The organism is Marivirga tractuosa DSM 4126 (assembly GCF_000183425.1).
Lineage (GTDB): Bacteria > Bacteroidota > Bacteroidia > Cytophagales > Cyclobacteriaceae > Marivirga > Marivirga tractuosa.
Genome location: NC_014759.1, coordinates 346029 through 403699 on the forward strand (window position 1 = coordinate 346029; position 57671 = coordinate 403699).

54 protein-coding genes (2 of these 54 cut by a window edge) are annotated in these 57671 nt (G+C 33.9%); 18 read left to right on the plus strand and 36 right to left on the minus strand.

The features are described 5' to 3' along the window. Together FTRAC_RS01295 and FTRAC_RS01300 are read right to left on the minus strand one after the other, a co-directional pair. Positions 1-6 carry the start of a site-specific integrase gene (locus FTRAC_RS01295; RefSeq protein ID WP_013452415.1) on the minus strand. The gene continues 1224 nt to the left of window position 1, outside the view, so 6 of the gene's 1230 nt are visible here — the first part of the coding sequence; it begins with the start codon at positions 4-6; its stop codon lies off the left edge, out of view. Between the two features lie 670 nt (positions 7-676). Further along, a complete protein-coding gene (locus tag FTRAC_RS01300) occupies positions 677-931 on the minus strand; it encodes a hypothetical protein (RefSeq protein WP_041649385.1) in 255 nt (84 codons plus the stop codon). A gap of 304 nt (positions 932-1235) precedes the next feature. Between FTRAC_RS01300 and FTRAC_RS01305 the strand changes: the two genes are divergently transcribed. From FTRAC_RS01305 to FTRAC_RS01315, 3 genes are read left to right on the plus strand one after another with little or no spacing between them, the layout of a single operon-like run. After that, positions 1236-2057, plus strand: a complete 822-nt coding sequence (locus tag FTRAC_RS01305; protein WP_041649387.1) for a hypothetical protein — start codon at positions 1236-1238, stop codon at positions 2055-2057. Further along, positions 2058-3074 carry a hypothetical protein gene (locus FTRAC_RS01310; RefSeq protein ID WP_013452417.1) on the plus strand — a complete coding sequence of 339 codons (1017 nt, stop codon included), beginning with the start codon at positions 2058-2060 and terminating at the stop codon, positions 3072-3074. Further along, positions 3071-3763, plus strand: a complete 693-nt coding sequence (locus tag FTRAC_RS01315; RefSeq protein WP_013452418.1) for a hypothetical protein — start codon at positions 3071-3073, stop codon at positions 3761-3763. The genes FTRAC_RS01310 and FTRAC_RS01315 overlap by 4 nt, the downstream gene beginning before the upstream one ends. A 200-nt stretch (positions 3764-3963) precedes the next feature. Here the strand turns inward: FTRAC_RS01315 and FTRAC_RS01320 are convergent, their stop codons facing one another. The 3 genes from FTRAC_RS01320 to FTRAC_RS01330 form a co-directional block, all read right to left on the minus strand. After that, positions 3964-4473: a hypothetical protein gene (locus tag FTRAC_RS01320; RefSeq protein WP_013452419.1), complete on the minus strand. Its 510-nt coding sequence runs from the start codon at positions 4471-4473 to the stop codon at positions 3964-3966. A 311-nt stretch (positions 4474-4784) separates the two neighbouring features. Next, positions 4785-6092, minus strand: a complete 1308-nt coding sequence (locus tag FTRAC_RS01325; protein ID WP_013452420.1) for a PKD domain-containing protein — start codon at positions 6090-6092, stop codon at positions 4785-4787. Positions 6093-6169: 77 nt separating this feature from the next. Further along, positions 6170-6721, minus strand: a complete 552-nt coding sequence (locus FTRAC_RS01330; RefSeq protein WP_013452421.1) for a hypothetical protein — start codon at positions 6719-6721, stop codon at positions 6170-6172. Between the two features lie 582 nt (positions 6722-7303). Here FTRAC_RS01330 and FTRAC_RS01335 point away from each other — a divergent pair. After that, positions 7304-8383 (plus strand): hypothetical protein, encoded by a 1080-nt coding sequence (locus FTRAC_RS01335; RefSeq protein ID WP_013452422.1) that lies wholly within the window; start codon positions 7304-7306, stop codon positions 8381-8383. A gap of 355 nt (positions 8384-8738) precedes the next feature. Here the strand turns inward: FTRAC_RS01335 and FTRAC_RS01340 are convergent, their stop codons facing one another. The 9 genes from FTRAC_RS01340 to FTRAC_RS01380 form a co-directional block, all read right to left on the minus strand. Next, complete coding sequence (locus FTRAC_RS01340) at positions 8739-10049, minus strand: DUF418 domain-containing protein (RefSeq protein ID WP_013452424.1); 1311 nt, start codon at positions 10047-10049, stop codon at positions 8739-8741. A gap of 279 nt (positions 10050-10328) precedes the next feature. Next, on the minus strand, positions 10329-11072 hold the full coding sequence (locus FTRAC_RS01345; protein ID WP_013452425.1) for a LytR/AlgR family response regulator transcription factor: 744 nt from the start codon (positions 11070-11072) through the stop codon (positions 10329-10331). Further along, positions 11073-13118 carry a tetratricopeptide repeat-containing sensor histidine kinase gene (locus FTRAC_RS19045; protein ID WP_245546011.1) on the minus strand — a complete coding sequence of 682 codons (2046 nt, stop codon included), beginning with the start codon at positions 13116-13118 and terminating at the stop codon, positions 11073-11075. A 530-nt stretch (positions 13119-13648) separates the two neighbouring features. Beyond that, positions 13649-14134 carry a 1,2-phenylacetyl-CoA epoxidase subunit PaaD gene (paaD, locus tag FTRAC_RS01355; RefSeq protein WP_013452427.1) on the minus strand — a complete coding sequence of 162 codons (486 nt, stop codon included), beginning with the start codon at positions 14132-14134 and terminating at the stop codon, positions 13649-13651. Positions 14135-14185: 51 nt separating this feature from the next. After that, positions 14186-14941 (minus strand): 1,2-phenylacetyl-CoA epoxidase subunit PaaC, encoded by a 756-nt coding sequence (gene paaC / locus FTRAC_RS01360; RefSeq protein ID WP_013452428.1) that lies wholly within the window; start codon positions 14939-14941, stop codon positions 14186-14188. A 3-nt stretch (positions 14942-14944) separates the two neighbouring features. Further along, complete coding sequence (locus FTRAC_RS01365) at positions 14945-15586, minus strand: phenylacetic acid degradation b (RefSeq protein ID WP_013452429.1); 642 nt, start codon at positions 15584-15586, stop codon at positions 14945-14947. A gap of 4 nt (positions 15587-15590) precedes the next feature. After that, positions 15591-15806, minus strand: coding sequence for a hypothetical protein (locus FTRAC_RS01370; protein WP_013452430.1), 216 nt, complete (start codon positions 15804-15806; stop codon positions 15591-15593). Positions 15807-15887: 81 nt separating this feature from the next. Then, positions 15888-16886 (minus strand): 1,2-phenylacetyl-CoA epoxidase subunit PaaA, encoded by a 999-nt coding sequence (paaA, locus tag FTRAC_RS01375; RefSeq protein ID WP_013452431.1) that lies wholly within the window; start codon positions 16884-16886, stop codon positions 15888-15890. 114 nt (positions 16887-17000) lie between these two features. Then, on the minus strand, positions 17001-17588 hold the full coding sequence (locus FTRAC_RS01380; protein WP_013452432.1) for a TetR/AcrR family transcriptional regulator: 588 nt from the start codon (positions 17586-17588) through the stop codon (positions 17001-17003). Positions 17589-17759: 171 nt separating this feature from the next. Here FTRAC_RS01380 and FTRAC_RS01385 point away from each other — a divergent pair, with 171 nt between their 5' ends. Next, positions 17760-18671 (plus strand): DUF2279 domain-containing protein, encoded by a 912-nt coding sequence (locus FTRAC_RS01385; RefSeq protein WP_013452433.1) that lies wholly within the window; start codon positions 17760-17762, stop codon positions 18669-18671. On the opposite strand, the gene FTRAC_RS19050 is transcribed toward FTRAC_RS01385, so the two are convergent. Next, entirely contained in the window at positions 18658-20019 is a 1362-nt protein-coding gene (locus FTRAC_RS19050; RefSeq protein WP_013452434.1) for a sensor histidine kinase, read from the minus strand. The two genes, FTRAC_RS01385 and FTRAC_RS19050, sit on opposite strands and share 14 nt — an antisense overlap. Before the next feature lie 311 nt (positions 20020-20330). Here FTRAC_RS19050 and FTRAC_RS01395 point away from each other — a divergent pair, with 311 nt between their 5' ends. Both FTRAC_RS01395 and FTRAC_RS01400 read left to right on the plus strand, forming a co-directional pair. Further along, complete coding sequence (locus tag FTRAC_RS01395; protein WP_013452436.1) at positions 20331-21284, plus strand: transporter family protein; 954 nt, start codon at positions 20331-20333, stop codon at positions 21282-21284. 2 nt (positions 21285-21286) lie between these two features. Beyond that, positions 21287-23842: a CHAT domain-containing protein gene (locus FTRAC_RS01400; protein ID WP_013452437.1), complete on the plus strand. Its 2556-nt coding sequence runs from the start codon at positions 21287-21289 to the stop codon at positions 23840-23842. Between the two features lie 64 nt (positions 23843-23906). On the opposite strand, the gene rplI is transcribed toward FTRAC_RS01400, so the two are convergent. Genes rplI through rpsF form a run of 3 tightly spaced genes read right to left on the minus strand, consistent with a single transcriptional unit; the run spans position 23907 to position 24999 of the window. Then, entirely contained in the window at positions 23907-24350 is a 444-nt protein-coding gene (gene rplI / locus FTRAC_RS01405; RefSeq protein ID WP_013452438.1) for a 50S ribosomal protein L9, read from the minus strand. A 23-nt stretch (positions 24351-24373) separates the two neighbouring features. After that, on the minus strand, positions 24374-24631 hold the full coding sequence (gene rpsR / locus FTRAC_RS01410) for a 30S ribosomal protein S18 (protein ID WP_013452439.1): 258 nt from the start codon (positions 24629-24631) through the stop codon (positions 24374-24376). Beyond that, the gene (gene rpsF, locus FTRAC_RS01415; RefSeq protein WP_013452440.1) at positions 24628-24999 is read right to left on the minus strand and encodes a 30S ribosomal protein S6; all 372 of its coding nucleotides are present in this window, start codon (positions 24997-24999) and stop codon (positions 24628-24630) included. The genes rpsR and rpsF overlap by 4 nt, the downstream gene beginning before the upstream one ends. 144 nt (positions 25000-25143) lie before the next feature. Between rpsF and FTRAC_RS01420 the strand changes: the two genes are divergently transcribed. From FTRAC_RS01420 to FTRAC_RS19055, 3 genes are all read left to right on the plus strand, one after another. Next, positions 25144-25584 (plus strand): hypothetical protein, encoded by a 441-nt coding sequence (locus tag FTRAC_RS01420; protein WP_013452441.1) that lies wholly within the window; start codon positions 25144-25146, stop codon positions 25582-25584. 73 nt (positions 25585-25657) lie between these two features. Then, positions 25658-25936 (plus strand): hypothetical protein, encoded by a 279-nt coding sequence (locus FTRAC_RS01425; protein ID WP_148230025.1) that lies wholly within the window; start codon positions 25658-25660, stop codon positions 25934-25936. A gap of 100 nt (positions 25937-26036) precedes the next feature. Continuing rightward, a complete protein-coding gene (locus FTRAC_RS19055) occupies positions 26037-27887 on the plus strand; it encodes a PAS domain-containing protein (protein ID WP_013452443.1) in 1851 nt (616 codons plus the stop codon). Here FTRAC_RS19055 and FTRAC_RS01435 read toward each other — a convergent pair whose 3' ends face one another. Both FTRAC_RS01435 and FTRAC_RS01440 read right to left on the minus strand, forming a co-directional pair. After that, positions 27888-29030 (minus strand): acyloxyacyl hydrolase, encoded by a 1143-nt coding sequence (locus FTRAC_RS01435; protein ID WP_013452444.1) that lies wholly within the window; start codon positions 29028-29030, stop codon positions 27888-27890. Positions 29031-29053: 23 nt separating this feature from the next. After that, a complete protein-coding gene (locus FTRAC_RS01440) occupies positions 29054-29986 on the minus strand; it encodes a coiled-coil domain-containing protein (RefSeq protein WP_013452445.1) in 933 nt (310 codons plus the stop codon). Positions 29987-30103: 117 nt separating this feature from the next. Here FTRAC_RS01440 and FTRAC_RS01445 point away from each other — a divergent pair, with 117 nt between their 5' ends. Further along, positions 30104-30703, plus strand: coding sequence for a methyltransferase domain-containing protein (locus FTRAC_RS01445; protein ID WP_013452446.1), 600 nt, complete (start codon positions 30104-30106; stop codon positions 30701-30703). Here the strand turns inward: FTRAC_RS01445 and FTRAC_RS01450 are convergent. Beyond that, positions 30685-31464 (minus strand): O-methyltransferase, encoded by a 780-nt coding sequence (locus FTRAC_RS01450; protein ID WP_013452447.1) that lies wholly within the window; start codon positions 31462-31464, stop codon positions 30685-30687. The genes FTRAC_RS01445 and FTRAC_RS01450 overlap by 19 nt on opposite strands. A gap of 1 nt (position 31465) precedes the next feature. Then, positions 31466-31852 (minus strand): Co2+/Mg2+ efflux protein ApaG, encoded by a 387-nt coding sequence (gene apaG / locus FTRAC_RS01455; RefSeq protein WP_013452448.1) that lies wholly within the window; start codon positions 31850-31852, stop codon positions 31466-31468. A 118-nt stretch (positions 31853-31970) separates the two neighbouring features. On the opposite strand from apaG, the gene ung reads away from it, so the two are divergent. After that, positions 31971-32633: a uracil-DNA glycosylase gene (gene ung, locus FTRAC_RS01460; RefSeq protein ID WP_041649394.1), complete on the plus strand. Its 663-nt coding sequence runs from the start codon at positions 31971-31973 to the stop codon at positions 32631-32633. 38 nt (positions 32634-32671) lie between these two features. Here the strand turns inward: ung and FTRAC_RS01465 are convergent, their stop codons facing one another. Then, positions 32672-34165, minus strand: coding sequence for a leucine-rich repeat domain-containing protein (locus tag FTRAC_RS01465; RefSeq protein ID WP_013452450.1), 1494 nt, complete (start codon positions 34163-34165; stop codon positions 32672-32674). Positions 34166-34329: 164 nt separating this feature from the next. On the opposite strand from FTRAC_RS01465, the gene gyrB reads away from it, so the two are divergent. From gyrB to FTRAC_RS01485, 4 genes are all read left to right on the plus strand, one after another. Next, positions 34330-36291: a DNA topoisomerase (ATP-hydrolyzing) subunit B gene (gyrB, locus tag FTRAC_RS01470; RefSeq protein WP_013452451.1), complete on the plus strand. Its 1962-nt coding sequence runs from the start codon at positions 34330-34332 to the stop codon at positions 36289-36291. A 73-nt stretch (positions 36292-36364) separates the two neighbouring features. Beyond that, a complete protein-coding gene (locus FTRAC_RS01475) occupies positions 36365-37525 on the plus strand; it encodes a pyridoxal phosphate-dependent aminotransferase (protein WP_013452452.1) in 1161 nt (386 codons plus the stop codon). Then, the gene (locus FTRAC_RS01480) at positions 37522-38382 is read left to right on the plus strand and encodes a prephenate dehydrogenase (RefSeq protein ID WP_013452453.1); all 861 of its coding nucleotides are present in this window, start codon (positions 37522-37524) and stop codon (positions 38380-38382) included. The genes FTRAC_RS01475 and FTRAC_RS01480 overlap by 4 nt, the downstream gene beginning before the upstream one ends. 96 nt (positions 38383-38478) lie before the next feature. Further along, positions 38479-39186: a class I SAM-dependent methyltransferase gene (locus FTRAC_RS01485; protein ID WP_013452454.1), complete on the plus strand. Its 708-nt coding sequence runs from the start codon at positions 38479-38481 to the stop codon at positions 39184-39186. A 45-nt stretch (positions 39187-39231) separates the two neighbouring features. Here FTRAC_RS01485 and FTRAC_RS01490 read toward each other — a convergent pair whose 3' ends face one another. From FTRAC_RS01490 to FTRAC_RS01510, 5 genes are all read right to left on the minus strand, one after another. After that, positions 39232-40197, minus strand: coding sequence for an alpha/beta hydrolase family protein (locus tag FTRAC_RS01490; RefSeq protein ID WP_013452455.1), 966 nt, complete (start codon positions 40195-40197; stop codon positions 39232-39234). A gap of 11 nt (positions 40198-40208) precedes the next feature. Continuing rightward, entirely contained in the window at positions 40209-40580 is a 372-nt protein-coding gene (locus FTRAC_RS19745) for a hypothetical protein (RefSeq protein WP_013452456.1), read from the minus strand. Beyond that, positions 40580-41197, minus strand: a complete 618-nt coding sequence (locus FTRAC_RS01500) for a GldL-related protein (RefSeq protein WP_013452457.1) — start codon at positions 41195-41197, stop codon at positions 40580-40582. The genes FTRAC_RS19745 and FTRAC_RS01500 overlap by 1 nt, the downstream gene beginning before the upstream one ends. Continuing rightward, positions 41194-41541 (minus strand): PadR family transcriptional regulator, encoded by a 348-nt coding sequence (locus FTRAC_RS01505; RefSeq protein WP_041649396.1) that lies wholly within the window; start codon positions 41539-41541, stop codon positions 41194-41196. Before FTRAC_RS01505 ends, FTRAC_RS01500 begins: the two co-directional genes overlap by 4 nt. Positions 41542-41851: 310 nt before the next feature. Next, positions 41852-43039, minus strand: a complete 1188-nt coding sequence (locus FTRAC_RS01510) for an outer membrane beta-barrel protein (RefSeq protein WP_013452459.1) — start codon at positions 43037-43039, stop codon at positions 41852-41854. Between the two features lie 485 nt (positions 43040-43524). Here FTRAC_RS01510 and ppk1 point away from each other — a divergent pair, with 485 nt between their 5' ends. Both ppk1 and FTRAC_RS01520 read left to right on the plus strand, forming a co-directional pair. Then, a complete protein-coding gene (gene ppk1, locus FTRAC_RS01515; protein WP_013452461.1) occupies positions 43525-45642 on the plus strand; it encodes a polyphosphate kinase 1 in 2118 nt (705 codons plus the stop codon). 43 nt (positions 45643-45685) lie between these two features. After that, on the plus strand, positions 45686-47572 hold the full coding sequence (locus tag FTRAC_RS01520) for a mucoidy inhibitor MuiA family protein (protein ID WP_013452462.1): 1887 nt from the start codon (positions 45686-45688) through the stop codon (positions 47570-47572). 7 nt (positions 47573-47579) lie between these two features. Here the strand turns inward: FTRAC_RS01520 and FTRAC_RS01525 are convergent, their stop codons facing one another. The 8 genes from FTRAC_RS01525 to FTRAC_RS01560 form a co-directional block, all read right to left on the minus strand. Next, positions 47580-48014: a hypothetical protein gene (locus FTRAC_RS01525; RefSeq protein WP_013452463.1), complete on the minus strand. Its 435-nt coding sequence runs from the start codon at positions 48012-48014 to the stop codon at positions 47580-47582. A 132-nt stretch (positions 48015-48146) separates the two neighbouring features. After that, on the minus strand, positions 48147-48737 hold the full coding sequence (locus FTRAC_RS01530) for a response regulator transcription factor (RefSeq protein ID WP_013452464.1): 591 nt from the start codon (positions 48735-48737) through the stop codon (positions 48147-48149). A 4-nt stretch (positions 48738-48741) separates the two neighbouring features. After that, on the minus strand, positions 48742-51825 hold the full coding sequence (locus FTRAC_RS01535) for a two-component regulator propeller domain-containing protein (protein WP_013452465.1): 3084 nt from the start codon (positions 51823-51825) through the stop codon (positions 48742-48744). A gap of 349 nt (positions 51826-52174) precedes the next feature. Further along, complete coding sequence (gene yidC / locus FTRAC_RS01540; protein WP_013452466.1) at positions 52175-54028, minus strand: membrane protein insertase YidC; 1854 nt, start codon at positions 54026-54028, stop codon at positions 52175-52177. A gap of 11 nt (positions 54029-54039) precedes the next feature. Further along, positions 54040-55674, minus strand: coding sequence for a CTP synthase (locus tag FTRAC_RS01545; RefSeq protein WP_013452467.1), 1635 nt, complete (start codon positions 55672-55674; stop codon positions 54040-54042). Positions 55675-55846: 172 nt separating this feature from the next. Next, positions 55847-56599, minus strand: a complete 753-nt coding sequence (locus tag FTRAC_RS01550) for a hypothetical protein (protein ID WP_013452468.1) — start codon at positions 56597-56599, stop codon at positions 55847-55849. A 10-nt stretch (positions 56600-56609) separates the two neighbouring features. Beyond that, complete coding sequence (gene rsmG / locus FTRAC_RS01555; protein WP_013452469.1) at positions 56610-57233, minus strand: 16S rRNA (guanine(527)-N(7))-methyltransferase RsmG; 624 nt, start codon at positions 57231-57233, stop codon at positions 56610-56612. A 1-nt stretch (position 57234) separates the two neighbouring features. Continuing rightward, a protein-coding gene (locus tag FTRAC_RS01560; protein WP_013452470.1) for an RNA polymerase sigma factor crosses the window boundary here: on the minus strand, positions 57235-57671 show its 3' portion. The gene runs 181 nt beyond the window's last position; only the last 437 of its 618 coding nucleotides appear in the window; its start codon lies beyond the right edge, outside the window; it ends in the stop codon at positions 57235-57237.

The window sequence follows — 57671 nt, forward strand, 5'->3', positions numbered from 1 at the left end:
CAACATAATTTTGTACTTTTAGTAAAATTTGCACATAGGGTAGTAAATTTCAGGTTTCTACCAATACCCATAAATGTAAATTTAAATGAATTTAATGCATAATTATAACAAAGATATGATTAATTTTTGTGCACAAAATTTGCGCATAAAGTGTAGTTTTATGCGATTTATTACGGTTTCATACGAAATATAAAACCTTTTTTAAAGCCATATAAAGCCATTTATGTTGTTTTTAGTACTGATACTTACTGACTTGTAATCAGTAGGTCGTTGGTTCGATCCCGACAGGAGGCTCATTCTTTAAAGCCATTCGCAGTTTTGCGGATGGCTTTTTGTTTTTATAACCATTAAATATTGGTAGTTTTGGCATGGTAATGTAGCAGTTATGCTGCAGCAAGTCATCATGAATTTCACACAGGTGCTCAATTTTCAATTTTTACAGCGAATTTTTTAATTTAGTAAGTCAGCTTGATGCTTGCTGATGCAGTACAATCTAACTCCGCCTAAATTCACTGCAAGGGAATCCAACTCACTAATTTTCTAGTAGGAAGAACAGTTTCCAGTATTGGCTTTGCTTTCTCATCTTGCACTCTGATTTTTTCTAACATTCTTGTTCACCAATACTTTTTACAAATGATGACCTTATTGGTGATGATGAGATTAAGATAGACGGCAGTTACTGCTTCTGAAATCGTATTCTCAAGAAAAACCAGCCACAGGCACTGCGTAAATAAGAATTTGAATAATTCTGGTTTTGATTTTTACTGCCATCGAGAGAGGCAGAAGTGCCCACTAAAAGCACAAAGATAGGTGTGCAATAATGCGTGATGAAACGGGTGAAAAATAGAATAGGAGTGGTGGTTTCTAAATCAGTAGGATCTACATAAAATGATCCATAATGAAAATAATCTCTGACATGATCTAGGTCCATAATCACCATCACAACCCCGTTCCCGCCTTGCTCTGCATGGTGGTCGGCTATTTTTCAAAAAATGTTTTATCTTTATAGTATAGGAGTAGAATTTATGCCATAGTAATGGCGAGCTGTAAGTTTCAAAATCCTAAAGGCTAGTAATTTGTGAGTTTTGCACGATAACTATCCTGATAACTTGTTTAAGTGTATTTACAAGGAAGTTATATAAAGATTGTATCGTCAGCAATTTGAAATTTTGTATAGAGGAAAAAGGGATGTAAACTGTGCGTCTGATGATGTAGTATGAGCAATCAGGACCACCATGCGGAGCATGGCGGGAACGGGGGTTGTTCGTAATTCTATTTCAAATAATTCAGGAAGCACCCAATTTGCTAAAGATCCACAAACCTTGGAAAAATTATCAGAATTGATGATGTCCAATTCAAACTTCAGGCAAGCAAAGGAAAACACATGGGAACAAGAATTGAATGATATCTTAGCGGCCAATAATGATTTAAGGTGTGGTACCTGCGGTAATTCTGGTGTTGAAAGAATTCCTCTTATGGATGAATTGTTGGATAATTTAGAGTACATTTCACAATTTGAAGCTAAACCTGGTATTGAAACCGTATATTCTGGATTAAGAAGTAATATAAATAATCGAGATGCTGTTAACCATATGATTGATTACATGAAAAGATATCCAAATGAGTTTACAAATCTGACAGAATTTGAATTTAGGTATGCTGATGATATTTTAAACCGTGCAGATGTTTTGGTAGAAAACACCTTGTATGAATTTAAAAGTTGGACACCTGACAACCCTAATCCATGGAATTCGTTTTTTACTGGTTCAGGTAATTCTTACACCCAATTTTTACGATATTTAAAAAATACAAACGACTTAAATGAATTGAAATATATATTTAATGCACAAAAGTCTGATATAGGGCAAGTTAAAGAAGCTTTTAGAGGGTTATTCTTAGATAAGGCTGATGATTGGTTTAAACCGATAGATGATGGTGGCTTGGGTATTGTTAAGGTAAAGCAATTATTTGGAGATGATATTGAGGATGTCTCTGATTTTATTGAATACGCTGATGATTTAGACAGTGAAGTCTACAGTTTTTTAAAAGCGGATTAAATGAAATTAAAAATTTATAAAAGTATTGAAAATGTTGGTGATTATGATGTGGTTGATAAGAATTGCTATTTCATTAAAAATAATCATATTTTTCAAGATCCAGATAGAAAAATTGTCACGATTAGTAATTATTGGGGTATTAATTTTGAATTAGAATTGATACATGTCTTTACAAATAGAAGCCAGAATTCATTTTATGATTATGATGGGAATCTAATTCTAAGAAAGGATAATGCTAACATTTATCATATTATTAATAAATCTGAATTTATCTGGTATGATAGAGTTTTAAAAAGCACCTTATTTAATAATCACAATTTGATTGCAGGAAAATTAAAAAAATATTTTGTAGATGGTAAGCTAATTTATTATTTTAATAATAATCTAGTTAAGGCTCTTAGTTTTACTGAACCAAATAAAAATCAATTATGGCAGTATGATCTTCTATCATTAGGTACGTTTAATCAATCTAATAAGGAGGTAAATCAGTACGAAGTAAAACACTTCATTGGCATTTATAAAAATCAGTTAATTACACAATTAAGTAATGCCACTTTTCTTTTTTTAAACGTAAATAGTGGTGAACAGGTACAAATTGTTCACTTAAATAAAGATTATCCTTTGCCACAAGGTATTTTTTATAATGACAACCATTCTGCACACATTTTTGATAATAAGCTTGTTTGGTTGAGCAATCAAAGACTCCTTCAGATCAACTTTGAAACTTATGAAGTGAAAATTATCAAAGATTACTTTAAGGAAGATCGTGAGCATCAGATTCGCTTTATGAGTAATAGCCTATATAATGGACATATTTATTTTGTAGCTGACAAAGGCTGGCAATATGTGACGCCTACTCATGTAGGTGTAATGGAAGTGGCAACAGGCCAAATAATATGGAGCCAGCAACTTGAAGATACAGGTGGTTTATCAGAAGCCCCACAAGCTACAGATGATAGACTTTACATAAGGACTAATAAAGGAGTACTTCACATTTTTGAAAAAGAATCTGAATGAAAAAGGAAACCTCTAAAAGCCGCTATTTCTTTAACTTGGCTTACACATTTTTTGGAGGGGTAATGTTTGCCTTTGTGTTAGGTAGTACCATTTGGAGTATAATCCAAAGAGAAAAGGATCAAGATAATACTATCGATTACATAGAAGATTTTAAAATTGATTTTGGTGACAGAAATGTTATGGGCAAATCCTACCAAGATGTGATTCGTTATCGGTTGAGATTTTCAAATGATAAATCCTGGGGCAGTACAGTAATTAGAAGAAGAACACAGGACTGGGAAACTGCTAAGGTAAAGTTCTATAATGTCTTAGAAATAGATACTACTAAACTTTTAGAAAGAATCCCTTTTGAGTTGGATGATTCTTATTTTAAGGATATTTCTAATAAAGGGATTATAGGTGTTTGGGAAGAAAAAAAAGGATGGCAACTGCTTAAAATAGGAGATGAATACCTTGTTAATGGCAGTACCTCATCAATAGGTACTTTTCTATTATATGCTGTATTTGTTTTGTTCGTTTTATTAGGGATATTCTTTATGCTTAGTCCCATAGCCTTATTATTAATTGATACCAAAGGTCTTAAAACCTTTGATAATTTGTCTTATCAATCAAATAAATGGGATGGAATAAAGTATATATTAAATGGGTTCAAAAACCCTGATGATGAGAAAGATCAGAATAGGAATTAATAATTTCATGTAAAAAATAAGAAAAGCACCCAATTTCTTGCGTACTGCATAAGCCTATTTCTGAACCTTCAAATCAAAGGTAATGCTGCCCCCAGTTCCCGCCATGCTCTGCATGGTAACTTATATAAAGATTGTATTATCAAGATATTCAAGCTACAATACAGAGCATGGCAGGATAAGGGGGTACTTTCAAGCCATTCTTAGGCTATTTTACCTATCATGTAAGAGATGAAAGTGATCAGTGTAATGACGATAGAAATAAACAGTATAGGGATACTGATAGGGTTATTACGTTCCTTTTTGAGTGTGAAGTCTATCGTTTTTCTAACAAGCAGAAGGAATATTTTTTGAAGTATAAATGGAAGCCCAATAATTGATGCATATAAGATTACCGCAGCAAAAATCAATGCACCAGCTAAAGAAGTTGAATAGAGGGTTATGACCTCTTGAAGTTCTTGTTGAGTGACCACTTTGCCAAGAGCAGTAAAAACAAATAGTACGGAAGCAATGATACCAGCCAGGACTAAGGCAGTCCATTTTGCAGTACGAAACAGCATTTTTACCATATCTTGTGCCCTTCTTACGAACTCTTGACTAGGAATAAGCACAAGTCCACAAAAGGCAATAGTAGCAAACCATGCAAAGGAAAGTTGTTGTATATCTTTATCATTTTCTCCCCACCACTGTAGAAGGAGACTAGCGAGAGCCATTAAAAAAATGCTAAAACCAAAAACCACTGGTTTTAAAGTTTTGATTAGTTGGTCGTTTGGACTGATCAAGGGATGATTGACAAAAGTGCAAATACCTTGTGTTCATCCAATCTAATGCTTTTTTGAGGAACCCTTTAGAGTAAATGGCTATACCAATAAGGACAGAGAAAAGAGTAAATATTATTCCCAAGAGTTCCATGTTGTTTTTGGTTTACACATTAAAAGAATCCCGACCTTACTGTCTTGTTCTTACATCATTTAAGTATATTAAACTAAAAAAAAGCACGCGATTTCTCGCGTGCTAAGTATGCTTATTTCTGAACCTTCAAATCAAAGGTAATGCTGCCGCCAGACCCCGATACAATATCAGTAATCTTAATAACCCCTTTTTTACCTGCTGCGTTTTCAAATAAAACGATTCTTGGTAAACCATCAGTCGGAAAGCTTTCATCATCCGCTTCAATAGTTAAGTCTCTGAGTGCGGAATCATCCGTCATAGTATCAAATGTTTCCACTGAAAAATCAATGGAACTCGATTCCATATAGTTGATCACTTCAGTGTTAGTGGCATTTGGAATTTCTGTTAAGCCCCAGCCGCTTGCGTCTATTGGGGTCTCGAAAAACCTTAAACCGGAAATTCCCACAAAAACAATGTCAATGTTAGCACCATTTTCAGCTGTTATTTCTCCACTTTTAATGATTTCACCCAAGGCGGTTGAAAAGACGGAACCCATGGTAGATTCCTGATCGCGACCCCCTAAAGTAATGTTTTCGTAAGTAGTGATCTCATTAGTGCTTAAAGTAAAGTTTTTGGAGAGGGTTTCGGTAGCCGTGCCATTCGAAACCTCCAACTCCACAGTAAAATTACCATTTTGAGTATAATTTACTGTACCCGGATTCTCATCTGTTGAATTTTCCGGATCACCACCAGAAAATGTCCAATTGTATTCATTAGCTCCAATGGAATTATTGGTAATGCTTAACTCAGCAGGTGCTTTATCACTGCTTAAAGAGAAATTGAAATCAGCTACTAATTGTTCTTCTAAACTGAAAGTTTTTGAAATAATTTTGGTTTCTGTTCCGTCCGAAACCTCCAGATCAATACTATAATCTCCTTTTTCAGCATAATAAATTATGGAAGGGTTTTCTTCTGTTGAACTAGAAGGATTTCCACCAGAAAATGTCCAACTATATGAACTGGCAGCTTTTGAATTATTCGTTATCGTCACTTCTGTAGGAGCGGATTCACTGCTCAGGGAAATTTCGAAATCAGCCATTAACTGTTCATTCAAACTGAAAGACTTAGTGACCGTTTCTTGATCAGCTTCATTTGAAGCTTCCAAGCTAATGGAAAAATCTCCAGCTTCAGTATACTTAATTGTAGCTGGGTTTTCTTCTGTTGAATTTTCAGGATTTCCTCCAGCAAATGACCAGTTGTAGGCAGTAGCACCTGTTGTTTTGTTGGTTATGCTTACTTCTGCAGGTGCTGTATCTTGGTTAACAGAAATTTCAAAATCTACTACTAATTCTTCTTTAGGATTAGTATCTGGGTCTTCAGTACAGGCTGCAAAAATAATAGCAGTTCCCATTAGGAATAGCTTAATGGTGTTTTTTAACATATCTCGAATTTTTTATAAGGTTGATAAAAAACCCGCAAGGTTTCAAAAACCTTGCGGGTTAAATATTTTCTGAAAATTTACCCTACTTCACCTAAAAATGCAAAACTGCCTTTGTAATAACCTTTTGAAGTTTTACCGTCTTCCAGTTCAAATTCGTATTCCAGCTCAATGGTCTTAGCTGAAAAGTCATATTCTATTAAATTAACAGAACCTGATTCTACATTTAAAGCTGGGCCAGGATTGTCTGCATCATGTTGATACTTTAGATTGCCACCTTCAAACATACTTTCTTCAGTTGATGAATCAGTAGACTTAATTTCAGTATATTCAATAGCATCAGGATGCTCAGCTGTGGAAGCGAAGAATATAGCGATGAAAGAGTCGCCATTATTAATATTAATATTATCCGGCCCGTCACTCAGATCAACATCCGACAAGAAAATACTTGTTGAATGATAGTCTTCATACATACCACCATCGCCAACAGCGGCATTGGTGAAAGCCAACTCAGTATCACCATAAAAGCTGATATTGTCTCTTTCTTCTACTATTTCTTCTTCCTCTTCACCGCAGCTTGCAAATAAAAAGGCAGTCAACAAAAGCATTAAATAAATCGATAATTTTTTCATTACTATTTTCTTGAAATTTTGATTGGCTGCAAAAGTAGTGGATTTATTTGCGCTAAGAAATAAATAGTTAAAAGAAAATCCGCAAGTTTTTTAAAATCTTAAGTGTTGATTGCAATGTACTTTTTAAACTGAATATGAATTAAAATCGATATTTTTTGCATTTAATATAACTAATTGGATGTTTAGCTGTACTATAGTAATAAAAATTGAGTTTTAACGAATTTTAAACGATTTAGTTGTGAAAAAACTAAATGAATGTGCTTACTTTACGGTAATTTTAAATGCAGAAGTTCCTATATCAATCTGATAGGAATCTATGTGATTATGAAGAGTTTACATTATTTTGACTAAAACCTAAACAAAGAGTTATTAAACATTTCCGCATAAAATCTCCACGCAATTACTTTCTTTTGCCCTATAATGTCATTTTCATCTCTGGGTCGAATTCGACTTCTTCTTGTATTGCTAATGCTTTTACAATTTTAAGGAGCTCAATTATACCTAAGTATGATAAAATGGAAATTAAAGGATGTTTTTTAGCTAAAATGAAAATGTCATGATCAACACTATAATGATAAATAGATGAAAAAAAATTTACTACTGCTTGCAGTAATTGCTGTATTACTTATTTCTTGTAATGATTACATAGAACCAGATTTGACAAGTGCTGGGATTTCGTCAGCTACATATACGATTAAGAATAAGGAAGTATTCGCAGATAACAGTCTTTTCCCTGGAGATACTGTTACACTTACTTTTGAAATTTATGGGAGAACCAATTATGAGAGTACCCTAGGAAGTATAAAATTGCGGATGAAGGATATCTATGAATCTAGTGAATATTTGTCCTCTTTAGATACCGTGGAAATGAGTAAGGTAGAAGAAGTCTTTACTAAGGAAATTCCCATCAATAGAAAATTCACTAATGAATTTGATTCATTGATAGAAGTGCAATTTATAATTCCCGATTACCAAATCAAAATTGTAAGTTCCACGCGTGTAAACGTATCCATTCAATATGAACTACAAGCTTCTAATTCGGAAGGAGTTAGTTTAGAGCCAGCTGACCGTGATTTTTATTTTAAATTTCCCAATAATGTAGGAGACACAAATTACACCTTTAAGTTGTATAATAATTACGTAGGTAAGCCTTTTGATGACCCAACTGGTATAGGATTTAATTTGTACACTCAGGAATACCTTAACACCCCCTGTGTTTTGGATAATCAATGTTTTCAGGGAACCGATTATGAAGAATCCAGATTTTTGGAACTGCCCACCATATATAATATGAGTTATTTACCTGAGGCTAATCCTGAAGGAAAATTCTTTGTACCTGCTTTCGGCAATCTTAACAGTTTCGGGAGTACAAGCGGACTAGTGGAATTAAATAACTATAATTTAGAAAGACGTTTCACCTTTGATAATCAGGACCAAGAGAATATACGTTACTATAAAATTGCCTCTTCAGTGGAAGTGAGAGATGTTTTTTTTATTAGGCATGATTTTATAAGATTTACAATTGATGCGGATATTAGCAATCCAGTAATTTATTTGAGGGTATTGGATATCGTAGAGGCAGCCGAAGATAGCTATGTTGAATTTGAGGTTTTTATAGATTATAGATCTATGTATATATTTAACGAATACCATGGGCTATAAAAGAATTCAACCACTTTTTATCGGGCTGGTTTTTGGCTTTATGTTTTTGGTGGCTTCCTTAGGCAATAAAGTCAACAAAAATCCTATTAAAGCAAGTTTAGCGATAATTTGAATAGATCAACCCTATTATTTTATTTATTAACAAGGCGATATGAAAAAATATTTACTACTGATCATACTAGTGAGTTCAGATCGAATACCTAAAATGTGTGCAATAACAGGAATACTTGAAATGCTGGAAATATCAATAATACAAGTACTACCATATAAACAATACTGAAAATCGAAGTTCCATAATCACCATCACAACACCTCTTTAGATGTCAATGGACTTTATTTTTTGATTTAATTAAGGTCATGATTGTGGATCTTTTTTAATTCGATGTTTTTTCTGATAGCTCAAATTTCTCCAGATCCATTCCAGCGGTCCGAAATGAAAATATTTAAGCCAAATCGGGCTAACAATCAATTGAAAAATCCAAATCGCAAAAACGATGTAGAGTAGCTCATGCCTCGAGAAGGTTCCGAAGAGACCCAGACCTACACCAGTGAATATGATCATGGCAAAAATAGAATGCATCACGTAATTAGTCAAGGCCATTTTGCCTACAGAAGAAAGTGCACTTTTTAACCACTTTAATATTGGGAGTTTACAAAATATCAGTATTAATCCGATATGGCCAATAGCAGTTGGAACGCGTCCTAAATCATAGGTTATATTCGTTTTAGAGAAACTTAGCAGTGAAAAATCCTGGTCCACAATATGCATAGTCTCGTAGTAATTGACACTTAAGCCTATCAAATAGCCGAAAAACACCATCATGGCATAAAAAAGATACGACTTTCCAGCAGATAGGATTTTCAATTTAAAAAGCGCTATGCCAATCAACATCATGCTCAACACATCCCAGACATCCCATCGGTAAGGGTCATGCTGATTATAATCTCGGTTGATAGGTGCCAAGAATGCAACTAGATCAAAATATCCTTTTCGCATATTACTATTGAATTTCTCTACAGCTTCAGGACTTCTTTTTGACTGGATTTGATCCCATTTGAGAGAAGCTTCTTTCAGTTCGTCTGTGAGCGCTTTGCCTTCAGTCTTATACTGATTTACTTGCTCCACATTGGCCATGAATCTCACATCCTTATTATAGTCTAAATAACTCCATGCTGAGCCAAATGCCATTAAAAGAATGGCAATACCTATCAATTTTTTAGGAGACATATGCCGGAATGAGTATACCAGAAAACCCATGAGTGCATAGTTGTATAATATCTCTCCTGTCCAAAGCAGTAAATATCCATGGATCAAACCAAAAATCAGCAGCCATAGTAAGCGTCTAAAATAGATATCTGCAGCTTTTAGACCAGCGCCCTTTTTTTCTAATCTATCCAGCAGTATGAACATGCCTACGCCAAATAGTAAGGAAAATAGAGCCCTCATAGTCCCCTCAAAGAGCATATTAGTCACCATCCAGGTGTAGAGGTTCCAGCCTGTTGAGCCCCCAGAAACTGATGGATCACTGTAAGCATTTGCTAAGCCCATCATATGAATGTTCATTAGCAATATTCCAAAAAGGACAATACCTCGCATAATATCTAAGGAATGTATGCGGTCGGTGGGTTGAAGTGGAGTTAGCGAAGTAGCTGAAGTTGTTTTCATCTGTATTAATGGTGGTTTAGGATGATTATTTTCATTTATCTGTGGTTGTGGCGAAAAGAGTATAAGGTTTGTCCCAGGTGGTTAATTCATTAAATAAAAAGAGGGGCTAACTTTCGAAAACGCCCTCTTTTACACCTAATCTAAAAATAACTAAATCGGTACAGCTTATAATGCTATTGTTTAGAAGCTAAATAACTGATCTTTAATTATTAATGAAACCGATCAAGGACGAACACCCTTATTTAGTGTCCGAAAGGAGTGGTTTTCTGTCCGGAGGAATTAAATAGTTTGTATACGCTTTAAAAGCTCTTCCTTCAGTGATTTGGTTACAGGTAGCGCCTTATTGCCAATTACTACATGAGTAGCGGCTATCTCTTTAATTTGCGATAAGTTGATGATATAAGAACGGTGGGTTCGTAGAAAGTGCTTAGAAGGAAGCTTATCGTCCATTTCCTTTAGTGACATGACTACCAAATATTCTTTACTATTTGAAAAAATACGGCAATAATTGCGCTCAGCTTCAATGTATAGGATGTCTTTAATATCTACTTTTATCATTGAATTTAAATGCCTTACAAAAATACAGTCACTTAATAAGAAAGAGTTGTTGTTTTGAGATTCGATCTCAGCACTTTTTTTGCCTTTCGAATCCATTTGGTTTATTGTCAACTCAATAGTGCGTTGTAAATCTAATTTCTTGAAAGGCTTTGATATAAAACCGTATGGCTTCGTTTCTTTAGCTCGGTTAAAATGTGCATCATCAGTATTAGCGGTCAAGTAAATAATAGGAATATTATGTTTTTTTTGCATCTCAATGGCGGTTTCAATACCATCTAAATCCCCCTTAAGATTTATATCCAGCAACATGATATCAGGAAGCTGATTCTCAATATGTTTCAGTGCGTCTTCGCCTCTGGGCACTAGTCCAGTAACTTCATATCCTAATTCATTTAATTGTAAAGATATATTGGCTCCAATAAGCATTTCATCTTCAACTATTAATATTTTCAGTTTGTCGCTCATTTATGCACTTTTCTTCATTAAGAAATCAAATTCAATATGGGTTCCTTTATCAATATGCTCTTTCATTTGTCCATTAAGTTGCTGCGTTAATAATTGCACCAACTGCGAACCGAAACCAGTCCCTTTAGGGGCTAGTCCCATTACTTTACCTACTCCGTTATCCTTTATTTTCAATTTCAAGGAATTGTTGTCAGTTTTTTCTAAACTAATATGGATAGTACCTTGTTCGTTTTTAGGAAATGCATACTTCAAGGCATTGGTCAACAGCTCATTTACAATTAGACCAATAGGAACCGCAGTGTCTACATCCAGTTCCAAATTATCCATTGCGCACTCTATTTTCACTTTTTCCTCGGCATTAAAAGTGTCCAAAATACCTTCACCAAGATTTAGAAAGTAATCCTTCATTTCTATGCTCCCTAGATTTGTTCCTTGGTATAGCTTTTGGTGAATAATACCCATTGATTGCACCCTGTTCTGACTTGCCATCATGGCCTCTTTAGTAGCAGGATCGTCTATCTGAGCTGACTGAAGTGCAATTAAACTCTTGACAAGTTCCAAATTGTTCTTCACACGATGGTGTATTTCTTTGAGCAATAGTTCGTTTTCCGCATTGCGCTTATCCAGCAATATATTTTTATCGGCTAGCTCATCATTTAATTTTTTTAGTTTGTGATTACTCCTGTGTTTTAGCCTATAATTACGATAAAGCAGTCCTAGCAAAAGTGTACCAATAGCTAATGCCGCTATATAAATACTTTGCTGCTGTTGATTAGAAGCAAGCTCCTTGTCTTGCTTTAGCACGTTGAGCTTTAATTCATTTTCCCTAAGGCTTCTTTCATTTCTTTCTACTTCAATAACATTGTTAGCCTCTGACCACTCTTTATAGTTGTCGAGTGCTTTTTTATAATCTCCGCGAAGCTCATGCACTTGATACAATTTATTCATGAAGTAGGCTGTATTAGCTTTGGTGTTGATTTCAATGGAGGAATTCCTCGCTTGTTCATAATAGGTTATGGCTTCGTCATACCTTCCTTCTGCCTTAGCAATATCTCCTAAACGGGAATGCGCAAATTGATAAACATCAATAGTACGTAGGTTATTCTCCTTTAGCAATTTGATAGTTTTATATAAGTAAGGTTTAGCCTGTTCATATTTTTCCTTGTCGATAAGTTTGCTGCCCATGGAATAATAAAACCAGCTATGATGAAAGGGATTAGTGATCTGAGGTAATAGCTCTTGTATTTTATATAAATAATAGTCGCTTGAATCAGGTTTTGAAAGATCTTCGAAATGGTATGATAAAAGTTTGTAACAGAGGATAAGCGCTTCATTTTTTTCCGGATAATCTGATTTTTGGTAGCCCTCCATACTCTCCTTGAGATATTTGGCTCCCAATTCTTTTTCCTCAGGCAAACCATTCTGATAATAAAACCTCCCCTTATCCTTCATTGTTTTAAGCTGAATTTCAGGTCGGGGATCATCATTAAGCAAGTCCTGGGCTTTGACAAAAAGCTCCAGCCCAGGTTTTGGTTCTCCTCTGATAATTTTAATTAAAGCCCAGTTAATCAGTAAATTGTAACCCACAATCTTATCTTTCCTGCTTTCGGGAATTTTTTCGTAATAAGCCCAGCCGATGGGTGCCAATGAATCTACAATATTAAAGTTATGAGATCTATTGGCTCTATCAGTTATATCTACATATAACTCAGCCAAAAGGTCATATTGAAGAGGCTTGCTTTGTTGGAGTAGGAGTGCAGCCAGATCAAAATAAAACACAGTACTGTCTCTGTTAAAGTGAGGCATTCTTCTAAACCATAAAGCCTTGTCCTGGTAGGTTCTACTCAAACCAGAAACTTGCTCAGTGGAAAGTTTATGATCAATGTCCTTTTTTATGAATTGTAAATTTTCTATCTCATTTTGATGAGTAGGATTTTCATTGTCCAAAATTGTAATAGCTTTATCTATATAATGTAGCGAACTATCTACATTAAAATGATCCAAATTTTGATACCAAGTGGCTTTTTTAGAATAGATCTTGCTCAACTTAAGGACAGATTTTGTGGAATCCTTAATTGGCATTGTTTGAGCTATTGCACACAAATGGAAGAACAAAACAGGAAATGAAATCAAGAATTTAATATTACTTGACCTCAGAGTTTTAGGTAATAGAGTAATCTTAGATAGTATTTTATCTTTCATATAGCTTTAAATATACTATATTTTCTTAGTAAAATATAAATAATTTAAGCTGTAGTTGTACAGAGAATAAAAATTAAAGAAGAGTTTTAATAACTTCTTGGGTAACTATATCTTTCTAATGCTTGATCTTTAATAGGTAGGTATAAGATGAATTTTACAAAATATCTTTTTCAAGTGATCAAGTTTTCCTTTTTTAATAAATAGCTGCTCTTCTAAGCCACGAATTGTAAAGGTTTTGGATCTCAAGTTATAATTGGAGACTGTGACGTCTCTGAGAGTAGTTGCAAAATGAGATTTGATTTAAAATACTAATAGATTTTTTCTCTGTTACTTAAACAAATTAGAATGATAAATCAACAGGGTCAATAGATCAATTAAATAGGCTTGAAGCTCTCGAAAGCTTCACCGCAATTATTACAGTGATGCAATGACCTACAAAGCGTAGGACCAAAAGGAGATTTTAAAGTAGTGTTGGTGCTATCGCAATTTGGGCATTCAGCATGTTCAATGATATCTAAATCCTCTATCACATTATTATGAACTGGGGGAGGGGCCAATCCGAATTTCTTTAGAGCTCTTTTACCTTCATCTGAAATCAAATCGGAACTCCAAGTGGTTTTTAAATTTAGATTGACAGTGTGGTTTTCAATTCCATTTTTATTGAGTACATCAACCACATCTTGCTTCATATAATCCATTGCAGGGCATCCAATAAATGTAGGGGTCATATTGACTGTGACATGATCTTCATTGATTTCAATACCCGTTATGACCCCTAAATCTACTAATGAAATAACAGGGATCTCAGGATCTTTCACCTCTTTCAACAATTCTAATATTTTATCCTCAGTTAACGTCATTTCTCAAATAGTTTTTAATTCAAATTTTAGCCTTATCAATGCTTAAATTGACTACCAATCTGCTGACGGATCAACTCTAAATACCTCACTCATCTCTTCCACCAATGGTTGAAGGTGTTCAGTATGTTTTCCGTATCGGCCACCATAAACAGGTTTAACAGCATTCCATTCAGGCAAATTTAAACCAGCTTGCTCTAATACTATTGCAATATTTTCTTTCCACTGCTCTTCAATAGCTTTTTCACCAGGATAAACTCCAGCATCAATAATTTCCTTTTCGAATTTAGAAGGTTCAAATACGCCTAAAGCATATGGTAAAGCTTGATTTAAGCTATTCTGTAGCCTTTCGTGAGCTTCTTCATTAGCTGTTGCTAATTGCTTTATCCATGTATTAGCATGCATTACATGGTATTTAATTTCACCTTTCAGTTTCCTAGCAACTTGGGCGACTTCCTCAATCGGGCAATCTGCCAACATGCTAAATCTGATGTAGTCGGCATGATCAAATAAGAAATGGCGGATTAAGCTGAAATCATATTCACCAATTGGTAACTCCACAAACTGACTGTTATGAAATTGCTCTGCATTTCTTGTAAAAGCAACGGTGTCGGGATCTTGCTCACCTAATTCATGTAGCAAATTGTAGAACGATAAACTTTGTCCCACTTTATCTTGAGCCATGGAAGAGAAAGCAATATCTTCTTCCAATAGAGGGCCAACTCCAGTCCACTCAGAATTTCTGTGACCTAAGATCAATAAATCATCTGCTATTTTATATAATAAATCTTTTAATGCTTCTTCAGTCATGGCTTATGCGTTTTGTTCTGCTTTAAATTTCTTGATTTTATCGGTTGCCTTGTAGTCCATAGCGTCACGATATTTTTTCTCAGGAAGCGTTTCCCAAATATCAGCAAATTCCTGACCTTCAATTTTCAGGAAATCTTCTGTCTTTGCTACCCAAATATTCAATATTGATTTTTCTTCTTGGAATTGGTTTTTAGCTTTAAAAAGTGCTTCCTCATAGCATGTGGCTTCTAAACTGCCGACATGAGAATGTTGCTTTCCTCTTTTTTTCAAGTGGAATATCTCATAATTTTCTGAATTACCTTTTTCAGCCCCTTCCATTATTTCCTCATGAATGAAATCATAGATGTCTTCATCGTTCTCCGTAATAGGGGATACTTTCACATTATTGGTGTTCACTACCCAAACACCAGAACAGCTCATTCCTCTACGACTGAATTGCTCTTTGGCAAATAAAAATGCCATGTCGATAGTGGGTGCGTGAACTATTCCCTCATGCTGATAAGCTTTGTTTTCCTTAGGCTGAACAAATACCTCAAAAGTCACGAATTGATCTTTGTTTTCCTTTGAAGGGAAAGTAGTACCAAATTCAGCAGGTATATTCAATCTGTTGATCCTAGGATCTAATGAGTTTAAAAAATCAGACATTTTTTTATAAATCTTTAATTTTATCTTTTATTGATTTGATTTCATTATCAATCTCTCTCAATGATTCAGCTACAAAACCATAAAAATCTGAGCTTTCCTCTTTTAGTTCTAGCATCACAGATTCCATATCCTTTTGTCTATCCAAAATGAATTGAAATTTGGCATCAGTAACATTTTTATGCTTCTCGAATCTAGTGATCAATGCTTCAATATTGCTCATATTCAGACGTTTTTATTTTCTTATAATTTGGAATTGTAGAATTATACGGTCATTCGTAATTGACCAATTCCTAATTCGTAATTAAGCCAGCGGTGCTACGTATTCTTCACCTTTCGTTTTAGCAGTTAATGCTCTTCTAACCCAGGCACCTCTTTCTTCTGCCGTTCTTCTAACTGCCAATCGCTCCTTATTACAAGGCCCATCACCATTAATAACTCTTTTGAATTCATCCCAATCCGGTTCTGTAAATTCCCATTCACCTGTTTCAGAATTCTTTTTCAAGTTCTCATCAGGAATAGTCAAACCTAATTCCCAGATCTTAGGAACATACATATCTAAGAATTGCTGACGACATTCGTCATTGGTTGCCATCTTCACTTTCCATTTGGTTAAAATTTGAGTGTGAGTTGACATTTTATCAGAAGGACCAAAGAAATGCATCATAGGTGCCCACCATCTGTCAACAGCTTCCTGCATCATTTCTCTTTGCTTTGGTGTTCCTGTAGCCAAGTGAATAACGCAGTGGTGTCCATACTTTAGGTGGAATGATTCTTCTGCACAAATTCTATCAAGTGCACGGCAATAAGGCCCATAGCTACCTCTAGCATTTGCTAATTGATTTACAATCGCTCCAGCATCTACTAACCACGAAATAAAACATGAATCAGCCCAGGTGAAGGTAGGATAGTTGAAGATATTAGAATACTTGGATTTCCCAGTAATCAAATCTTCGATCATTTGCTCACGGCTCTTGCCTAATGTTTCGGCAGCACCATATAGCAATTGAGCATGACCAACTTCGTCCTGCACTTTTGCCATTAAGGCTAATTTTCTTTTGAAGCCAGGAGCTCTGGTGATCCAAGTACCTTCTGGTAAAGCACCAATTATTTCAGAATGACCATGTTGCTCAATCATTCTAATCAATTGCTTTCTGTAGAGCTTAGGCATCCAATCATTAGGTTCAATTTTTTCACCTCTTGCAATGCGAGCCTCAAATTCTGCTAATTTTTGTGGGTCTTCATCTTTCAATAATTCATTGTTTACTGATGAAGATTCAAATACTTGTCCGCCTCCGTACATAATTTTTTATTTTATAATTTCTAAAGTTACACTACGCAAAAAATTGTCATTTGTACTGAAAATCAACTACAAACTACAATTACTCGTATTATATTATTGCCAAATAGGCTCTATTTAAGATCGTATTTTAAGTCCATTAATAAAAACATCTGTTACATTTTCAGCTATTTCCTCTGGACTTAATTTACCTTCAGGTTTATACCATGAAGGCATCCAATTGATGGAAGAAAGCAATGCTAAAACAGTAAATTTTGCATCCATCTTTTTAAAGACTCCTTCCTTATAGCCATCTATTAATATTTGTATAAACTTATTTTCGTAATTATTGCGCATAGACAAAAAGTCCTTTAAATAAGATTCACTTAAATGTCTCCATTCCGAAAAGAACACTGCACTGGCTGCACTATCTTTTGTTAATACTATAACATGAGATATGACAGCCTTCTTTAATTTTTCGTCTGCACTTGATTTTTCAAGTTCAATTTTCTCTAATGACTCAAAAAAGTCATTCGCCATCTGAAAACAGATGGTTTGTAAAATTTCTTCCTTTGATTTAATATGAGAATATAAACTAGCCGCTTCAATTCCGATATAGCTTGCTAAATCACGCATACTAGTTGCCGCATAGCCTTGTTTTTGAAAAAGTTGAGTTGCTTTTTCTATTATTTGCTGTTTTCTATTAAGTTTATTCTTTGTAATCATTTCTCAAATATAGTAAACAAACGTTCGTTAGGGAAATATAGTTCAAAGAAATTTTTAGACTATTTCTATTTTACGACTAATGAAATAAATCTTGATTCAGTTTAACTTTAATAAAAAGTAAATCTTAATAAAGTGTTTTGTACTTAACCTGAAATTTCATTGATATAGAAAATGCTCAATAAAAATCTTTATAACACATTAATCTGTTTTATTCTTTGTTCAAATATTGTTTTAGCTCAAAATGTTGACACTGTTAAGTCGGTCAATAAAAAGAGACTAGGAATTTCAGCAGGTTTAACGGCTGCTTCATATACCGCTGGAATTTTATATTTGTCAGAGGTGTGGTACAAAGATCATGAACGTGTCCCCATGCATTTTTATGATGATAATGCAGGCTGGAAGCAAATGGATAAGGTTGCACATGCTTATATTTCCTATCACCAGAGTAGGGCTGGTTATGAAATGATGAAATGGAGTGGATTCAATGAAAACACTTCTATTTTTCTTGGGGGAAGTTTAGGTTTTATCTTTCAACTGCCAATTGAAATATTTGATGGCCTTTATGAAGGCTATGGCTTTTCGTGGGGTGATGTTTATGCCAATACTGCTGGCACCTTACTTTTTATATCACAACAAAAATTAGCTGGTGATCAGCCGGTTAAATTGAAATTTTCATACTTTCCTACTTCCTATTCAAAAATAAACCCGAGAATATTAGGCGAAAATGCTTTGGAAAGCTTATTTACAGACTACAATGCTCAAACCTACTGGCTAAGCTTTAATATTAGTAGCATCATTCCTTCCTCTAATATTCCCAAGTGGTTAAATTTAGCTGTTGGCTACAGCGGAGGTGGAATGCTCTCTGAATTTGAGAATCCAACATGGATTAAAGGGGAGAGGGCACCAGAAATTAATCGATATCGCCAATTTTTCTTATCCCCTGATATAGATTATACAAATTTCAAAAGCAATAAGAAATTCTTGAATGGAATACTTGAAGCTTTGAATTTAACTAAATTACCTGCACCCGCTATTGAATTTAGTACCGAACATGGCTGGGTATTCCACTTTATCCATTTTTAGCAGTTTTCAAATTTTTGCTGATTGTAAAATAGAAAGTGCTTCCCTCTTCAGGTAATGAATCAACCCATATATTTCCACCATGTATTTCCACTATTTTTTTACAGTTGGCTAAGCCCAGACCAGTACCCGGAAACCTGTTCTTATGTAATCTGTGAAAAATCGTAAATATTTTTTCTTGGTGTTTGGGATCAATTCCTATTCCATTGTCTGAGACTAAAAATTCCCAATGCTCATCCTTTTCTTTGGCATTGATTTTTACCTCTATATTTTCCTCTTCTCTTTTGAATTTTATTGCATTTGCAATTAGGTTCTGAAGCAATTGCTTAAATTCTATTTCATATCCTACTATTTTAGGAAGGTTTTTATGTTCTATTTCAGCTCCATTTTCCTGAATCAATTGGCTGAGGTCCTTTTCTAATTCTTTTACTATTTCTTTTACTGAAAATTCAGATTTTTCTTTTCCTTTGCCTATTTGAGAGTATTCCAGAAGAGAATCTAATAGAAGAGCCATTCTCTCAGAGGCGGTCTGAATATGGGTCAAAAATTCTTGTCCCTTTTCAGGAATGGATTCCTTGTATTTACTGATCGTTAAATGCGCAAACGCTTGCATAGAACGCAAAGGTTCCTTTAAATCATGCGAAATTGTGTGAGCAAATTGATTGAGTTCTTCGTTTTTATCTTTTAAGACCTTTTGAGCATCAATCATTTTTTGGTTGTCCTGATTAATGGTTTCATTGAGCTGTCTCTGTTGTATAATTATTTTTTCCAGCTTTTTAAATATTATATCAAAGCAGGCAACAATTATAATGCTGAGAAAAATTAGGTTCACTACTATTCCAAACCAAGTGGTTGTATCTTGATTATTGGTAATGGGTATTTGTAACCATTGATATTCTATATTAAGACCTAGAAGAACTAATATAAATGAATTAATTAGAATTAATTTATAAGCTATTTTGCCGGAATAGATTAGACACGTAACTATAGTGACAGTAAATAAATACATTAGACCAGGCCCTTCTAGTTTTAAATTATACAGTAATGCCCATGAAATAATGAATAGGTTTGCAATCAGAATCAATTTTCTTGTTTCAATTTTAATAGGTTTTACAAATCCTAGCACCACTAAAACTAGCAAAGTGAGGATATTCAAGAGTAAAAGATTATAAAAGCCTGTTCGATAGGAGGCAATTATCCCTGGGATTATAGCAATCGGAGAAAATGCTAAAGTGTAAAGTATTATATGGTAAAATAACTGATTTCGATAGTAGGATAAATTCTGGATTGTGCTTTCTTGACCCAGAATTGTTCTTGCTATTCTAATTTTATACTCCCCCCAGTATTTCATCAGAAAAATTTAAAAAATTATATAAATTATTGTAGTAAGGTAATTCAATATATTAACTTATTGAAGTTAGATTAAAGCTAAAACTGTAAATGTAAGGTATGATATTCATATTAATAAAAATCTAATGAATTTAAATTCAGTTATTTTCCTTTTAATGCCTAAATCTTTGCCAATTTATCCTGAACGTAATTCTTTGTTAGAATATAATAATAATTTTCTCGTCATTTTATCTAAATAAATCTTTATAATTACCCTAGTTTTTAATACATTTTTAATTAATTGAGTAAACAGCATTTTTAATTATATTATTTATGCCAATAAATCCGAAGACGATAATCATTATTACTCTACTCATACTTCCTTATTTGGGTTTTGGACAAGGTTGCAGTGATGCGGGGTTTTGTACAATGGGCGCTATGAAACCAGCTCAAGATTTCAATAAAAAAGTACCTGTTCAATTGCGTTCTATCGGTTTGACATTATATGAGGGTCAAAGTAATACTTCACCAATTATCCGTGCTGGAATAATTGACTTTGGATTGTTAATAGCTGGGCAGTATGATTTTCAAGTGAAGGTTCCCTATATGAGGATAGATGGTAATTTTGGTACTACCTCGGGCTTGGGAGATATTTCTTTGAGTTTGACTAAAAGCCTTCATGCAACTCCAGAATATACTATAATGGCGACCTTAGGCACCAAAATACCTACCAATAGATCAAACTTGCAAGCTGCAGATAGACAAGCTGTTTTGCCAATGTATTATCAGACGTCCTTAGGTACTTTTGATTTTATAGCTGGCGGTACTTTTCTAAATAAGGAATGGATGATCTCTGCTGGCTATCAACAACCTCTTGTTCATATTAATGAGAATACTTTTGAACCCACTGAGGCTAAGTGGTCTTGGTATGAAGGAGGAATGGAATATGTTAGAAAACATGATGGAAGCCGAATGTTGAAAAGAGGTGCTGATGTCATGATGCGATTTGAAAGGAATTTTAGAATGTCAAGACTAAATCTAAACATTGGATTACTCCCTATCTATCGAATCACTAGAGATCAAGTTTTGAATGATAATGATGAATATGTGAAATTAGATGGCACGAGAGGTTTAGCATTATCTGCATTGGCCGGACTAAATTATAAATTCAATGTATTTTCAAGTATTCAGTTAATCTATGGTCATAAAATAACGGACAGAGCTGTAAACCCAGATGGTTTAACCAGAAAACATGTTATTAATTTAAGCTATAACTATAATTTTTAATAATGTTTAAGCATCCTATATTTTTTCTTCTATTTCTTATTTCAATTAATTCTAATGGTCAGTTACTTTCTGAAGACTACCACAGGACTATAGAAGAGTCCAGAAGTCAAAACATCGATCAACTGATCCAAAGAGTCAAGGATTTAGCGCCTACTTTAGAGAACAAAGCATTGATTGCGGAACTCAATTTCTTAAAAGGCAGAAATGACTTGGCAAAGGAGATATTAGAACAATTGCTTGATAAGGGAAGTGATTCGATCGCTGAAAAATCCGAGTTATATGCGCGTAATCTAAAGAACTATGGCTTATTGTTATGGAATTCAGGAAAGACGGATCAAGCCCTAGAATATTTGCATCAATCACTATATTATTACGAACAAGTTGAAGATGTTGGCATGGAAAATACGGCTGATGTCTTGAATAATATTGGATTGGTTTATGCCCAGACTGAGGCTAAAAAAGCTATAAGAAACTATGAAAAAGCTTTAGAAATATATGAAACAAATGCTACGAAATATCTTGATAAGATAATTCAAATTTCAATTAATATTAGTTTGGTAGAAGTTAATCAAGGGAATTATGTGAATGCTTTAAGGCTATTGAATCAGGCTCTTGGTAAATGGGAAGAAGATCATCAAGAAGGATTGCCTACGGAAGCTTTTATTAAAGCTAATATTGGCGCTATCTACCTTCAAACAGATCAACTAATTTTGGCTGAGGATTATTTTAATGAGGCCAAGGAAATTTATCAACAGAATTATGGTACCCGGCATTCGGAATTGGCAAATGTGTTTGCGCAATTATCTGAATTAAAGCTTAAGCAAAAAGAATATGAAGAATCTCTGTCATTTATTCAAAGAGCTTTAAAAGCTAATAGTTTTAGTTTTGAAAAACTTCAATTTTCAGCTAACCCTAAAGCTGATGACGTCAATAACCTAAATTTACAGGTAGTATTGTTGTTAAGAAAAGCCAATATATTAGAAAGCTTTTATTTCGGATATTCACTTAAGAAGAGCCACTTGAGTTATGCATTAGATGCAATAGATTTAGCAGATGAATTACTAGCCATTATGCGAGCTGGAACCAGTAATAAAAAAGATCTATTGGATTTAAGCATTCTGTCAGCAGAATTATTTGAAGATGGACAGCGAATTGCATTGCAACTCGATGATGTAACCTTAATAGGAGATGAGTATTTACATAAGGCTTTTTCTTATTCAGAGAAGTCAAAATCCGCAATGCTTTTTAATGCAGTGGTAGAAGCAGAAGCAAAAAGTTTTGCTAGAATTCCAAGTGAATTATTGGACAAGGAGAAGTCACTGACCAGTAAAATGGCTTATCTGAATAATCAAATTTCACTGAAATCTGATCCTTTGCAATTAAATTATTTAAGGGATCGCTATTTCCAGGTAAAAAGTGAATATCAAAAATTCATAGATGATTTAGAAGAAGTATATCCCGATTATTTTGAATTGAAGCATCAAAGTAAGGAAGTAAAGATTAAAAATATTCAAGCCGAACTAAGTCCTGCTGAGGCAATATTTGAATATTCCATGGCACCTAAAACAAATGAAATATATTTATATATAATCACTAAGGAAGATTTTACTTTTAGGAGAATATATTTTAGAGATGAGATTATTAAATACATAAAAGCTTACCGAAATACCATGGTCTACAATCTTGAGGGCAGTTTTAAACAGATATCACACAGTCTCTTTGAATATTTATTTCCTAAAGGAATTGATGACAAAATAAAGAAATTAGTTATTGTTCCTGATGGCGAATTGTCGACTATTCCCTTTGATGCATTAGTTCAAAATGAAAACAGTAGTGGTTTGGCATTTTATGAATTGAACTATCTAATTAAAGGTTATGAAATCAATTATGCTTACTCTGCAAATTTGCATCAAAGAGATTTAGATAAAGAGTATACAAAAAGTAGTCTTTTGGTATCACCCATTGAATTTGGTAAAGGAATAGCTTCATTACCAGCTTCAGAAGCAGAAGCAGAACATTTTACAAATTGGTGCAAGGAACAGGAATTCATTGTGAATTCAATGGTAAAGGAGTCCGCTACAGAAGAAAATTTCAAAAAGTCAGATTTAGAAAATTATCGTTTTATTCATTTAGCAACTCATGGCACCGTCAATATGGAGGCTCCAGATCTATCAGGAGTGTATTTTAAACCTTCTGTGAATGATGACCAGAATGAAGATGGGATTTTATATGTAGGTGAAATTTACGGTTTAAGCATTAATGCTGAATTGGTGGTGTTATCAGCCTGTGAAACAGGTTTAGGTAAAATTAATAGGGGGGAAGGTGTAATGGGCTTAGGGCAAGCCTTTGCGTATTCTGGAGCAGACAATCTGATTTTATCATTATGGAAAGTAGCTGATCAGTCTACTTCCTTGCTAATGAAATCTTTTTATGATAATAACTTAAAAACAGAGGAAGACTCTTTTGCCAGTTCACTAAGAAAAGCAAAGCTGGATTTGATCAATTCTGATTATAGTGCTCCTTACTATTGGGCACCATTCATTTTATGGGGAAAATAAAAGAGCATAAAAAAGCCTCTTGTATTGCTACAAAAGGCTTTCATTTTTTCTGAGGAAAATCTATTTAATCGGCTTCTACAACCAGTGAAATTTCTTTCTTCACCTCTTTATGTAAGTCGATATTTGCTTTATATTCTCCTAATTGCTTAATATCACCTGAAATAGCGATTTTCTTTCTATCGATATCAAAACCTTTTTCTTTCAAAGCATCAGCAATTTGAACAGTAGTTACTGCACCAAATATTTTACCGCTTTCACCAGCTTTAGTTTTAATATGCAAAGTTAAATCACCAATTTTATTAGCTAATTCTTCAGCATCATTCTTCAATTTAGCTGCTTTATGGGCAGCTTGACGAATGTTTTCAGCAATTTTTTTTGCGTTTGAGTTATTGGCAATTATTGCAAATCCTTGTGGGATAAGATAATTTCTACCATATCCGGGCTTAACATTTACTGTATCATTTTTATAGCCCAAACCATTTATATCTTGTGTTAAGATTACTTCCATTTTTATAAATATTTTTGGGTTAATTATTTTAATGAATCAGTAACATAAGGTAATAAAGCAATGTGTCTTGCTCTTTTTACAGCTTGCGCCACTTTTTTCTGATATTTCGCACTAGTACCTGTAATTCTGCTTGGCAATAATTTACCTTGCTCATTTACAAACTTCAATAAGAAGTTAGGATCTTTGTAATCAATATATTTGATACCGTATCTTTTGAATCGGCAATATTTCTTTTGATTATCCTGCTTTTTCTGGTTAATTGGCTCGTTATGAAGTGTCATTTCGCTACCTCCTCTTTTTGTTCTTTAGGTTTATTAAATGCGCCTTTTCTGCGTCTTTCTCCGTATTCTATAGCATGCTTGTCTAAAGCTACTGTTAAGAATCTCATGATTTTCTCGTCTCTTCTATACTCCAACTCCAGTGCAGCAACAACTTCAGGTGTTGCCTTAAATTCAATTAGGTTGTAGAAACCAGTGCTTTTATGCTGAATAGGGTAAGCTAATTTTTTTAAGCCCCACTGTTCAACATTGATGATTTCAGCCTTTTTGTCCTCTAAGACTTTTCTGAACTTGTCGACAGCATCCTTCATCTGAGCATCAGATAAAACGGGAGTAAGTATGAATACCGTCTCGTAATTTTTCAATTGCATTGTATAATTGTTTAAATTTGAAGCGCAAAAATAGTGATTTAGTTCTTATTCAGCAAAACATAAGTGAAAGTTTCTTTATAAATTTCCTTTTTCATTGCAACCTTTCCCCACATTTGGATGTCTTATGACTGATTATTAAAAAATATGAAGTACTTTTTATCTATTCTATTTGTTTCGTTTTTAGCTTTCAGTTGCATGGATTTGGATGATACAAGCCAAGATTTGTGCATACCAGTTATATGTGGAAATACTCAAAATGATAAAGTAAATTTTACTGTCTATAATGATAGTGGTATCGACTTTGATTCTTTTTATTTCGATATAAGTGGTGAGTCTGACTCTACGGGCTTTTTACCATTACAACAATACACCTGTTGGTATAATTTTGACACTTTAAATACGACATATTTTGTTGCTTCTGGCATTTCTGAAGATGAGTCTTTTCATTCAGATACTTTATGGTTGAATTCTAGTAATGAAACTTATACTAGCGGGATCTACGTACTGGAGGTTTTACGTTCAGATGATGATAAATTGACTTTTGATTTCAAAGAGGAATTTGAGGGTGATTGCAAAGGCATTTAAATAAGATGATAGTTTTGTAACTATATATGAAAATGCGTGTTTTCTTTATATGCTAAGGAAATTAATCCTTCTTTTGTTATCAATTCTGATTGTATCGGTTCTGTTGGTTCCCTCGCAATCCGATTATTTCCAACGTCTGGAATATGACTTTAGAGCAATTCACCAATCTAATGCGTTGAATAGAGAACTTCTTGAGGAGTTGGGCGATTATACATACCGAAATCGATTGCTATTTAGTGAGTTTGAATATAGTTTCGGTAACATATCAGTTTCTTATTACGGCTTTTTGAATATTATAATGTTTGAAGATCCAATAAACAGAGAAGTCAAAAGCCCCCAAATTACTGTATAATTCAACTATTTGTTACACCGACTTTTTGCTGGAAAGATATTTTATCTATTTTTAAGATTGACTTCTGTGATGACTGTTAATATAAACCATAAAATTCTCTATGAATATTTTTTCTCGCTTACAAAGAATTGGCGCTCGTAAAAATCACCCAGAACACGTAAAGTCCAAAATTAGATTAAGCAACATGGCGGCATTATTTATTATAATATTTGTTGCGCTTCCTTTTTCAGTAATTTCGTTTTTGTATGTCCCAACATTATTATCAATTCCATTATTAGGCGTTATAGCCATGATTTTGGTTTGGGTTTTTAATAGGGTAGGTGCCATTTATTTAGCGAGGATACTTCCTGCAGTTACACCTTTATTACTTGCTGCCTTATTTACTTCTAATCTAATGCATAACAATGAGGAATTACCCTTGGTCATGTTTTTGATTATGATAGCATTTTCAATTATTCCCTTTCTGGTTTTTGATATCAGGGAAAAAGGGTATTTGATTTTTTCTGCAGTTTTTAATTTTGTAATCTTTCTCGCTGTTGACTATTTGCCTTTTATTTGGGTTGATCAGGTAAATCTTGATTTTATTACCGAAGGAATTTTGTTTCAACTCAACTATGTAGTTGCTATACTTTTGACCTACTCGATCGTATTTTTACTTGCTCTGTTTAATTATCGTTCAGAATTAAAGAGTCAAAAGCTAATTGCTGATAATGAAAAGCAAACTAAAGAACTTCATGAATCAGAAAATGTATTAAAAAAGAATTTAGAAGAAGTTCAGAAAGCGCAAGAGGAAGAAAAAAATCGTGCATGGGTTACTGAAGGTCTAGGAAGAATAAATAATTTGACGCGTCAATTTGATAATCCGGCTGAATTGTCCAAAGAGGTTATTAGTGAGATAGTTAAGTATGTTGATGCCAATCAAGGAGCGATCTATTTAGTAGAAAAAGATGAGGAGAATGAAGAGCCCTACATGGAAATGAAGGCCGCTTTTGCATTTGGCAGAAGGAAATCTATTAAAGATAAAGTACAAGTTGGGGAAGGCTTAATTGGTCAATGCTATCTTGAAAAGGACATGATCTTTTTAACGGAAGTCCCAGATGATTTTGTAAGAATTAAAAGTGGGCTAGGGGACGCACCGCCAAAAAACATTGTCATCATGCCATTGATGACCAATGAAAAAATAGAAGGTATACTTGAAGTCGCATCATTTCAGGTTTTACCTGAATATAAAGTGGATTACCTTAAAAAATTAGGAGAAAGTTTAGCTACATCTTTTAGTATGAACAAAATTAATGCGAATACTAAACGATTATTAGAACTTTCTCAGGAACAAGAGGAGCAAATGCGATCTCAAGCCGAGGAGTTGCATCAAAATATGGAAGAATTGCAGGCTACGCAGGAAGAAATGGAGCGTAAGAACAAGGAAACAGAGGAGCAGAACCAACAATTACAGCAACAGGACGAAGAGCTTCGTCAAAATATGGAAGAATTAAGTGCTCAATCTGATGAGATGGAAATCCAAATGAATGAGATGATGCAATTACAATCGGAGATGAAGGCGCGTGAAGATATTCTAAATGAAAGTACGATTGTATCTGAGGCAGACTTGAAGGGAACCATAATTTATGTAAATCAGAAATTAATAGACGTAGCTAAATATTCTAAGGAGGAAATGATAGGGAAAGGACATAATTTATTCCGCCACCCGGATATGCCTTCTGAAATCTTTAAATTGCTGTGGGACACTATACAATCAGGAAATATATTCAGAGGGATTATTAAAAACAAAGCAAAAGACGGCTCGGTATATTGGGTAGATGCAACCATTTCTCCAGTATTAGATGCCAAAGGAACACTTGAGAAATATATTGGTGTTCGATATGTAATTGAACAAGAAGATGTAGCTCAAAAATTATTTGATGAGCAATTAATTAGATTAGGACTACAATAATTAGAAGTTGAAAACGTACCCCAAGCTAGCTTCAGAAAAGTCCGCTTGGCCGAAATTTGCATTAATATGAGCCGAAATATATACGTTATGTTTCGGCTTTTTTGCTGTATTGATTAGGTATAGCTTTAATCCCATTCTACTTGGGAATATTTTTTTCAAGGTATATTTTAAGCTTTCTGTAGTTTCATAATCCTTAGCAAAATGGTAATAGAAGGGTTTTGAAATATTAATACCTCCTTCAATTGAAATCCCAACATGATATACCAGATATTCAATACCCATCATAAAGAAATGATTGTTTGGATGAACGTCTAATTCGCGCAGCTCTGGGCTGTTTGCAATAGAATCAGCATAATGCTGATAATGGCGAGTCCCAAATCCCGCATACCACCTAAAATGATCCCTAAAGGTTAATCCAACACCTACACTGTTACTAAACACTGATTTCTTTTGCCCTCCAACAGGTGAAGTTGAGCTGCCTAATTCATGAAAGCCGATACCGCTTCGAGCTAAAAGGAATAATTTCCGGCTTTTTGGTAATTTTTGTTTTGAATTAGAGTACCTATGGGACGAAGTTTTGGGAGTGACCGCTAAGGAAACTACAGCCGAATTAAGTCCATAGTTTGGCAATTGTGTATGTCCATTTGAAGAGTGGTGATAGCCGAATCCCAAGCGAATATCTTTAGTGTCATTAAAACTGAAAGTCCGGTAATACATCCATTGAAATGCCCAATTAAAATGACTTCCAATCGATTGGTTGCGCTCATTTTGCCTATGTGTTTTAGTAAAATAGGAGGTGCCAATTCCCCACTGAAACATTCCTCTTTTCATTTTTAAACCTAAAACTGGCATAAGGTTTATTTCATTTCCATAAACAAACGGATTGCCTAATCTGTGAAAACCAGCTTGAATACCTAAAAGAGGGTAATTATAGAATTGATTGGTTGTATTGTCTTCTGTTGATTGCTTGTAATAGGTAATAGCCATCCCCACTCTTGGACCAAAATTTGGCCCATTCATGTAATTTGGAACAATAGAACCAGACATCACTTCTGTAACTAAGAAATTTTGCTGCTGTGAAAATACGGTTAGTGGGAATAAAATTATGCAGAAAAATGCATAGGCTATGCTTCTCAAACTCATGAAAATTCTTATTTTAGTAGGAGCTATTTAACTTCAAATTTTTCTTTACCTATCAAATAATCATCTGCATAAAGCTCTAGTTGATAAACACCTTCTTCATATTCTTCGCCTCTATCGTAAATGAAGGAAAGTTCTTGTTGCGTATTATCGAAGAGTATTTCTTGCTTAGCAGTATAGAACATTTCTTTTCCATCGATCATAAATGAGCCTGATCCTGTTGCTACATCAAATAATGCATTGCCTATTGGATTGATTACCCTTAAAATAATGTCTTTTCCTTCTGGTTGGGCAACACTATTTTCAGCTAAATTGAATTGAATTTTTAGTTTTTCAATATGGCGCGGTTTATATTCTTTATCGTCCCTTTCACGCCCTCTTGAATTAACTGCGATAATTTTAATATTTTCAGCTTTCAGCCTTGAAGCTATTTCTACTTTGCTTTCTAACTCTTGTCGGTTATTCCTTAGCTTAGAAATACTATCATTTAAAACATTTTTCTCTGTTTTTAGATCAGTATTTTCAGATAAAAGCTCTTTATTTATTTCTTCTAATTTCTTTATTTTCTCATCTTGAAGAACAAGTAATTCTTCATATCCACTCACTTTATCTTTATATTGCTGAATTTGGTTTGCTGCCCAATTATTAGACTTCTTTAATTCTTCTTTTTCCGATTCTAAATTTTTCCTTATAAGCTGAAGTTCGGTAATATCTCCACCCAATGACTCAATTTCTGCTATTTTCAAATCTAACTGACTACTAATACTATCTAATTCGCTATAGGTCTGCTCCAAGTTTTGTTGCAATTGCTCATTTTCTTTCTCAGAATCTAAATAAAACTTAATGCCAACAACGGCCACAATTATCACTATGAAAGAGATGATGATGATATTCCTATTTGAATTCTTCTTCTCGCTTTCTAATTCACTTAAATTCGAATTTTTTGATTCTTCTGACATGATAGGTCGAACTTTTTAATAAGTTTACTGATGAAATTAAATATACTATATTTCAAATAATATATTTTCTTCGTTAAACGCAAACTGCAAATTTAAACAAATATTATATTTTACCGCATGGAGTTAAATGAATCTTATTGGACAACACGATATAATAATAATCAGCTCGGTTGGGATATAGGATATCCGTCACCAGCCATTACTCATTTTATGGATCAGTTTAAGGATAAGGGTGCTAAAATTTTGATTCCAGGATGTGGAAATGCCTATGAAGCAGCCTATTTATGGAAAAGTGGTTTTCGAAATGTATATCTATTAGATTTTTCTTCGATTCCATTGCAGAAGTTTAAAGACGAGCATCCTGACTTCCCTGAGACTCAGCTTTTAAATATTGACTTCTTTGAGGCAAAAGGGGAATATAATTTCATTATTGAGCAAACTTTCTTTTGTGCATTGCATCCAGAATTAAGAAGAAAATATGCTGAAAAGATGAAAGACCTTCTGAAGCCTGATGGTATTTTGATTGGGTTATTGTTCAATATTCCTTTAAATGAAGATCGGCCACCTTTTGGAGGAAATATAGAAGAGTATCAGCAGTTGTTTTCTGATTTTTTTATGATAGAAAAAATGGAAACAGCTTATAATTCTATTCCTGAAAGAGAGGGGAGTGAGCTTTTTATTAAAATGAAACCAAAAAATCAGAAATCTAATACATGATGCTGCTTCTTAAAATCAGAATTGAAAAACAGCAATCCTGCATCAAATAAATCAATACTAGAAGTGACTTCCTTTCGCTCTTTTAATTCTTCCCAGGCTTTTTTCATTCCAGCCGACCAATGAATATCATCCATAATATAAATAGATCCTGAAGTGAGATGGGGTAGAATTATATTAAAATAGTCAACACTAGCTTGATATGTATGATTCGCATCAGCATAGACCAAATCAATTGTTGGATTAGATTTTTGGAGCATATTGGGAAGTGAGTTGGCAATATCGCCTTCATGAAAATTTATGTTTTTATGTTCTTTATTTACCTCCCTTGCTATTTTTAAGGCATTTGGATCTGCTTCAAAAGTGAAAACAGAAGCATCTGGATTTGCTTGTGCCATATAAGCAGTATTGATGCCTAGGCTAGTGCCTAATTCTATGATACTTTCAAAATTGAAATGCTGTATTATCCTATATAAAAACTGTGAAAATTTCGGGTTAGATAAACTGTGTCGAGCAATAGATTTTACTGTTCTTGATTTAGATTGATTCACCTTTGAGCCTGCTCCTAAATCTTTTATTACAAATTCGGTTTCATCTTTTAGTAGCGCAGCCCTGTTTTCTTCAATGCTTTTGCAATCATTTGAAATGCTACTACTTTTGATCAATTTAAGATAAAAATGATAGAAGAAAGGGGAGTGGAGCGAATGCTCATCAGTCTTTAAATGGAAATATTTGAAGTATTCTTGTGCTAAAAAGAAATTCAATTTAGTTCAGTTTATAAGGAACAATCATGTTGAACTCTGGAATTCTTACTTCAATTAATTGTCCGTCAAGCATTCTTTCCATAAAATAGTAGCCATGCATTTTTCCGTATGGTGATTTTAAATTACATCCAGAAACGTAAGTGTGTTTTTGTCCTGGTTCCAAGATTGGCTGCTGGCCAATTACACCTTCGCCTTCTACTTCTTTAATTTCAAAGCCTGCATCATGAATGAACCATTGTCTACGGAGCAGTTGCACAGTCTGATCACCTTTATTTTCAATCACTACCTTATATGTAAATACATAGTGAAATTGAACCGGGCTGCTGTACTCCGGTTGAAATTCTGTTTCGATGCTAACGTGTATACCTTTTGTGATTGACTGAACCATAATGTAAATATAAACAAATCAACGTTTCTAGCGCATGAATAGTTTATTGATTTATTACATTCAATGGAAAACTATTTGGTTTTTATAACTTTTTATAATTTTGGAAAAATTGGAATCAATGGAAGTAAAAATCGAAAAAAGCTGGAAAGATAAACTCGGAAGTGAATTTGAGAAGAATTATTTTCATGAATTAGCAAGTTTTGTTAAGTCTGAATTTCTAAATAAAACAATCTATCCTCCTGCAAAAGAAATATTTAAGGCTTTTGATGCTTGTCCTTTTGATGAAGTAAAAGTAGTCATATTGGGTCAAGATCCTTATCATGGCGCAGGGCAAGCTAATGGCTTATGTTTTTCTGTCCATCCAGGAGTTCCAATGCCTCCTTCCTTGGTGAATATATTTAAAGAAAGAAAAACCGATTTGGGAAAATCTATGCCCCCAAATGGGGACCTGACTGGCTGGGCTAAGCAGGGGGTACTATTATTAAATGCTACCTTAACGGTTGCGGCTAAATCCCCCGGCTCTCATCAAAAGAAGGGCTGGGAGGAGTTTACAGATGCAGCTATTCAGAAGCTTTCTGATGAAAAGGAAGATTTAGTTTTTATTTTATGGGGTGCATATGCGCAGAAAAAAGGTGCCGTAATTGACAGGAATAAACATTTTGTGATTGAATCGCCTCATCCTTCTCCGTTTGCTGCACATCGTGGTTTTTTTGGATCTAAACCATTTAGCAGATGTAATGATTTTCTAGTGTCGAAAAGTACAGAACCTATTCATTGGTAATAAGAGAAATATGGCGCTAAGTTGATTATATAGCTATTTTAATCAACTAATTGGAGTTCTGTTTCTTCAGACTTCTGAGTTATTTTCTGATCCAATTCAATACTAATTTTTACTCCATTTTTCTGCAAAGTTTCTAATGTCTCTTTTAATTCTTTGGCTTCGTCTTTTCCTGAAGCTTCAAAAGTAATTCCCCTCATCCATAAATATTTTAGGTGATTAAGGTTAAGTAGTTCAGGAGGGAATTTATGTATTTCGTTAAAAGAGATGTCTAAATCTTCCAGCTTATCAAAATTTAAGACAAATTCAGGGAAGCCTTGAAAGTAATTATTGTGAATATGAAAATCAGTAATCTTCTTTAAGTTTCCGATGCTTTCTGGTAAATATGAAATCCTATTGTGATGGATATAAAATTCCTTTAAGGATTTCAATTCTCCAATGCTTTCTGGTATGCTGAACAATTGATTATGTGCCACATAAAATTTCTCCAAGTTCTTCAGATGTCCTAATTCGTTTGGAATTTTTTCTATCCTATTATAGTATAAGTCTAACTCCGCTAAGTTTTTTAAATCAAAGATAAACGGAGGTAAGCTGTCTAAATCATTTTTGTAAAACGAAAGAACTTTCAAATTTTTAAGACTACCCAAAGCTGGATGAATCAAATCGCTTTTAATATCATTTTCTGCAAATTGTAAATCCACCAGATCTTTCAAAAAACCAATTTCTTTTGGTATAGCTGTTAAATTATTGAAGGACAGTACTATATATTTCAAGTTGTTTACTGTATCCTCAGCTAAGTTTTTTAAGTCAATATTATTACGTGATAAGTTAAGGTGCTTAAGATTTTTAAGCTTGTCAAGATGGAATTTAGCATCTTTACGGAAGTCATTTCTTGCAAAATCTATCTCTTTCACATTTTCAAGTTTGTGGAAATCTTTGGGAATAGGAGAGTAGGGACTATCTCTGTAAACTAGTTCAGTAACGTTCGTGTTCTTTTTGAATTTTATTTGCTTATTGGGAGTATGATTATAGATTCTGACAGTTTGTAAGCTGTCTAATCCAAAAATTGACCAGTTTAATAACCAAGGGATTTTTTTTACTGAGGTATTAACTAATTCAATTTCCTTCAGGTTTTTGCATTGTAGAAGTTTGAGCACAGGAAGCTTTTTTAAATCTCGACCCTCAAAAGATAAATGAGTTATAGTATCGTATCGATTGGTCTTTTTGAGCTGATCCCCTTTAGTATATTGCTCATTTTGTTTGCGGATATAATATTCAAATTTGGGAATTTCACGCAATAGCTTGCTGGCAGAATCATATCCTATAAAGTTTTCACTATCTTGGTATGTAGTATCTACTAATTCTTTTCTCAGAATTCCATCTATTACGGTATATTGGTAGCCTTTTGTCATAATCATTCTATAATGATTGTAGTCAATAGAATCTTGTTTTTTGTAGAATTTAAATGATTTTTGAGCTTTAGAAATCTGGCATACAACCATAAAAAATACTAAAAGAAATACTGTGTTTTTCATAAATCAATCTATTTAAAACTAAATATATAGTATTTAAATAGTAGTGACAAATTTATTTTTAGATTCTTTTAGATGTAGATAATGCTTAGAAGAGTAAAAAACACATAAGAAAGCTATCAAAATCCATTAAAATAACCTATTTTTGACCTTTTGGTAAAAACACTATGAGTACAGAAAAAGATAATAAGAACAAAGATTATTCAGCGGGTAATATTACCGTTTTAGAAGGCTTAGAAGCAGTTAGGAAAAGACCAGCCATGTACATTGGTGATGTTGGGGTAAAAGGACTTCATCACATGATATGGGAAGTGGTGGATAACTCCATTGATGAAGCCATGGCAGGACATTGTACCACCATTACGGTAGAAATTAACGAAGATAATTCCGTTACGGTAATGGATGATGGTCGTGGTATCCCTGTAGATATTCACGAAAAGGAAGGACGCTCAGCATTGGAAGTGGTTATGACTGTTTTGCATGCAGGTGGTAAGTTCGATAAAGATTCTTATAAAGTTTCAGGTGGGTTGCATGGTGTAGGGGTTTCGTGTGTGAATGCCTTATCTACTATGTTAAAGGCTACTGTATATAGCCGTGATGGTAAAATTTACGAGCAGGAATATTCTGAAGGATTTCCAAAAGAGCCTGTAAAGCCAGTAGGGGAAACAGATGTTACCGGAACAAAAATCCAGTTTAAGCCAGATGCTTCCATTTTCATGGAAACAGAATTTAAATATGAAACTGTTGCCTCTCGATTAAGAGAACTGGCTTATTTAAATGCTGGAATTAAAATAAAATTACAAGATCATAGAGATAAAGATGAAAACGGAGATTCTAAAGAAGAAAATTTCTTTTCAGAAGGAGGTTTATTAGAGTTCGTTGAATATCTTGATGTAAGTCGTGAAAAATTGATTCCTCAGCCTATTTATATGGAAGGGGAAAAGAATGGTGTTCCTGTTCAAGTTGCATTAAATTACAATACTTCCTATAGTGAAAATGTAGTTTCATACGTGAATAATATTAATACTATCGAGGGAGGTACACATGTTTCTGGTTTCAGAAGAGCTTTAACCAGAACACTTAAGAGTTATGCTGATAAATCAGGACTTTTAGAAAAACAAAAAATAGAAATAACAGGAGATGATTTCCGTGAAGGATTAACTGCTATTATTTCTGTAAAAGTGGCTGAACCGCAGTTTGAAGGACAGACTAAGACTAAATTAGGGAATTCAGATGTAATGGGTGCAGTGGAAAGCTGTGTGTCTGAAACATTACAATACTTTTTGGAGGAAAATCCTAAAGCAGCAAAAACTATTGTACAGAAAGTGATCTTAGCAGCCCAAGCTAGAAATGCAGCTAAGAAGGCTCGAGAGATGGTGCAGAGAAAGAACGTGATGTCTGGCTCTGGATTACCTGGTAAATTGGCTGATTGCTCTGAAAAAGACCCATCTATTTGCGAATTGTATCTTGTTGAGGGAGATTCAGCAGGTGGTTCTGCAAAGCAAGGACGTGATCGAAATTTCCAAGCTATTCTACCTTTGAAAGGTAAAATTTTGAATGTAGAGAAAGCACAAGAACATAAGATCTACGACAATGATGAGATTAAGAATATTCTAACTGCATTAGGAGTTCGTTTTGGTACAGAAGATGATGAGAAAGCTCTAAATCTAGAAAAATTAAGGTACCATAAGATTGTGATCATGACCGATGCCGATGTGGATGGATCACACATTCGTACGCTTATTTTGACTTTGTTTTTCCGCTACATGCGTGAGTTGATTGATATGGGATATGTATACATTGCTCAGCCACCACTTTATTTAATTAAAAGAGGTAAAACAGAGCGCTACGTATTTACTGAAGATGAAAGAGTAGAAGTGGTAAAAGAAATTTCACCAGACGGTACAGAAGGTGCCGTTCATTTGCAACGATACAAAGGTTTGGGCGAAATGAACCCAGAACAATTATGGACTACTACTATGGATCCGCATACTAGAAAAATGAAACAAGTTTCAGTGGAATCAGCAGCCGAAGCAGATCATTTATTTAGCATGTTGATGGGAGATGAAGTTCCACCAAGAAGAGATTTTATAGAAAAGAATGCTAAATATGCTAAAATAGATATCTAAACATTATAGATAAATCATTATTATTAAAGCCTGAGCATGATGTTCAGGCTTTTTTGTTCTTAAAAAAATTAATATGATTAATATTGCTGACCGAATTAAATCTGTAGAAGAATATTATTTTAGTAAAAAGCTTCAAGAAGTGCGGAGTTTGGATAGTCATGACTTTCCAATCATAAATCTTGGAATAGGGAGCCCAGATTTAGCTCCACATGCATCGGTAATACAAGCACTAAATGATTCGGCAGCTCAAGATGATGTTCATGCTTATCAATCCTATAGAGGAACAGCTGAACTGAGAAAGGCAATAGCAGATTATTACACTCGATATTTCCATGTCGAACTCAATTCAGATAGAGAGATTTTACCTTTGGTTGGCTCCAAGGAAGGTATCATGCACATAACTCAAGCATTTGTGAATCCTGGTGAAAAGGTTTTGGTTCCTAATCCGGGATATCCAACCTATGCAGCTGTTTCAAATTTAGCCCAAGCAAAGATTGGGTATTATGATTTAAAAGAAGAAAATAATTGGCAGATTGATATCGAAGCGATTGAAAAAATGGAATTAGATCAGGTGAAATTATTTTGGCTAAATTCACCTCATATGCCGACAGGTGTTCAGTACTCTATTGCAGTACTTCAGAAACTAGTAGTATTAGCAAAGCAGCATGAGTTTTTAATAGTAAATGATAATCCTTATTCTATGATTTTGAATACAGATTATCAAAGTATTTTATCTATTGATGGGGCCTCTGAAGTCGCTATTGAACTTAACTCATTAAGCAAATCCCACAATATGGCGGGCTGGAGAATTGGATGGTGTGCAGGTAAACAAGAATTTGTTGATGCTATTCTAAAGGTGAAAAGCAATATGGATAGCGGAATGTTTAAACCAATGCAATTGGCTGCAACTGAGGCTTTGAATTTGGGTAATGATTGGTTTGAAAGTTTAAACAAAATATACCACAAGAGAAGAAAATTAGCTGAACAAATTCTTTTAAAACTAGGATGCTCCTTTAGTAATAATCAACAAGGATTATTTCTTTGGGCAAAATTACCAGCAGGACATACTTCTTCTGAAGAACTAGTGGATCAGTTGCTATATGGATATAAAGTTTTTCTCAGTCCTGGATTTATATTTGGAACGCAAGGACAGGGCTATATTAGAATATCTTTATGCGCCAATGAAAATCAGTTTAAAACTGCTTTAGATCGTCTTCAAAACTATCAATCATGAATAAAATTGTTAATAGTCTTACTGTTATTGGATTAGGGTTAATTGGAGGGAGTTTTGCTTTAGCCGTAAAGAATAAATTTCCTAACATTAGGATTTATGGAGTGGATCAAAATCCAGCCCATGCTTCAAAGGCACTTGAAATGAATATCATTGATGAAATCAAATTAACTAATGATAAAGAAATGCTAAAATCAGATGTCATCATTTTAGCCATTCCGGTTAGTGCCATTCAGATTGTACTATCCGATCTATTATCAACTATTTCTAATGAAACCGTAGTAATTGATACTGGATCAACCAAAGGCAGTATTTGTGAAAGTGTCTATCAACATCCTAAAAGAGCCCAATTTGTTGCTGCACATCCGATTGCTGGAACAGAATATTCAGGGCCGGAAGCAGCATTTCCTAAATTATTTGAGGGAAAGAAAAATATTATTTGTGAGTTTGAATTATGCAATGATCTTGCAAAGAAATGCGCTACTTGGTTATTTGAAACAGTTGGAATCAACAACATTTTCATGGATGCAGAAAACCATGATAAGCATTTGGCTTATGTATCTCATTTATCTCATATAAGCTCCTTTATGCTAGGCTTAACGGTTTTAAATATCGAAAAAGATGAAAAGAACATTCTCAATTTGGCCGGTAGTGGCTTTGCTAGCACCGTCCGTTTAGCCAAAAGTTCTCCTGAAATGTGGACACCTATATTTACTCAAAATAAAATTCACCTTAGTAATGCCTTAAAAGAATACATCTTACAATTAAAGGCTTTTGAACAAGAATTAAACTCAGGTAATTCGAAAGCATTAAGTGAATTAATGAAAAAGGCTAATGAAATAAAGAAGGTCTTGGATTAATTTAGAAGAATTACTTCCTCTAATGATTTAAACTTTCAAAACTAACAATAAGCGCTACATTGAGTTTAATAATTATGTTACTTTAAAAAGATCTCAATGAATTATTTATCTTCCATATCCCTAAGTTTTATTTTCGTTTTTTTAGCGTCAAACTGTTCTGCCCAAAAATCAGAATATTATTATAAATCAGGTGACCGATATGGAACGGGTAAATGGTATATGGGCCGAGAAATAGCACATGTAATGGGGTATCAGGGAATTAATTGGTTGGAAAGACCTGAAAGGGAGATAGAAGAAAACACATCCACACTACTGACGAATATGGATATACAATCAGATGATGTAATTGCTGATATTGGAGCAGGGTCTGGGTATCATGTTTTCAAAATGGCTCCTAAAGTTCAGGGTGGATTAGTGTATGCAGTAGATATTCAAGAAGAAATGCTTCAATCTATTCGTAAAAAGAAATCCGCAGAAGGAATTGAAAATATTGAATTGGTAAAGGGAACCGAAAAGAGTGTGAAATTACCGGAAAGCGCTATTGATATAGTACTGATGGTGGATGTTTATCATGAATTTAGTTTCCCTATTGAAATGTTGGAGTCGATCAAATCAGCCCTAAAACCCAATGGGAGAATTTATTTGATAGAGTATAGGGCTGAAGATGATAGTGTCCCCATTAAGCGACTTCATAAAATGAATGAAGCACAAGCTGTGAAAGAATTTGAGGCATCTGGCTTTAGGCTGCAAAAGAATATCGATAATCTTCCTTGGCAACATTGTATGGTGTTTATTCAAGAATAGAGTTGTTCTTTTATAGATATATGACTTTTGTACTGTTGAATTCTTTCAAAATTCTGGCGCTGGAGAAACTTCCTTGAAAAACTCTATTATCTTCTCTAAAACTATTTCTCTGTTATTTGTTAATCCGTGGCTATCGTTTTCAAAAATTTGCATATTAACCTTTCTATCATAGTACTTTAAACTATCAGCTAAAATGAGTGCCTGTGAATAATGAACATGGTCGTCAGTGTTGCTGTGCAAAATTAAGTACGGAATATCTGGCAATTCATTTACCCAATAATTAGCAGATCTTGCCTGAAGTACTTTTTTTGGCTTTTCATTATAGTCAGGGATTAACTCTTGGTAAACCCCTTCCATCTCAGGGTGATGTTGTAGAGTGATCTCTAGATCAGAAACACCACCTATAGCTGCTGAAGCTTTAATTTTATCACCCGTGTAATTCTTTAGGGTCAAATAATTCATCATGCCACCTCTGCTAATTCCCAATAAATTAATATTATTTGTGTCTGCCTTCCCAATTTCATGCAAATGAGAAATCAGATTGATATTGTCTCTAACATCGCTCCCGCCAAATTCTTCTTTGCCTTCACTTCCACTATTTCCTCTATAATTTGAAGCTACTACCACAAATCCTTCTGCCGCAAATGGACCCATTACCTCTACTGCAGTTGCCACTACTAGTCTCCCCAATTCTTGATGACCTCCTCTATTAAATACAATAACCGGATACTTCCCAGGCTTCTTAGGTTGAACCACGAAGCCGGATATCATCAAGCTGTCACTATTATAAGCCATGGATAATATCTCTATATCATTCAAATGAGTGAATAATTCAGGATGGTGTTCAATTTTTTTAGACACTGGGGTCTTCATATAGTCCACAGGCTTTAAAAGCACATTTTTCCCGTTGAAATTACCAAATGCGACTCTAGCATCATAATTTTCAACTTTTTTGCTGCAGCTACTAATGACAGCAGAAATAACTAGAATTAAATAAAATATATTTTTCAATGCTCTAAAGTTTAAATTTCCTCTAATGATTGTCTGTACATATTAAAAAATAAGAGAGGAAGGAATGCAAAAGCGAGCATGGAAAAGAATATGCCTAGTGTGAGGTTTGCATAGAAAGAATAACCAAATCTCAGCCAGCTAGAGATTACAAATATTGCCACAGCTGATTGACCAAAAATCCATTGAAATAGCAATCTGTTTTCAGTAAGTTCACGTTCTTGCCATTTGAAGAAAAAAATCAATGGCAAACATATCAGCCCAGAGACAGTTTCCCCTAAGTAAATTAAAATGTTGGCGAAGGGTAGCTTCAAAGATGAAAAGAACATTCCTGTCATAAATATGAAGCCGAATATCCAGGCTGATATATGTGCAATTTTTTTCATTAACTGACAGCTTGTTCTTGACTTGATTTGAACATTCTAAAAAATAGAAATGGTAAGAACAAAATGCCGAAAATGAACATTCCAATTCCTAAAAGTATCATAGCCCCAGGTAAATGAAGCACTTTGAAACTGCTGCCTACTAAGAGTAGCATTAGACTTAGTGTTCCAAAGATCCATTTTAACTTTTCAGACATCAGGTTGAAAACTTTATCCTTGAACTTATTAAATAGCAATAGGGGCAAGAAAATAAAGGAGAGTCCCATTAATCCTGAAAACAACATAATGTTTGCACCAGGGAAATGCATAATTTTAAAAAATGCACCCGCTGTGGTCGATAGGGCAAATAGATAGCCCGAAATGTAAGTGAACTGTTTCATGAGTATTATTTTTTTATGGTTTAATAAAAAGAAAGTTTCAAGTTGTATTTCCTCAAATCCATTGGGGGTAGTTTGTTGATAAGCGTAAGTATAGGCTTCTTCAAATGTATTTCCTCTCTGCATTTCAATTTCTACTAAACAGCAAAAATGATCAATCAGGTCGTCCTGAACTTCCTTTTGAGAAATCCCACTGTTTTTGATTTTTTGGCTGATAAATGAAAATTGCTCATCCGTAATCATAGCGCAGGAGAAGTTTTGTTATCCGTAAATACAATTTTATTCAACGTCTCTATGAAATCTTCTAATTCTTTTACTACCACCTTCTTTTCTCCTTGTCCTTTAGGAGTTAGGGTGTAGTATTTCCGTATTCTTTTACCAATTTTTACTTCTTCAGTGGTCAATATTCCATCTTTCAATAATTTATGGAGAGTAGGGTACAGGCTGCCATCTTTAATTAAAATTTTGCCATCCGAAATATCCTTTACCTTTTGGCAGATTTCATAGCCATACATTTTACCGTTTTCTTCTAAGAGTTTTAAAATGATAACTCCCAGCGTGCCTTTTAATAGTTCTTTTGAATACATAATACAAATATACATCAAATTACGATGTATCAAAATGAAATGTAGATTTTTTTTATTCAAATGTTTTTCCTTTGAGCTAATTAGTTTAATTTCTACTGTTTGAAATTACTTAAAGGTGGGCAGCAAAAAAACTGTAATATGATTTCCGTTTTTTTAAATGTCATCTTGATTATCTGAATCGAAATGGTGCTTTTCAGGAATGTATAAGCCAGCTAAGTTAATCCTATATTGAAATACTTCTGGTAGTCAACTATATGAAGAATAAAACTATTAATGGTTCTATGTTTTAAACGAGCGAATGATCCTGCCATTAGAATTTAATATAGAACCCTGCGTTAATATGTTGTTGATTTACAAATAAGTTCAATTCCTTATTTAGTTTAGAAAAACGAATATAACGTGTGTCAATTCCAATTTCTATTTCTTTTAACTCTAATCCAATTGATAAACCTAGGAGAATTCCAGGTTGAAAATTGTAAGGAATAAATGGCTGTTCTACCGATTCTTGTTCATATTGCCCTATTATTGTTGTTCTTTTAGTACTGTACTCGTCATTAATATTAAATTGAGTATTGGCACCAGCAAGTATACTTAAGAATAAACTATTTTGATTTAATCGATAGGAGAGATAAATAGGTGTACTTATCTGGATATAGTGGAAATTTGTCTCATATTCATTAACAGGACTTGAATTGGAATCTATTCTCGATCCACTATACCTAATTTGGCTAAGCAATAATTCGGTGTTGAAGCTCAGTGATTTAGAAAATTCTGGCACATTAAATGTTGCGAAGAGACTTATTGTTTGACTTTGACTGTTATATAGGTCATTGATGTCCGGATAATAACCGCCACTATTTTTTGTCAGTCTATTGAATTGCTGACCAATTCTCAAGCCCCAATTAACTTTGTCTAAGTTGTTCTGAATGTCTAAGTCGGTATAGTTAGTCTGATTTTTTATATTTAGCTGAATTACAAATTTTTTCAAATCTTTCTTTCTAAAATAGAGCTGATCGATTAACTCTTTGAGCTCTACATCATTTTTTGCTAAATAATATAGTCGTCCTTTCCAGATATCTTGGTTGGTGATATAAGTCTTTCCATTTCTGTCTACCAACTTTGAAGAATTTTTAATTTGATAGACTGTGTCTTTTGTGCTTATATAGTAAGTATTCTGTTTTTCATATAAAGATATAGTCCCTTTAATTACATTTTGAAGAAACACGCTATCAATCACATTTGAAGAAAATGATGCATCATTTTTATACCCGTAACCTTTAACATCTTTTGGTAAATAAGTAATGATATTTCCATCTTCTGAAAGTGTTTCACAAATTCGATATGAATTGATGCCAGAATAATAACGAACTTTTGTATAAGTAGTGTCTCCTTGCTTGTTAATGTAAAACCCATCTATAAAATTGGATTGTGCATTTAAATTAATTGAACCAATAAAACATATACTTGAAATTATTAATAGCCTGATAAAGTCATTCATAAAAACTAATTATAGATTTAATACATTATAAAATTAATCTTTTTATTATAGACAGTTATATTGATCTTCTGAGTTTACATCCTAATTGTCAGAGACCAGTTTAATCTCATTTGCAAATAATTATCAGGGCTTCGATCAGAAATTTTTAAAGTATTGAAGTCAGCTTTCTTCCAATTCAAATACATATCCTTCATTTTAAGACTGGATTTCTTTAAACGAATAGTATTTAGGAGTGAAATGTTGCCCGATTTTTTGTAAAATCAGCGCTTCATTTTGCCATTCATTTGTTGAAAACTTAATTTTCGTTTTCTTTTGTGCCTGAGTTTGGCAGATTAACAATAGATTAATGGAAATTAAGCTTACAATTAGGCGCATTTTCGTTTATTTGTTGTTTAAGGTTAAGTTCTAACTCCAAACTAAAATTTTCTTCTTTATCGAACAAATAAGCCAAAAGCTTTTTAAATTTAGAAATTGAATCATTATCCATGGCAATAGATAGAATAACATCATTAATTAATAAAAGTAATTTAGTCAGCCGAGATTTAAGCTGGTTGCAATTCAATTATAGAGTATTGGATTTGGCGCGTAAGCCCGATCGGAACATATTTGATAGGCTTAAATTTTTAGCTATTACAGCTTCTAATTTAGACGAGTTTTTCATGATCCGTGTAGGTTCACTCTATAATTATATTGATTATGGACGAGAGAGAATTGATTATTCTGGATTAAGAGAATTACCATTCAGGAAGAAATTATTAACAGAATGCCAGAATTTCGTAAAAGCACAAAACCAGTTGTTCGAGGATGAACTAGAGCCTCTTTTTGAAGAGAATAATTTTAAAATTGCTGAGTTGAGTGATTTGACTGCAAGCGAGCTTAAAAAGGCGAATAGTTTTTTTGATAAAATCATATTTCCTATGCTCACTCCTATGGTTTATGATAATTATCATACTTTCCCAATACTAATGAACAAATTACTTATTTTTTCAGTAGTTACCCGGTCTTTTGGGGAGAAGAAGGATAATAAAAAGCTTTCATTTATTCAGATTCCACAGAATATCCAACGATTTTATGAGGTAGAGCGTGATGATAAAATGCTGTTTATTCCTATTGAAGAGATAGTTAAAGCGAACATTGAGAAGTTATTTAGAAATATAGAGATTTTATCAGTCAATTTATTTAGGATCACAAGAAATGGAGATTTTACGCTAGAGGAGAGTGATGACATTGAGGCGAATTTCCTTGAAGAAATGCGTAAAAAACTCAAAACTCGAAAAACGGGTAGGGTTGTGCGTATTGAAATCGATAAGGATTATGACAAATGGATGATGAAAATCCTTTGCGACCGATGGGAAATAGACAAAGACAATATCTTCAAATTCAAGAAAGGAGATTTGGTGGATTATAGTGCCTTGTGGCAGATCATTAAACATACAGAGTTTAAAGATAAAATACCTACAACACCTGATCCGGTTCCACCTTTAGCATTTCCAGAGCATAAATCTGATTCTGATAATATTTTTGAGATATTGAAGGACAGAGATATATTATTGCATCATCCATACAATAATATTGAACCAGTAATTGATATGCTCGAAAAGGCAGCGGAAGATCCGAAAGTCTTGTCCATTAAGCTAACAATCTATCGCTTGGCAGAAGACTCAAGAATTACAAATGCTTTATTGAAAGCAGCAGAGAATGGAATTCATGTTTCTGTGCTTTTTGAAGTGAAAGCTCGCTTTGATGAAGAGAACAACATAAGAGAAGCGAAAAGACTGCAAAAAGCAGGTTGCTTTGTGATATATGGTATAAGTCGTTATAAAACACATACCAAGCTACTGATGATTGTTCGCAAGGAAAAAGAAAAAGTGACGCGCTATTTACATATGGCCAGTGGTAATTATAATGAAGAAACTGCGAGGTTATATACAGACATTGGACTGATGACTACTGATGAAATTTATGCTCAAGATATTTCCGAGTTCTTTAACGTAATTACTGGTCATAGTTTACCACATGAATATGAGCGATTAATCACAGCTCCTAAAGATATGCGAACCCGCTTAATTCATTTGATACAGCAAGAAGCTGAAAATGCCAAAGCAGGTTTACCTTCTGGTATTTGCATCAAAATCAATTCTTTGGAAGATAAAGAAACTATTGAAGAATTATATGCAGCCTCTCAAGCAGGGGTAAGGATTAAGTTGATCGTTAGGGGAATTTGTTGTTTAAGACCAGGTAGAAAAGGCTTGAGCGAAAATATTTCGGTTCGGTCTATTGTCGGAAATTATTTGGAGCATTCAAGAATTTACTATTTCCATAATAATGGTGAGCCAAAAGTATACGGAGGAAGTGCAGACATGATGGTTCGTTCATTTGAGAGAAGATTGGAGTCTTTATTCTTAATAGTAGATGAAACTTTGAAAAGGCAAGTCATGAATATCCTAAGATATAATTTATGGGATAATGTAAACTCTTATGAAATGAATGAGGAGAGCTTTTATAAAGAGCTGGAAAGAAATGGTGAGCCTGCCTTTAATATTCATGAAGAATTCTTCAAAGTTACACCTGAGTTAATAGAGGATGTAAAATTGTTTGAATAAGCTCCCTTTAATTTTATTTCTACCATTTATTAATGAACATACTATGAAACCTTCTCTTTTACTTTTTATATTTATTTTAGTTTCTAATCCAATCTATGCTCAAACTGGAGACAGTGAAAAAATTTTAAAAACAGAGACGAAAGAAGTTACAGTTTATCTACAGGGAGCTCAAATTTTTAGGGCTGGAGAAATTAATTTGAGGAAAGGAGAACATACTGTTGTTTTAAAATCTCTTTCAGCACTCTTAGATCCAAACAGCATAAATGTTAAAGGAACTGGTGATATAAAAATTCTGTCAGTTCAGCATCAATTTGATTATTTGGAAAAAGAAAAAAATACAAAAAGAGTTGACAGCATCCAGTCAATTATTGAGAATGTAGAATCAGAACTTAGAAGAAAAACTAATAGAATTGAGGTTTTAAATGAGAAGGAGATTCTTATTTCAGCCAATAAAAATCTTGGAAGTGAAAATGTGACTTCCAATCAATTGCTTCAAATGTTAAGTCTTTATGAGAAAGAATTAACTGCTATTAAAACTGAGCAATCCGAAATTAATCTTGAAATAAAGAATTTAAAATCAAGATTAAGCAGTTTAAACAGCCAATTAATAATAACAAAAGGAAATAAAAACGAAAAAAAGAGTAATATATTAATTAAGCTAGAAGCGCTTGATACTGCCAATTCATCATTTGAAATTAGCTATTTTGTGAATGGAGCAGGTTGGTTTCCTAAATACAGATTAAATGTAATTGATATTACTAAACCTATTAATTTAGAATATCAAGCGGAGATTTTCCAGCAAACAGGAGAAGATTGGAATAATGTGAAATTAAGATTTTCTAATGGTGAGCCAAATCAAAATAAACAAGCACCAGAATTAGAAACCTGGTTTTTAGATTATGCTCGATATACCAATTTTCAAGATAATATTTTATCTAATTTAAGAGTCAGCAATAATTCAGTAAAGGGGACTGTAATGGATGCAGAAACGGGCGAAGGAATACCAGGAGTTAATGTGCTTGTTACTGGAACTTCTATTGGAACCAATACTGATATTCAAGGAAACTATTCGATAACAATGCCTAAAGGATCAAATCAACTTAGGTTTAGTTATATCGGAATGAAGACAAAAACAGTAAATGTAAATTCTTCAGTCTTGAATGTTAGTTTGAGTTCGGATGTTCAGCAATTGTCTGAGGTTGTTGTAACAGGTTATGCTTCAGAGAGAAGTAGGTCTAGCAACAAAGTAAAAATAAGAGGTGCAAGTTCAATAAATGCTGATCAATCAGCAAAAAGAATGACCGCTAGCACCATCAAAAGACAAACCAATGTAGAATTTGAAGTGGATGAGCCATACACCATTAAATCAGGGAGTCCTCCGACCTATATTGATTTAAAAAAATATGAAATGGAAGCAGATTATCGATATGTTGCAATCCCTAAATTGGATAAAAATGCCTATTTGGTTGCTGGAATTGCAAATTGGGATCAATATAATTTGATGGAGGGTGAGGCAAAATTGTTCTTTGAAGGATCATTTGTAGGTACATCCATTTTAAATGCTAATGCGACTATTGATACTTTAAAGATTTCGTTGGGAAATGATAAAAGCATTGTAATAGAGCGAAATAAGATTGATGATTATAATGAAAGTAGTTTTATAGGCTTCAATAGAAATAAGAAATTAGGGTTTGATATTGAAGTGAGGAACACTAAATCTCAAAAAGTAGACTTAACTTTATATGATCAAGTTCCAGTTTCACTTAGAGATGACATAGAAGTATCAGTAGAAAAATTATCTAAAGCTAACTACAATGAAAAAACAGGCGAGTTAAGATGGGATATGGAGATAGAAAGTAATAAAACTGAAAACAGGATGTTTTTTTATGATGTAAAATACCCTAAAGATGAATCGATTGTTTTAGAATAGTCTTGACTTATTTGATAGCATCATCCAAAAACCATTTTAAAGCCTTTTTATGATCTCTAAATACTTTGGTTACAAAAGGTGCCTTCTCATCATCGGTATTGTATTCATCCACTTTATTTGCAGCTATTAAAGTGATCGGAGACAATACTGCCTGATGGGTGAATCCTAGCTTCTCATATTGAGGATTAATTTCAGTGTCAAGCCATGTTATTTCTTCTTGTCTGATCATCTCCAATTCAGTAACATCAGCAAATAAGAGGAATTTATCCTGACCGGTAATTTTATGCTTTTTAATTTCTTTTGCATAAATGTCTAAAGAAACATTTATTAATTCCCTGAAAACGACCGGGTTCAGTATTCCTCTCCATACTTCCTTTATATAGGGAATATTATTGATCTCTTCAACAGTAATCCTTAATTTTGGGTGAGTGTATAATCTCATATGGACCTGATTAATGACAACATTTCATGCAATAAGTTAAAGAAATATTTTTAAGAATGGTACTATTCAAGTATTTCTTTACTTGTGTTTAAGTAAAGTTATTGATATTCAGTGTTTTATAAGTAAGTCAATTTACTGATAATATTGATGTATTAGTTCGGTTGAACTCTTACATCCTGATTTTTTTAGAATATTACTCCTGTGTTTTGATACAGTTTGCGGACTGATGAATAGTATTTCTGCTATTTCAGAACTTGATTTACCTGCAGCCAATAGTTTGATAATCTCAATTTCTCTAGATGTAAAATTAGATAAAAAATCTGTATTTATTTCTTTGAAATCATATTCGTAAAATTTGTTAATGGCCACATTAATTGCAACCTCTAAGCTTCTTTCATTGTAGGGTTTTACCAAATAACCGTATGTAGAAGAATCTGATATTCTTTTTATGAGTTCGTGATCCGAATAAGCAGACAGATAGATGACAGGCGTCTTTTTGATTTTATTTAATTCAAATACCGTTTCAATACCATCTTTATCGCCTTCAATATTGATGTCACAGAGAATGAGATGCACATCATTTGTATTAAATAGGAACATTGCTCGTTCGTAATTTTTTGCAATGCCAATACAATTAAATCCTAAATCTTCCAATAAATAGGAGAGGTCCTGAGCTATTAATAATTCGTCTTCAATTATCAATATGTTTTTATATTCTTCCATTGAACTAATCTGTTTCTTTGCTTACAAACTCTAGCTTGAAATGTGGCCCATTTTTGCATCCTACACTTAATTCGCCATTTATTTGCTCTACTAGAGATTTAATCATGCTGATGCCAAATGAACTGCTTTTTTCAAATTGCTCCATACTGATCCCTTTACCATTATCCTGTAAAGAGATAGAGATTTTTCCATCCTGCTTTTTGGCTTTCAAGTCTATTACTAATTTATCTTTTCCACTGTGTTTTAAGGAATTAGTCACTAGTTCATTTAGAATTAATCCTAAAGGCACAGCTTGATCCAAATTTAATTTGAAGTCATCTGTGTCTAACTTGAAATCTACATCGGAATAATTACTTTTAAACGCAATAGACAGGTAGTCCACCAACTCTCTTATATAATCCTTGCAATTTACCTCAGTATATTTCTCTGTCATATAGAGTTTCTGATGCAATAGAGAGAGTGCTTGCATTCTCAATTTGCCTTCGGTTAGTGCCATTTTTGCGTCTTGGTTTTGAGTGCTCCGGCTATGCAGGTTCAATATACTTGAGATCAGCTGTAGATTGTTTTTTATTCTGTGATTTAACTCTCTTAATAAAAGTTCAATTCGGTTGTTTCTAGATTGTAACACTTCGTTTTGACTTTCAATTTCTTCTTTCTGCGCTAGGACTTCACCAGTTCGATCTTTAACTTTTTTCTCTAACAACTTATTATTCTTTTTAATGGTATTGAATCTTCCGTATATGATTAGACCAACTAAAGAGATGATGCTTATACTTAGTAATGACCTAAATAGGAGAGACTCATACCAAAAAGGCATTACTTCAATATTTAAGCCGACCTGTGCTTTGGACCAAACTTTTTCATCATTACTTGCTTTAATATGTAGTTTGTAATTTCCTGGCGTCAGTTTACTAAAACTTACCGAACGATCTTTGGTTGGCGCTCTCCAATCTTTATCCCAGCCTTCTAAAAACACTGAATATTCATTTTTATGACCATTTATTAGATTTAGGGCATCGAAGGTTATGCTAACTAAATAGTCTGATTGCTTTAGTTTTATGTAGTCGGTCCTTGCAAACCCTTTTTTCAAGACGTCTGGCCTGTTTTGTGGGCTGGCTACTTCATTATTAATTATCAACTTCTCTAGTTGAATTTGTGGTGTGGCGGAATTGAAAACAATTTGATCAGAATTGACAATGACAAGTTCAGTTGATGTGCCAAAAATTAATCCCAGAGAATCATCTTTGTAAGCCGATCCGAAGACAAAATACTCGTCAAGTAATCCATCACTTTGGTCAAAATTTGATATTTTTCCATTTTGTTGAATTCTGGCTAAACCAGAAGCCGTAGCTACCCATAAATCACCATTATCATCTTCTAAAGCACTGCTGATTACGTTTGAAGGTAGACCATCTTCTTTAAAATATCTTTTGAATTCTTCATTTTCAAAATCAAAATAGCATAACCCTAGTTCAGTACTAATCCATAATCCACCGTTTTGACTTTCCGAGATATGATTAATATTACCATTGCTCAAAGTATTTTTCTTCTCACTTGGAGCATATTTCGTGAAGTTGTTAGTTTTCTCATTTAGGACATGTAATCCCCCTGCTGTTCCAACCCATAGCCTTTCTTTGCTGTCTTCAAATATGTATTTCACGTGTTCATCTCCACTATTTTCCAGTTTGCTGAGGTCGCTTACTGGGAATTGCTGGATTTGATTAGTTGCTGGATAGTATTGGAATAATCCTTTATCACGATTACCCAACCATACACGACCTTTGCTGTCCCCAAAAGCAATTAAATTAAAGGTTATATTGCTAAACTTAGAGTTGTCTTGCAGGGTACTTAGTTTCCTTTTCTGATGATCCCATAAATACGCAAACTTACCCCAAACCGAAATCAGATATTGACCATTTCCTGTGCGTGTAATGCTACTAAGACGATTGATATCTAGATTTTCAGGATCAGGAATTTTATAAAGCTGTCTTTTATTGGTTTTATGATTCCAAACTACCAAGCCTGAATAAGTGGTAATAAGGATTTCCTCTTCGTTATGTCGAATGAAGCTTGTGTATCGATTTAAGTATTTTTCAATTCCTTCGTCTAGAAAATTCTCCGTTCTAAACTTGTTAAATGAAGGATGACTATAATATATACCAGCATTATTTACTCCTGCCCATAGCCCTCCATTTCTATCTTTAAAAACATTGTATATGTTGCGACCACCAATATCGTCTGTGTTCTTTTGAACCGCATTAATTTTGCTAAATCGCTTTTCTTTGATATTGTAGCTATTAATGCCATTCATGGTTGCCAACCACAATCTATTGGTATCTAAAGGGTCTGGTTTTATACTGAAAATGACTGTACTACTTGGTCCTTTATTCTCAACATTCGATGGAATCAATTTTACTTTGTCATTTTTTAAATTCATGATATGGAGGCCTCTCCCGGTGGCAATCATTATTTCATTTCTTTTGAGTTCAAATATGTCATATACATAATTGTAGTTTAGCCTGTAGCCTTCAGGTAAACTAGTATCGATCACCTTGAAAGTATTAGTGGATAAGTCAAGAATATTGAGCCCACCTGCAGTAGCAACAAAGAGCTTTTTTTCATCTTCAGACAGCTTGAGATCACGAATAACCATGCTTGAAAGGCCATCAGCTAAGGAAAACCTCTCAAATTCCCCTGTTTTGACATCGAGCCGGACTAATCCTTTATTGGTACCAACCCATATATTACCATTTCCATCTTCTTCCAAACCTCTGACTTGGTCGTTGCTTATGGACTTAGGATCATCTTTATCATATCTATAATTAGTGAATAAATTTTTTACTGGATCGTATTTTGAAAGACCTCCGCCATAGGTTCCAGCCCAAATATTCCCTTCTTTATCTTCTAAAATTCGCCAAATAAAATCATAGGCAAGGGAATTACTGTCGTTTGATATGTGATAAAAGTGCTTGAATTGGCTTCCACTATAACGCCACAGTCCGTTTTGCCCAGCTATCCATATAAAACCTTTTTGATCCTGTATTATATGGAAGGGGAAGGGTTGATCTAGTCCAGTAGCTTTATCCATATGCCGAAATTCTATCGTTTCTGGCTGCGAATGGAGTGGTAAACTGAGAGCGACAAACAAAAGAATAAAAGTATAGAAAAGCTTCATAAAATTGTTCTGAATAGGTAGATCATGACGTTATTGTTTCAATTAACAATATTTTGAATAATTAAATTATAAAACAATACCTATAAAGCTGTATTTTTTATCAAAAATTCAAAACATCATGGTTACAAACTAGAATCCCCCCAACTTTCAGTGTTGAAATTGCTGTTTAATAAGATTACAAAAATTTCTTAAAAATAGGCGATAAAAAAAGGTGAGTCGTTGCTGACTCACCTTTAGATTAATATTTACGTTGAAAGAAGTGTTATTTTTTCTTCTTTTTATTTTTATCTTTTTCCTTTTTTGCTTCCTCACTTGCTTTCATTGCTTCCTGCAATCGTTGCTGAAATTTAGAAGTCTTTTTGTTTACATTTTTCTTCTTATTCTCTTCTAATATTTGTTTGATTTTATCTTCATCAATCATTCTTCTGATTAAAGTTTGCTGACCGAAGGTAATTAAGTTGGCAATCAAATAATAGAAACTCAAGGCTGCTGGGAAACTATTCAATACAAACATGAAAATCACGGGCATGAAATATTGAATGTTTTTCATCGGTCCTTGAACCGAACTTACTTGACCTTGTGACCAAGTAATCAATAAAGTAGACAAGGTCATTAAGATCGTAAACAAACTCACGTGATCACCATAAAATGGAATTTCAAATGGTAAGCTTAATACACTATCATAAGTGGATAAATCAGTTGCCCAAAGAAATGATTCTTGCCGTAGCTCAATTGAACTTGGGAAGAAGTAGAACATGGCAAATAGAATCGGCATTTGAAGCAGCAATGGTATACAACCGGAGAGCGGGTTTACACCTACTTTACGATAGAGATCCATCTGATCTGCCTGCGCTTTTTGCATATCCCCACCATGCTTTTCCTTAATTTCGTCCAATTGTGGCTTTAAAACTTTGGTTTTAGCCATCGATACATAAGACTTATATGACAGAGGGGAGAGTGCTAATTTTATTAATAATACCAGAATGATGATGATCCAGCCATAACTGCTGATGTATTTCTCCAATATGTAAAATACATTGATAATCACATATTTATTTACCAAGCTAATTGGGAACCACCCTAAGTAAACATTTTCCTCAAAATCAGGAGCAACTTTTTGAAGTGTCTTGTAATTGTTGGGGCCAAAGTAATATTTGAATTCACCAGCTCTATTACTTACTTCAGATAAAGGAATTTCAACTTTGGCTTTACCTCTTTTTACATATTCATCAGATAAGTCCTCAATGTCAGTAGCAAACTCAGCTCTTTTCATAGGAATATCCGTAATTAAGGCTTCCATAAAGAAGTTTTGCTTAAATGAGAACCATTTCACGGGTTCTGCTACTTCTTCACTGTCATCGTCAGAACGTTCACTTAAACCATCCATTCCTTCCTCGGTAGAATAGTAGTTCATCGTAACTTTGGTTCTACTTTGTTCGAGATCCTTTTCGAACTTCCGCATTTTTTTATTCCAACGAAGCGTCAACTGGTCACCTAGAATTTCATTAGTGAAGCCATTGAAAGCCAACGAATAACCTACTTGATATTGATTTCCTGATAAGGTATAAATTTGTTCTATACTTTTATTGGGAGCAACTTGAGCAACAAACTTAATTTGAATAGTGTCTCCATTAGAAAGGTTTCGTTTAGGAGAACCTTGCATTTCGAAATATAAATCATACAAATTGACTTCACCTGCTGCTGTATTAAATAAAAGCTCCTTTTCCTCATCTTCTTCATTAGTGATGATAAGCGGTTGTCCATCAAAAGTTTTGAAGTCTTTTAATTCCACACTTTTTACTTTTCCACCTTTCGAATTAAATTGAATGGCTATAGTTTCAGTGTTGAAGGTAGAAATTTGAGATTCTCCTTTAGCAACACCTGCAAAAGCTCCAAATTGATTGACTAGCGATCGATTTAGGCTAGAGTCGCTTTCAATTACAGCTGCAGCTTGATTAGTGTTGGATGCTGTGGTTTCCTTTTGTTGTTGGTCGTTTTGTTCTACCTGATTACTTTCAATGTTTTCAGGTTGCTGCGGTGCATCCGCAAAAAACCAGAAATAAGCAATCATTAAAATAGAAATCAGGATAAGTCCTGTCGCTTGATTTTTGTCCATCTAAATTGTAATTAATTCGATTCTGATAATATTTTATGTTCTAAACTTGCTTTTACAAATCGCACAAACAAAGGATGTGGATTTAAAACAGTACTCTTTAGCTCTGGGTGAAATTGAGTACCCACAAACCAAGGATGCTCAGGGATTTCTACTATTTCAACTAATCCTGTTTTCGGATTAATTCCTGTAGCTTTCATGCCAGCAGCTTCAATATCTTGCAAATATCTGTTATTAAATTCGTATCTATGCCTATGACGCTCATTAATTTTTGTTTTTCCGTATGCTTGGTAAGATTTTGTATTCTTTTTGAGGTCACAAGCATATGATCCCAAGCGCATTGTACCGCCTTTTTGGGTAATGCTTTTTTGTTCCTCCATTAAATCAATAATTGGATTCTTTGTTTTAACTTCCATCTCTGTTGATGAAGCATCTTTTAATCCTAAGACATTCCTTGCGAATTCAACCACTGCACATTGCATTCCTAAACAAATTCCAAAGAAAGGTAATTTTTCTTCACGGCAATACTTAATGGTTTCTATTTTCCCTTCAATCCCTCTTTCTCCAAAACCAGGTGCAACCAATACTCCATGTACATTATCTAGCAATGACTTTACATTTTCAGCATTTACCTCTTCAGAATGAATCCATTTTACGTTTACCTTGGTTTCATTTTCAGCTCCAGCGTGAATGAACGCTTCTGTTATGGATTTATAGGCATCAGGTAACTCAATGTATTTGCCGACTAAAGCAATGTTGATATCTGAAATCGGGTTCTTTAACTTTCCTAAGAAGTTCTTCCATTGCGTAAGTTCAGGCTCTACTTTATGAGAAAGCTTTAACTTAGCTAAAACCCTTTCATCCAGCTTTTCTTTTCTCATCAATAGTGGTACATCATAAATAGAATCTGCATCCATGGCTTCTATTACAGAATTGATGTTCACATTACAGAAAAGGGCAAGTTTCTTTCTAATTTCTTGAGGTAATTTGTGTTCAGTTCTGCAAACCAATATATCAGGCTGAATACCAGACTCCAATAATTGCTTGACAGCATGTTGAGTGGGCTTTGTTTTTAATTCACCAGCAGCTCTGAGATAGGGGATAAGAGTCAAATTGATGACAAGGAAATTGTTAGTGCCAACATCCCATTTTACTTGTCTAACGGCTTCAATAAAAGGAAGTGATTCAATATCACCAACACAACCTCCAATTTCTGTTATGACAATGTCATATTCATTCTTATCGGCAACAGCGTAAATATTTCGTTTGATTTCATCGGTGATATGAGGAATTACTTGGACTGTTTTACCTAAATAGGCACCTTCTCGTTCTTTTGTAATTACATTGTAATAAATTCTACCTGTAGTAACATTGTTTTCCTGAGATGTATTGATGTTCAGAAATCTTTCATAATGTCCTAAATCCAAATCTGTTTCTGCACCATCTTCCGTCACAAAACATTCTCCGTGTTCATAAGGATTAAGGGTTCCGGGATCAACATTAATGTAGGGATCCAATTTTTGGATTGTAACCGAGAAACCACGCGCTTGCAATAGTTTTGCCAAAGAAGCTGCTATTATTCCTTTTCCTAAGGAAGAGGTTACACCACCAGTAACAAAGATGAATTTAGTATTTTTTTGAGATGCCATAAGTTTCTTTTGAAATGCCTGCTATACTTATGGGATACAAAGGTAGTATAAGCATTTTAAAATCTTCATCTATTTAGGATATTAATGTTAAATTTTCTACTCCTTTTTTGGAATGCTTTCACTATTAGAAGATTAGTGATGAAATAAATTTAGATTGTGATAATGTATTTTATCAATTCATATTTTCTAATATTTTAAATTCATCCTTTTCGGGATATTCCGATAAGTAAGCCCAAGTTTTTAATTCTGAAACTTCAATGGTAAAAAGGCCTTCGTGTTTTTGCGCAATTTTAGCACCTCCCGATGTTGTATGCCAGTTTTCCCAGCTAAATTCAACTCCTCCAACAGGAATAATTTGTACCCACATTTTCACAGATTCTGGCATTCCTGTTTTTTTATCAATCTGCCACAAGTATGAATCGCCTGGGGTAACTCCACCGCTTTTGTATGTGATAAGAAGTCCTTCCAGGTTTTCAGCACCAATCTGCACAAATCTTCTTTCTGTTCCTGCATCTCTAATTTTAGTTATTGGATTTAACCAAAAGGAATCATTTGCCCATATTTCATAAGCATCATTCAGCAGTTTGTTAAGAACTTCATCCCTTTCTACTTGTTTTCCTTTTGCAAAAGCAGCACCTGATTTTGAATCTAATTTGATGAAGACATCATAATTATCCCATGAAACTTTTGCCCAGTGTCTTTCTTTATCCCAAACTAGATTGCGTCCACCTCCAAGATTCCATTTTACAACTGCTATTTCCTTCCAGGCAGAATCATTTACTGCTTCAAGCAATTTATCTGCAAGCTGTTCAGCTTTCGTGCCCTTCTTACCTTGAGGTAAATCTTCGTCTATTATAAAATATCCTACTAACCCTATTAACCCAAGAATGATTAATACAATTACTATCCACTTTAAAACTTTCATTTAGTTAACTTTAGAATGGTATGAAAATGATTTTTTTTGTATCAAAAAAAGCTTCAGAAAAGTATTCTGATATGGAAACTTCCTGATACATTCTTTTAATTTCAGCCATTTCATCTTCCAAATCACCACCTTTTAAAGCAATTACTCCGCTACTATCTTCAGGATTATCCGCTTGGATCTTTTGATTAATCCAATGCAAAAAGCTTTTCATACGGGTAACAGCCCTGCTTACTACAAAATCAAACTTACCTTTTGTTTTCTCAGCTCTTTGGTGGTATGCTTCAACATTTTCCAATCCTAAGCTTTCCGCTACAGCTTTCACTACTTTAATTTTTTTACCTATGGAATCGACTAATGTAAATTGCGCATCAGGAAATAATATTGCCAATGGAATTCCAGGGAAACCGCCACCAGTACCAACATCCAGTATTTTCTTTCCTGAGAGATTTTGGAATTTAGCAATGGCTAATGCATGAAGGATATGTTTTTCATAGATGTTTTCAATGTCTTTTCTTGAAATGACATTTATTTTTTCATTCCATTCGGCATACAAATTGCCTAATTCTTGAAATTGTGCCTTTTGCTGGGCACTCAGCTGAGGAAAATACTTTTCCACTATAGCGCTACTGTCCATATTAGAATTGCGTTTCTTTTCCTGTGATCAATTCACGCATCAGTTCTCTAGATCGGTGTAATTGTGCTTTGATGGTGCCTAAAGGAGCTTCCAATTCAGTAGCAATTTCTTCATAAGATAATTCTTGGAAATATCTTAATTTCACTAAGCGCTGATATTTAGCAGGTAATTTATCAACAAACATGCGCATTAATTCAATTCTTTGATCTTTAATGGCTCTATCTTGAGGAGTTAAATTACCTTTATCTTCCACATCAATTTCAACGGCATCACCATTATCGTCTTTATAAGAAGAATGGATGCTGATAGTTCTTAGCTTCTTTTTACGAATAAAATCAATGGCATTATTGGTGGCAATTCTAAAAAGCCAAGTACTGAATGTATAGTCCTTTTTAAACCTATGAAGACTTTTAAAAGCTTTTGAAAAGGCCTCTATGG

Bases quoted from the DNA above. Each gene is read 5' to 3' on its own strand.
- FTRAC_RS19745 (WP_013452456.1), bottom strand. From the start codon at position 40,580: ATGAAAAAAATTGCACATATATCAGCCTGGATATTCGGCTTCATATTT.
- FTRAC_RS01465 (WP_013452450.1), bottom strand. From the start codon at position 34,165: ATGAAAAACACAGTATTTCTTTTAGTATTTTTTATGGTTGTATGCCAG.
- FTRAC_RS19050 (WP_013452434.1), bottom strand. From the start codon at position 20,019: ATGAAATACTGGGGGGAGTATAAAATTAGAATAGCAAGAACAATTCTG.
- FTRAC_RS01440 (WP_013452445.1), bottom strand. From the start codon at position 29,986: ATGTCAGAAGAATCAAAAAATTCGAATTTAAGTGAATTAGAAAGCGAG.
- FTRAC_RS01420 (WP_013452441.1), top strand. From the start codon at position 25,144: ATGAAGTACTTTTTATCTATTCTATTTGTTTCGTTTTTAGCTTTCAGT.
- FTRAC_RS01435 (WP_013452444.1), bottom strand. From the start codon at position 29,030: ATGAGTTTGAGAAGCATAGCCTATGCATTTTTCTGCATAATTTTATTC.
- paaA (WP_013452431.1), bottom strand. From the start codon at position 16,886: ATGTACGGAGGCGGACAAGTATTTGAATCTTCATCAGTAAACAATGAA.
- FTRAC_RS01475 (WP_013452452.1), top strand. From the start codon at position 36,365: ATGATTAATATTGCTGACCGAATTAAATCTGTAGAAGAATATTATTTT.
- FTRAC_RS01315 (WP_013452418.1), top strand. From the start codon at position 3,071: ATGAAAAAGGAAACCTCTAAAAGCCGCTATTTCTTTAACTTGGCTTAC.
- FTRAC_RS01535 (WP_013452465.1), bottom strand. From the start codon at position 51,825: ATGGATAAAGCTACTGGACTAGATCAACCCTTCCCCTTCCATATAATA.
- FTRAC_RS01330 (WP_013452421.1), bottom strand. From the start codon at position 6,721: ATGAAAAAATTATCGATTTATTTAATGCTTTTGTTGACTGCCTTTTTA.
- FTRAC_RS01505 (WP_041649396.1), bottom strand. From the start codon at position 41,541: ATGTATTCAAAAGAACTATTAAAAGGCACGCTGGGAGTTATCATTTTA.
- rsmG (WP_013452469.1), bottom strand. From the start codon at position 57,233: ATGGACAGTAGCGCTATAGTGGAAAAGTATTTTCCTCAGCTGAGTGCC.
- FTRAC_RS01500 (WP_013452457.1), bottom strand. From the start codon at position 41,197: ATGATTACGGATGAGCAATTTTCATTTATCAGCCAAAAAATCAAAAAC.
- FTRAC_RS19055 (WP_013452443.1), top strand. From the start codon at position 26,037: ATGAATATTTTTTCTCGCTTACAAAGAATTGGCGCTCGTAAAAATCAC.
- FTRAC_RS01550 (WP_013452468.1), bottom strand. From the start codon at position 56,599: ATGAAAGTTTTAAAGTGGATAGTAATTGTATTAATCATTCTTGGGTTA.
- FTRAC_RS01335 (WP_013452422.1), top strand. From the start codon at position 7,304: ATGAAAAAAAATTTACTACTGCTTGCAGTAATTGCTGTATTACTTATT.
- apaG (WP_013452448.1), bottom strand. From the start codon at position 31,852: ATGGTTCAGTCAATCACAAAAGGTATACACGTTAGCATCGAAACAGAA.
- FTRAC_RS01510 (WP_013452459.1), bottom strand. From the start codon at position 43,039: ATGAATGACTTTATCAGGCTATTAATAATTTCAAGTATATGTTTTATT.
- FTRAC_RS01530 (WP_013452464.1), bottom strand. From the start codon at position 48,737: ATGGAAGAATATAAAAACATATTGATAATTGAAGACGAATTATTAATA.
- FTRAC_RS01380 (WP_013452432.1), bottom strand. From the start codon at position 17,588: ATGATTACAAAGAATAAACTTAATAGAAAACAGCAAATAATAGAAAAA.
- FTRAC_RS01300 (WP_041649385.1), bottom strand. From the start codon at position 931: ATGGACCTAGATCATGTCAGAGATTATTTTCATTATGGATCATTTTAT.
- ppk1 (WP_013452461.1), top strand. From the start codon at position 43,525: ATGGCAATAGATAGAATAACATCATTAATTAATAAAAGTAATTTAGTC.
- FTRAC_RS01395 (WP_013452436.1), top strand. From the start codon at position 20,331: ATGCCAATAAATCCGAAGACGATAATCATTATTACTCTACTCATACTT.
- FTRAC_RS01525 (WP_013452463.1), bottom strand. From the start codon at position 48,014: ATGAGATTATACACTCACCCAAAATTAAGGATTACTGTTGAAGAGATC.
- FTRAC_RS01400 (WP_013452437.1), top strand. From the start codon at position 21,287: ATGTTTAAGCATCCTATATTTTTTCTTCTATTTCTTATTTCAATTAAT.
- rpsR (WP_013452439.1), bottom strand. From the start codon at position 24,631: ATGACACTTCATAACGAGCCAATTAACCAGAAAAAGCAGGATAATCAA.
- FTRAC_RS01365 (WP_013452429.1), bottom strand. From the start codon at position 15,586: ATGTCTGATTTTTTAAACTCATTAGATCCTAGGATCAACAGATTGAAT.
- FTRAC_RS01325 (WP_013452420.1), bottom strand. From the start codon at position 6,092: ATGTTAAAAAACACCATTAAGCTATTCCTAATGGGAACTGCTATTATT.
- paaC (WP_013452428.1), bottom strand. From the start codon at position 14,941: ATGACTGAAGAAGCATTAAAAGATTTATTATATAAAATAGCAGATGAT.
- gyrB (WP_013452451.1), top strand. From the start codon at position 34,330: ATGAGTACAGAAAAAGATAATAAGAACAAAGATTATTCAGCGGGTAAT.
- paaD (WP_013452427.1), bottom strand. From the start codon at position 14,134: ATGACGTTAACTGAGGATAAAATATTAGAATTGTTGAAAGAGGTGAAA.
- FTRAC_RS01370 (WP_013452430.1), bottom strand. From the start codon at position 15,806: ATGAGCAATATTGAAGCATTGATCACTAGATTCGAGAAGCATAAAAAT.
- FTRAC_RS01545 (WP_013452467.1), bottom strand. From the start codon at position 55,674: ATGGCATCTCAAAAAAATACTAAATTCATCTTTGTTACTGGTGGTGTA.
- FTRAC_RS01340 (WP_013452424.1), bottom strand. From the start codon at position 10,049: ATGAAAACAACTTCAGCTACTTCGCTAACTCCACTTCAACCCACCGAC.
- FTRAC_RS01385 (WP_013452433.1), top strand. From the start codon at position 17,760: ATGCTCAATAAAAATCTTTATAACACATTAATCTGTTTTATTCTTTGT.
- FTRAC_RS01520 (WP_013452462.1), top strand. From the start codon at position 45,686: ATGAAACCTTCTCTTTTACTTTTTATATTTATTTTAGTTTCTAATCCA.
- FTRAC_RS01445 (WP_013452446.1), top strand. From the start codon at position 30,104: ATGGAGTTAAATGAATCTTATTGGACAACACGATATAATAATAATCAG.
- FTRAC_RS01345 (WP_013452425.1), bottom strand. From the start codon at position 11,072: ATGAGCGACAAACTGAAAATATTAATAGTTGAAGATGAAATGCTTATT.
- rplI (WP_013452438.1), bottom strand. From the start codon at position 24,350: ATGGAAGTAATCTTAACACAAGATATAAATGGTTTGGGCTATAAAAAT.
- FTRAC_RS01305 (WP_041649387.1), top strand. From the start codon at position 1,236: ATGCGGAGCATGGCGGGAACGGGGGTTGTTCGTAATTCTATTTCAAAT.
- ung (WP_041649394.1), top strand. From the start codon at position 31,971: ATGGAAGTAAAAATCGAAAAAAGCTGGAAAGATAAACTCGGAAGTGAA.
- FTRAC_RS01310 (WP_013452417.1), top strand. From the start codon at position 2,058: ATGAAATTAAAAATTTATAAAAGTATTGAAAATGTTGGTGATTATGAT.
- rpsF (WP_013452440.1), bottom strand. From the start codon at position 24,999: ATGCAATTGAAAAATTACGAGACGGTATTCATACTTACTCCCGTTTTA.
- FTRAC_RS01480 (WP_013452453.1), top strand. From the start codon at position 37,522: ATGAATAAAATTGTTAATAGTCTTACTGTTATTGGATTAGGGTTAATT.
- FTRAC_RS01485 (WP_013452454.1), top strand. From the start codon at position 38,479: ATGAATTATTTATCTTCCATATCCCTAAGTTTTATTTTCGTTTTTTTA.
- yidC (WP_013452466.1), bottom strand. From the start codon at position 54,028: ATGGACAAAAATCAAGCGACAGGACTTATCCTGATTTCTATTTTAATG.
- FTRAC_RS01320 (WP_013452419.1), bottom strand. From the start codon at position 4,473: ATGGCTCTCGCTAGTCTCCTTCTACAGTGGTGGGGAGAAAATGATAAA.